Origin of the sequence: Trichocoleus desertorum ATA4-8-CV12, from assembly GCA_019358975.1 — a bacterium.
Taxonomy (GTDB): Bacteria; Cyanobacteriota; Cyanobacteriia; order FACHB-46; family FACHB-46; genus Trichocoleus; species Trichocoleus desertorum_A.
The window spans coordinates 1-53,288 of record JAHHIL010000039.1 but is presented as its reverse complement, the minus strand read 5'-3'; the positions used below and the strand labels follow the sequence as shown (position 1 = coordinate 53,288).

At 47.2% G+C, this 53,288-nt stretch carries 39 protein-coding genes, 1 tRNA gene, 1 pseudogene and 2 CRISPR repeat arrays; of the genes and pseudogenes, 22 read left to right on the top strand and 19 right to left on the bottom strand.

The features are described from left to right. The first annotated feature begins 141 nt into the window (after positions 1 to 141). Positions 142 to 378, top strand: a complete 237-nt coding sequence (locus KME12_20880; protein ID MBW4490242.1) for a hypothetical protein — start codon at positions 142 to 144, stop codon at positions 376 to 378. Positions 379 to 531: 153 nt separating this feature from the next. On the opposite strand, the gene KME12_20875 is transcribed toward KME12_20880, so the two are convergent. Further along, on the bottom strand, positions 532 to 693 hold the full coding sequence (locus KME12_20875; protein MBW4490241.1) for a hypothetical protein: 162 nt from the start codon (positions 691 to 693) through the stop codon (positions 532 to 534). Between the two features lie 440 nt (positions 694 to 1,133). Here KME12_20875 and KME12_20870 point away from each other — a divergent pair, with 440 nt between their 5' ends. Then, positions 1,134 to 1,400 carry an excisionase family protein gene (locus KME12_20870; protein ID MBW4490240.1) on the top strand — a complete coding sequence of 89 codons (267 nt, stop codon included), beginning with the start codon at positions 1,134 to 1,136 and terminating at the stop codon, positions 1,398 to 1,400. A gap of 165 nt (positions 1,401 to 1,565) precedes the next feature. Further along, on the top strand, positions 1,566 to 4,439 hold the full coding sequence (locus tag KME12_20865) for a DUF3987 domain-containing protein (GenBank protein MBW4490239.1): 2,874 nt from the start codon (positions 1,566 to 1,568) through the stop codon (positions 4,437 to 4,439). A gap of 329 nt (positions 4,440 to 4,768) precedes the next feature. Here the strand turns inward: KME12_20865 and KME12_20860 are convergent, their stop codons facing one another. Genes KME12_20860 through KME12_20840 form a run of 5 tightly spaced genes read right to left on the bottom strand, consistent with a single transcriptional unit; the run spans position 4,769 to position 10,887 of the window. After that, the gene (locus KME12_20860) at positions 4,769 to 6,475 is read right to left on the bottom strand and encodes an RAMP superfamily protein (protein MBW4490238.1); all 1,707 of its coding nucleotides are present in this window, start codon (positions 6,473 to 6,475) and stop codon (positions 4,769 to 4,771) included. A gap of 32 nt (positions 6,476 to 6,507) precedes the next feature. Then, positions 6,508 to 6,933 carry a hypothetical protein gene (locus tag KME12_20855; GenBank protein ID MBW4490237.1) on the bottom strand — a complete coding sequence of 142 codons (426 nt, stop codon included), beginning with the start codon at positions 6,931 to 6,933 and terminating at the stop codon, positions 6,508 to 6,510. Positions 6,934 to 6,935: 2 nt separating this feature from the next. Continuing rightward, complete coding sequence (locus KME12_20850) at positions 6,936 to 7,970, bottom strand: type III-B CRISPR module RAMP protein Cmr4 (protein MBW4490236.1); 1,035 nt, start codon at positions 7,968 to 7,970, stop codon at positions 6,936 to 6,938. Between the two features lie 38 nt (positions 7,971 to 8,008). Next, on the bottom strand, positions 8,009 to 9,103 hold the full coding sequence (locus KME12_20845) for a type III-B CRISPR module-associated protein Cmr3 (GenBank protein ID MBW4490235.1): 1,095 nt from the start codon (positions 9,101 to 9,103) through the stop codon (positions 8,009 to 8,011). Further along, positions 9,088 to 10,887, bottom strand: a complete 1,800-nt coding sequence (locus KME12_20840; protein MBW4490234.1) for a hypothetical protein — start codon at positions 10,885 to 10,887, stop codon at positions 9,088 to 9,090. Before KME12_20840 ends, KME12_20845 begins: the two co-directional genes overlap by 16 nt. Before the next feature lie 280 nt (positions 10,888 to 11,167). Here KME12_20840 and KME12_20835 point away from each other — a divergent pair, with 280 nt between their 5' ends. The 3 genes from KME12_20835 to cas2 are packed head-to-tail and all read left to right on the top strand — an operon-like array spanning position 11,168 to position 14,566. After that, positions 11,168 to 12,178 (top strand): hypothetical protein, encoded by a 1,011-nt coding sequence (locus tag KME12_20835; protein ID MBW4490233.1) that lies wholly within the window; start codon positions 11,168 to 11,170, stop codon positions 12,176 to 12,178. 3 nt (positions 12,179 to 12,181) lie between these two features. Further along, positions 12,182 to 14,290: a CRISPR-associated endonuclease Cas1 gene (cas1, locus tag KME12_20830; GenBank protein ID MBW4490232.1), complete on the top strand. Its 2,109-nt coding sequence runs from the start codon at positions 12,182 to 12,184 to the stop codon at positions 14,288 to 14,290. Further along, positions 14,291 to 14,566: a CRISPR-associated endonuclease Cas2 gene (gene cas2, locus KME12_20825; GenBank protein MBW4490231.1), complete on the top strand. Its 276-nt coding sequence runs from the start codon at positions 14,291 to 14,293 to the stop codon at positions 14,564 to 14,566. Between the two features lie 206 nt (positions 14,567 to 14,772). Further along, positions 14,773 to 18,731: a CRISPR direct-repeat array (repeat unit 36 nt; unit sequence CTTTACCGATTAACCAAAATCGGATTAGTTGGAAAC). A 271-nt stretch (positions 18,732 to 19,002) separates the two neighbouring features. On the opposite strand, the gene KME12_20820 is transcribed toward cas2, so the two are convergent. The 3 genes and pseudogenes from KME12_20820 to KME12_20810 all read right to left on the bottom strand — a co-directional run bounded on the left by KME12_20820 (position 19,003) and on the right by KME12_20810 (position 21,283). Further along, entirely contained in the window at positions 19,003 to 19,185 is a 183-nt protein-coding gene (locus KME12_20820) for a hypothetical protein (protein MBW4490230.1), read from the bottom strand. Positions 19,186 to 19,234: 49 nt separating this feature from the next. Next, entirely contained in the window at positions 19,235 to 19,867 is a 633-nt protein-coding gene (locus KME12_20815) for an HD domain-containing protein (GenBank protein MBW4490229.1), read from the bottom strand. Next, a pseudogene (locus KME12_20810) lies at positions 19,854 to 21,283 on the bottom strand (TIGR03985 family CRISPR-associated protein). The gene KME12_20815 and the pseudogene KME12_20810 overlap by 14 nt, the downstream one beginning before the upstream one ends. 115 nt (positions 21,284 to 21,398) lie before the next feature. On the opposite strand from KME12_20810, the gene csx3 (KME12_20805) reads away from it, so the two are divergent. The 3 genes from csx3 (KME12_20805) to KME12_20795 all read left to right on the top strand — a co-directional run bounded on the left by csx3 (KME12_20805) (position 21,399) and on the right by KME12_20795 (position 25,381). Next, complete coding sequence (csx3, locus tag KME12_20805; protein MBW4490228.1) at positions 21,399 to 21,764, top strand: CRISPR-associated protein Csx3; 366 nt, start codon at positions 21,399 to 21,401, stop codon at positions 21,762 to 21,764. A gap of 29 nt (positions 21,765 to 21,793) precedes the next feature. After that, positions 21,794 to 22,729: a CRISPR-associated protein Csx3 gene (gene csx3, locus KME12_20800; protein MBW4490227.1), complete on the top strand. Its 936-nt coding sequence runs from the start codon at positions 21,794 to 21,796 to the stop codon at positions 22,727 to 22,729. A 271-nt stretch (positions 22,730 to 23,000) separates the two neighbouring features. Then, a CRISPR array of direct repeats spans positions 23,001 to 24,532; the repeat unit is 36 nt; unit sequence CTTTACCGATTAACCAAAATCGGATTAGTTGGAAAC. 111 nt (positions 24,533 to 24,643) lie between these two features. Further along, positions 24,644 to 25,381, top strand: coding sequence for a Uma2 family endonuclease (locus tag KME12_20795; protein ID MBW4490226.1), 738 nt, complete (start codon positions 24,644 to 24,646; stop codon positions 25,379 to 25,381). 119 nt (positions 25,382 to 25,500) lie between these two features. Here the strand turns inward: KME12_20795 and KME12_20790 are convergent, their stop codons facing one another. The 3 genes from KME12_20790 to KME12_20780 form a co-directional block, all read right to left on the bottom strand. Continuing rightward, entirely contained in the window at positions 25,501 to 26,691 is a 1,191-nt protein-coding gene (locus KME12_20790) for a site-specific integrase (protein ID MBW4490225.1), read from the bottom strand. A gap of 200 nt (positions 26,692 to 26,891) precedes the next feature. After that, positions 26,892 to 26,965: transfer RNA gene (locus KME12_20785), tRNA-Arg, on the bottom strand. A 71-nt stretch (positions 26,966 to 27,036) separates the two neighbouring features. Then, on the bottom strand, positions 27,037 to 28,176 hold the full coding sequence (locus KME12_20780; GenBank protein MBW4490224.1) for a tocopherol cyclase family protein: 1,140 nt from the start codon (positions 28,174 to 28,176) through the stop codon (positions 27,037 to 27,039). 148 nt (positions 28,177 to 28,324) lie between these two features. Here KME12_20780 and KME12_20775 point away from each other — a divergent pair, with 148 nt between their 5' ends. The 4 genes from KME12_20775 to KME12_20760 all read left to right on the top strand — a co-directional run bounded on the left by KME12_20775 (position 28,325) and on the right by KME12_20760 (position 36,298). Then, the gene (locus KME12_20775; protein MBW4490223.1) at positions 28,325 to 29,101 is read left to right on the top strand and encodes a PAP/fibrillin family protein; all 777 of its coding nucleotides are present in this window, start codon (positions 28,325 to 28,327) and stop codon (positions 29,099 to 29,101) included. A gap of 443 nt (positions 29,102 to 29,544) precedes the next feature. Further along, positions 29,545 to 31,023 (top strand): efflux RND transporter periplasmic adaptor subunit, encoded by a 1,479-nt coding sequence (locus KME12_20770; protein MBW4490222.1) that lies wholly within the window; start codon positions 29,545 to 29,547, stop codon positions 31,021 to 31,023. A 155-nt stretch (positions 31,024 to 31,178) separates the two neighbouring features. After that, positions 31,179 to 34,505 carry an efflux RND transporter permease subunit gene (locus KME12_20765; protein MBW4490221.1) on the top strand — a complete coding sequence of 1,109 codons (3,327 nt, stop codon included), beginning with the start codon at positions 31,179 to 31,181 and terminating at the stop codon, positions 34,503 to 34,505. Positions 34,506 to 34,783: 278 nt separating this feature from the next. Next, a complete protein-coding gene (locus tag KME12_20760; protein ID MBW4490220.1) occupies positions 34,784 to 36,298 on the top strand; it encodes a hypothetical protein in 1,515 nt (504 codons plus the stop codon). 68 nt (positions 36,299 to 36,366) lie between these two features. On the opposite strand, the gene KME12_20755 is transcribed toward KME12_20760, so the two are convergent. Next, positions 36,367 to 36,978, bottom strand: a complete 612-nt coding sequence (locus KME12_20755; GenBank protein MBW4490219.1) for a hypothetical protein — start codon at positions 36,976 to 36,978, stop codon at positions 36,367 to 36,369. A 233-nt stretch (positions 36,979 to 37,211) separates the two neighbouring features. Between KME12_20755 and KME12_20750 the strand changes: the two genes are divergently transcribed. Next, entirely contained in the window at positions 37,212 to 37,619 is a 408-nt protein-coding gene (locus KME12_20750; protein ID MBW4490218.1) for a hypothetical protein, read from the top strand. Between the two features lie 50 nt (positions 37,620 to 37,669). Then, positions 37,670 to 39,010 (top strand): cytochrome P450, encoded by a 1,341-nt coding sequence (locus tag KME12_20745; GenBank protein MBW4490217.1) that lies wholly within the window; start codon positions 37,670 to 37,672, stop codon positions 39,008 to 39,010. Between the two features lie 13 nt (positions 39,011 to 39,023). On the opposite strand, the gene ilvA is transcribed toward KME12_20745, so the two are convergent. Further along, positions 39,024 to 40,535 carry a threonine ammonia-lyase, biosynthetic gene (gene ilvA / locus KME12_20740; protein MBW4490216.1) on the bottom strand — a complete coding sequence of 504 codons (1,512 nt, stop codon included), beginning with the start codon at positions 40,533 to 40,535 and terminating at the stop codon, positions 39,024 to 39,026. Between the two features lie 153 nt (positions 40,536 to 40,688). Between ilvA and KME12_20735 the strand changes: the two genes are divergently transcribed. The 6 genes from KME12_20735 (at position 40,689) to KME12_20710 (ending at position 46,294) form a co-directional block, all read left to right on the top strand. After that, positions 40,689 to 41,330 carry a Uma2 family endonuclease gene (locus KME12_20735; GenBank protein MBW4490215.1) on the top strand — a complete coding sequence of 214 codons (642 nt, stop codon included), beginning with the start codon at positions 40,689 to 40,691 and terminating at the stop codon, positions 41,328 to 41,330. A gap of 205 nt (positions 41,331 to 41,535) precedes the next feature. Further along, positions 41,536 to 42,474, top strand: coding sequence for an exopolyphosphatase (locus KME12_20730; GenBank protein MBW4490214.1), 939 nt, complete (start codon positions 41,536 to 41,538; stop codon positions 42,472 to 42,474). A 71-nt stretch (positions 42,475 to 42,545) separates the two neighbouring features. Continuing rightward, complete coding sequence (locus KME12_20725) at positions 42,546 to 43,130, top strand: hypothetical protein (protein ID MBW4490213.1); 585 nt, start codon at positions 42,546 to 42,548, stop codon at positions 43,128 to 43,130. A 160-nt stretch (positions 43,131 to 43,290) separates the two neighbouring features. Next, positions 43,291 to 43,851, top strand: coding sequence for a Uma2 family endonuclease (locus KME12_20720; GenBank protein MBW4490212.1), 561 nt, complete (start codon positions 43,291 to 43,293; stop codon positions 43,849 to 43,851). A gap of 148 nt (positions 43,852 to 43,999) precedes the next feature. After that, the gene (locus KME12_20715) at positions 44,000 to 45,070 is read left to right on the top strand and encodes a 3-deoxy-7-phosphoheptulonate synthase (GenBank protein ID MBW4490211.1); all 1,071 of its coding nucleotides are present in this window, start codon (positions 44,000 to 44,002) and stop codon (positions 45,068 to 45,070) included. Positions 45,071 to 45,145: 75 nt separating this feature from the next. After that, positions 45,146 to 46,294: a hypothetical protein gene (locus tag KME12_20710; GenBank protein MBW4490210.1), complete on the top strand. Its 1,149-nt coding sequence runs from the start codon at positions 45,146 to 45,148 to the stop codon at positions 46,292 to 46,294. A 3-nt stretch (positions 46,295 to 46,297) separates the two neighbouring features. On the opposite strand, the gene KME12_20705 is transcribed toward KME12_20710, so the two are convergent. The 5 genes from KME12_20705 to KME12_20685 form a co-directional block, all read right to left on the bottom strand. Continuing rightward, positions 46,298 to 47,035 (bottom strand): DUF554 domain-containing protein, encoded by a 738-nt coding sequence (locus tag KME12_20705; GenBank protein ID MBW4490209.1) that lies wholly within the window; start codon positions 47,033 to 47,035, stop codon positions 46,298 to 46,300. Positions 47,036 to 47,094: 59 nt separating this feature from the next. After that, positions 47,095 to 48,069, bottom strand: a complete 975-nt coding sequence (locus KME12_20700) for an ROK family protein (protein MBW4490208.1) — start codon at positions 48,067 to 48,069, stop codon at positions 47,095 to 47,097. A 188-nt stretch (positions 48,070 to 48,257) separates the two neighbouring features. Continuing rightward, positions 48,258 to 48,485 carry a hypothetical protein gene (locus KME12_20695; GenBank protein MBW4490207.1) on the bottom strand — a complete coding sequence of 76 codons (228 nt, stop codon included), beginning with the start codon at positions 48,483 to 48,485 and terminating at the stop codon, positions 48,258 to 48,260. 182 nt (positions 48,486 to 48,667) lie between these two features. Continuing rightward, positions 48,668 to 49,648 carry an aldo/keto reductase gene (locus KME12_20690; protein ID MBW4490206.1) on the bottom strand — a complete coding sequence of 327 codons (981 nt, stop codon included), beginning with the start codon at positions 49,646 to 49,648 and terminating at the stop codon, positions 48,668 to 48,670. Between the two features lie 116 nt (positions 49,649 to 49,764). Further along, complete coding sequence (locus tag KME12_20685; protein ID MBW4490205.1) at positions 49,765 to 52,173, bottom strand: tetratricopeptide repeat protein; 2,409 nt, start codon at positions 52,171 to 52,173, stop codon at positions 49,765 to 49,767. 197 nt (positions 52,174 to 52,370) lie between these two features. Between KME12_20685 and KME12_20680 the strand changes: the two genes are divergently transcribed. Continuing rightward, on the top strand, positions 52,371 to 53,114 hold the full coding sequence (locus tag KME12_20680) for a ferritin-like domain-containing protein (protein ID MBW4490204.1): 744 nt from the start codon (positions 52,371 to 52,373) through the stop codon (positions 53,112 to 53,114). Positions 53,115 to 53,288: the final 174 nt, after the last annotated feature.

Here is a 53,288-nt window from a genome sequence, read left to right as displayed (position 1 = left end):
TCATAGAGACGGGAAGTAGGAGTCATGGGTTTTGCTAATGGGTGTGGTAACTGATCAGCTTAAACCAAGCTCCTCTTCCCTCCTACCTTTCGTTTCAATCACTCAGACTTTTGTCAGTCAAGCAGGGATGATCCCTTCAAAGTGCCGTTTACTAGTGAGGGCACGCTACTAACTCCTGCACAAGCTCTGTATTTCTGTGCCATTTCCTACGCTCAACAAGATAACCAGTTCCGTTGGGGGAAATACACAGAATTCGTAGCTACTCTCAAGCGCTGCCATCGAGAGTCCCGCAATAACACACTCCAAGCCGTCTATCTGCTGGAGGATGAAAGCCTAGTCATTCTTAAAAAACATGGCAAGAAGATCCTCTCCAAATAAATTTTTGATACGCTTACCGCTTCACAAACCCCTACTATTTTCAGCCTCCTTGCACCAGTGAAAGTGAGTATGTTGGTGAATCAGCTGCGACAGGTTAGACCAGGTGAGGCACCGTTGTGCCAGCATAGCTTCTAAGGTATCCAAGCCCTCGAACTATCGGTTGACAATCGCTTCATCACTCAACTGCCATAAGCGCTCCGCAGGCTGTAGCTCTGGTAAGTAGGGGGCAAGGATTTTAGATGAGTTCCTTCTGGCACCACCACCTTCACAGAGCGATGCCAGCCCGCTCCATTGAGGACTAGCAAAATCTGTCAATGAGATCCTGCTCCCACCGCTTGATCTAAGGCAGCCAAGGCGGCATTGAACCAAGCCACATTTACTCGAGGCAAGATGAACCATTCCGTCTGCCCGCTTTGAGGATGCACAAAAGCATACAGATACAGCCATTGGCAGCGATGCTGGACTAGAGCGATGGGGCAATGCCTTCACTGGGTTCAGACCCAGGAATGCTTAACATTACTTTACCTCGCGCAGCTTTTTTAGCCGTACGTGATGGAGGATCGTTTTTGCTAGAAGCGTTACTCATCAAGCAGTGACGCAGCTGCTTAAAGACAGGTAGCCTATCGTTCAAGCTCTACGGCTGGGAAAAGGTTGCACAAAACTGGATTTTCTAAAAACTCACTCTCTACGATAAACCCCAAGATGCCTGAAAAACATCAATTTTTCTACTGTGTCGGTAAAGGGGATAAGAGTTTATGTCTTTTTCATTCTGCAACAAACATGTTCTTGCCCAACGACTTGGATACAGTCATCACACTCTAAAAACGATTCGACAACGTGGTGACTGGATTGAAGGCGTACATTACGTCAGACCGAACGCCAATTCGAGGGTGATCCGCTACAACCTTGAGCTGTGCCTGCATTGGCTTGCTAACCAGCACAATATTGAGGCGCATCGTAAGGAAATTGAGCGTTATTTGATGAGTTTGCAGGGAGAAAAACTGCGAAAAGCAAAAGAGTGATTTGAGATGGCACAAAAGGAGAGATTTAATCCATGAAAAACAAACTCAACACAGTTGAAAAGATGTCTCACAACACCACTTTGACTACAAAAGGAAAGCTCAAAAACGATGCAAAATAACGAAAAAGCGATCACTGCTACCAACAGCGATCGCCAAAAACAAAACATGTTATCTGACATCCATTCTAGCAAAAATGCTAAACCAACACCTCAACAACTTCTTGGCTTTTTGAAAGCTATTCCTGGAGACTGGGCTCTTGTTGCTGTAGGAGATAACAAAGCACCAATTGGAAAGAATTGGCAAAATACCCCTTTAACCAAACAAGATTTTGAGGTGGCGGCTCAATCTGGACAATTTAAACGTTTAGCTGTGGAGAGAAGAGATAGTACAATATTTCATCCGCCTGTTTCCTGGGTTTGCGCAATTGGTGTTCTCTGCGGCACTGCGTCTGGTGGATTAGTATTCGTCGATCACGATGGCTCAAGCTGCGACGATTTGATTCAGAAACTATCAGGGCAATCTCTTGAACTGGCGCTACCTAAAACAGTTTCGGTGACATCCGGAAGAGAGGGACGCCATCAATCTATCTATCGAATCCCCGAGCGTTTTTGGGGTGCGATCGCTACGAAAAAAATAAGGACAGGCGTAATAGGAGAAGATGGTAAAGCAGATCAACTAGAACTCCGGTGGGACGGGTGTCAGTCAGTAGTTAGTGGACATCATCCAATTACAGGAGCTTATAGATGGCGATTAGGTCTTTCTCCGGAAGAGTGTGGTGTAGCAGAAGCTCCCAACTGGATAATTGAGCAAATGATAGAGGAGCAACCTAGCCAGTTGAAGCTACAGTATGGAAATCGATTACAGAGCTCAATTGAAAGAGATAGGGCATTGTCTTTTCTCGCTGCAATCCCTCCAACTGAAGATTACGGGCGTTGGATTGAGGTTGGAATGGCCCTCCACTACGTTAGCGAAGATTTATTGGAGGTCTGGGACGACTGGAGCCAAGGAGCAGCTAACTATCAAGCGGACGCCTGCGCAAAACATTGGAGATCTTTCAAGAAGAATGGAGGCGTTGGGTTAGGCACGCTAGGTTTATTGGCTAAGCAAAATGGTTGGCGATCGCCATCTAGTAAAAATGAAGGCGATCGCCAAATTCATACCCTAGCTGGAAGAGACAAGATTAATCAGCAACCTCCACTCCCTTCTGAAGACTCAGAGAACTTGGAAGAACTAGCTGAAGAGGTGCAAAGTTTAGTTAAAATAGTTGAAGAGGCTGCACCCGTTCAATCTTTACTGTCTCCTCTCTTGACAACTCCGCTTCAGCATCGTGCCAATCAATTCAATATCCCACTTGAGTGCTTTATCGGAATTCTGTTGCCCGTTGCAGCTTCACTATTAAGAATAGATACTTGCCTTGAAATTGATCCTAATACAGACTTTCGACCACCGCCGATTCTGTGGGTGGGATTAGTTGGCCCTTCAGGCTCCACAAAATCGCCGATCTATAATACTCTGCTGAATCCGTTGGAGAAGTTGCAGACCGATGCTGATATTGCTTACCAAACTGCTTTCACACAGTACAAGGAGGAGTTAGCTCAGTGGGAGAAAAACCCTAAGGATGAGCGAGGTGATGCTCCCAAAGAGCCAGCTCAACGGGAGTACTATTTACAAGATGTAACCTTAGAGGCTGTTGCAGCTTGTTTAGGGAAACAACCTGGCAAAGGAACGATCGTTGCTGCTGATGAGTTGACAAGTGTGTTAGCTGGATTCAACCAGTATCGTGCTCGTGGCCAGGGGAACGATCGTCAGAAGTGGTTGTCGATGTATGATGGCAAACCTTTCAAAGTAAACCGTAAGACAGAGTCTAGAATATCTGTGCCCCGGACCTCAGTAAGCTTGGCAGGGACAATTCAGCCCGACGTTTTGCAGAAGTACATGGGAACGTCGGAGGAAGGAGATGGTTATTGGTCTCGTTATCTCTGGGTACCGTTATCACTGACTAAAATGCCGCCCCCAGGTGAGGGATCAAACTATAATCTATTTGGTTTGCTTCAATCAATTTATAGGGCTCTAGAAAACCTACCATCTAAGACCTATCAACTTGATCATAAGGGACATCAAATTTGGAGAGCGTGGCATTGTTTATGTGAGGATCAAAAGGTTTCTGAACCTAATTCGGTACTAAGAGCTATCTATCCAAAAGCAAAGGAGAGGGCAGCCAGAATCGCTCTGATCGCCCATTGTGTCAATGCCGTTGCTGAGGATCGGCTACCTGGGCCAATTGTTTCTAGCGAAACTTTAGAAGCAGCGATCGCATTTACGAAATGGTCGATTGGTCAGGCTCGCCTTATTTATGCCGACTCTGGTATCACGCTTCATTACCAGTCACCTGAAATCGTTCGCTTTATAGAGCGGTTTAAGCGTAATGGGTGGATTAGTGCACGCCAAGTAACCCACTGGTCCTCTGGTCGAAAAAAGCTAAAAGCTGATGCTGCACGAGCTTTTATGGGCCAGGTTGTTAATCTGGGTTATGCCATTGACAATGGAGAAAAGGGAAAAGCTTATCGGATCTGTATCAAAAACAGCGACATTAACGCTGGTAACAATGAGACGGTAATACCTTATATGACGGGGGGTGAGGCTGGTAACAAAGCTGCTAACAAGCTAGTAACAAACAAGTCTGCAAGCCTTGAAAGCCACCTCAATATGGTGTCAGGATATAGTAACACTGTTTATACCGCCCCGATCAACTTAAGGGACGAGCAGTTACCAGAAGTTACTAGTGTTGTTACTCCTTCGGAAAGCTCTCTAAATAAAGAGGTTGAAGGCTTTTGTTACCAAGTTACTGGCGTTACATTTAATGTTGGCGATCGCGTCGTGCTGAGTGGCGAGGGGAACCAACGTCCTCCTGACGAACTAAAAGCCGTGTGGATTGTTCGAAAGATTGAGGAGCAGGGAGTTACCATCTATGATGATGTCTTGGGCCGTCGGCTGTTTCCAATTGAATGGTTGCTGCTGTATCAAAGCTCAGCGAAGTAAATATGGGTAGCTTGGGGTAGATTTGCGATCGCAATCAATTGGGTGGCTTATACTCCAATGGTTTTGACCATCTCCTTGCTACCTGTACGTGTTAATAACTCACTAACAGGCTCTAGCTTACGAGCCTGTTAGTCTGAAATCAGCGATCGCCTTGAAGATATCATCAATGACTACTCAGCGCTTAAACGGTTTCTGAGTTATTACTTGAAAGGATGAATTTTGGCCCCAAGTAAGCTCCATCCCTTTGTTCTCCAAATCTTGGATGAACGGCTTCAACTGGTCTTGACCATCACGCTGCCAAGGAGCGCCCCTTACAATTGCTACATCACTCACCAAAGACGAGTAAAAGGGCTTTTTGGACGGTTAAGATATTCAGTCAACTGCTTAGAATCCTCACCTTTGGTATCTGGAAAAAATGTTAGTAGTTCAAGGTATTGATCCGCTTGTCTGAAACCTTGTCTACCATCGGCTCTCACTATTCTTTCTGTTACAGGATACATTCGATGCCATAACCTTCCAATCCGAGTCGGATTATCTTGATTTCCAGTAAATCCTGCTACAGCCGTTCCCTTAAGCTGCTTTGTGGGAACAAACTTTCTCCCCCGGAGCACCTCATCATAACCTTGATGAAACCACTTTATGGCGAGGCTATCCCCCTCGTCATCTGCTACCCTCCCCCAAACTTGTGCGCGATCGCGGCACCATGCTTCACGCCATTTAGCTGGATGATCGTGAACTAGCTCTAACTGACATCGTTGCATCCAGCTCTGTGCAACATTTAGAACACGATCGATTACCTGTCCAACTGCCTGTAGTTGATCATCTGGATCATTACTTAAAAAAAGAGATTTCTGCCATGTCCAATGACAGCCAATCAGCTTCTCATATTGTTCGTCAGGATAAAACTTGCGGTGATCAACTCGTCTCCAGCTCCTGCCGAATCCACCTAATAACATCGAAAACTGCATTAGGTGGTTGACAAGACTCTTTAACGCTTTTTCCTTCTCATCTTCAACAGATTGCGTCAGTAGCCAAGACAATTCTCCCTTGACTTCGTAATATGGCATTTCATATCGGCCATACTTTTCCCACCTAAAAGGTTTAGTTTCCCGAAATCCTATACTTAGCAACCCCCAATCTGTTCCGTTATGAATTCCTCCAAATAGTTGTTTTACCAAGGATTCAGCCGTGTCCTCATCACTCAACCCTCCAAAAATCCTGAGTGCATGACCTCTTAATGCCGCTCGAAAAATATTGGGACGAAATTCTGGCGTACTGTCTAACAGCGTAGATGCTACTCCCTGTCCGTTGAGAGTTACCTTGTAAAGAGGCGATTCAGCCCGCTCTGTTGACTTGCCATACCCAGCGGATACACGACAGCCAATCCCGTTTGAGAGGGCCACTCTCCAAACTTGCCAAATGTCCTGCCACTCGGCTCCTATTAAGTCAATTGCACTAGAAATACCAAATTTCAGCTCTGGTTGATGCAAAGAAATTTGAACGAATGCCCCCCCATCTTTCTGACGAGTATCTAAATTCTTAACCTGCCACCCTTGCTGTGGATGAGCCAAGTCAATTAAATTGTTCTTCCAAGTATTGCTGGTAGGATATCCTCCATGGAAACGCAAAATGCCAGGAGATATGCTGTCTCGATCACCACAGTAATAGACAACACGATCGGGAAAAATTTTATTACATGCTTGTCGGAATGCCCCTTTCATGCTGCTGCCAGGATAGTAAGGAAACCCTCTAGCGCCGATCACAGGCAGAATAATCGTTGGATCAGCCCCGCTATTGGAGACAAATCGCCATGTAATGCAATAGGGAATAGTCTGAAACGAGAAACAAGTATCGTCTGACTGGTGCTGGCTTAAAGTGGGTGGCTGAGAAGGTAGTTCTGCTATTGTCCATTCCGACACCCAGCGTTCAATGTCGCTTTCAGTGTCGCGATTACGATTACCATCGATATATTGAAGTTGACAACGTCCGCTCACAGAAGCACGGAACATCATTGGTACATCATCTGCATTTGACATTATTATCCCTCAACGATATTTTCTCAGCCTGATTACTTGTATCGCTGAGTCCACCACACCATGCAATCGCACAGTTGCGTTAGTACAGCTAGAGCAACTTGACGATTTTCATGACTAAGTCTCACTCCCGTCTCATTCAATGGAATATCGCCCCACAGTTTTTGAGCCATTATGTTTGCATTTTCATCATTGGGTAGCACAACTCCAGCTCCGTCTAATATGGAGACCAGTTTTCTCCAGGTTTCCTGCCAATATGTAGCATTCTTGTCTTGTTTTTTGTTGTAGTGCCGTAGCTGCTCACCCCAAAATCGCTCCAATCCATAAGCCACTGATTCTCGCATTTCGTACACTTCTCTCAAGCAAGAGTCACCTGCGATCTCCGGATCTGCATCAATTTGTAGAGCACGTTGCACTAACCGATGGGCAACTTGATCTAAACCGTAAGGATTCCAAGCCATCTTCACGCTCCTATTGATTGCGACTGTGAATAGTTTGAGCCTGATGTAGCGGTGAAATACTCACCTGATAGCATGACTGAAGTTCGCCCACAGCCAATGGATTCCAGCCCGCCCAAGTACAAATCTGTAGTAGTTTCCTTAAACGGTTTCCAAGCTATTTTGTTCTCGATGTCTACTTTGGAAACACTCTGGCGAATTGCGATTGGAAACACCAAAATGCTATCTTCAGGCAATGCTTCGAATCCAAAGAAGTTCTCCACTTTCTTTGCTCCATCTTCTAACTTCGTCCGTGTTTGTCGATACAGCGCCATATCATGAATTGTTGCAATATCACTGTCGTCCACAACTACTAGGTTTTCGGGCTTAACACGGGAGTTAAGGGGTACCCAAGCACTAAGCTCTGGTGTACTCTTCAAATTGTCTAGAAACCCAAGGTTGAAGAAGAGGCGATTGCGATGGTTGTTGAGTTTCACTGGATATTGCCCATCCACTGGTTTGGGTATTGGATAGGAAATATCTGTAATCTGTTGGTACCGTTTTAGTAAACGCGGACAGCTAACCCATACGATGGGCTGACCAGGACAAAACACTGGCAACCACACTAGAGAGGCGTATTCAAACTTCACAAGAGCTTCCGTTGTGCCACCATCAGTTTGCCCAGCAACCGAGGAGTGACCGTACCAGTAATTTTCATTGATCAAGTCTGGGACAGTGATTTTTTGCTCTTTAGCCTGCAATTCTAGCCATTCCAACCGCGAAAGGGTCTTTTTCTTCTCTCCCTCTCCAACCTCTACGGTCTGCACTCTCGAATTAGGAATTACTATCTGCTTCTCTTTTAACTGTTTTTCAAGCCACCACTGCCGTTTTTGTCGCATGTCGGCTCGGAAGCGGCCTCGAATGGAACTTCCAGGAATGATACCTGTTTGGGTAAATTGGTCGCGGAATATGAGATTGAGGTTTCCAGTTTCTTCTCCAGCGCTGGCTCCTACATGAAGTGGAGCCAGGGTCTCGATGATGCCGTAGGCTTTGTGATACATGGTTTTCTGTTTAAGCTTGCACTGACTAAGAAAAAAGACTAGGAAGCGATCGCTCCTTGGGTTTCAGCAGTAGGCTCAGCGATCGCTCCCGGTAAGGGTAAAGCTAAACCACAGCCCCACCGCTTGAGAGATGGACCTTCTTTAGGAAACCAATCCTCACTCCAATCCACCCAAGCAGGTTGGGGGTGTTCGGTGATGTAGACAGTTCCGGCAGGGACAGCATAGCGACCACGTGATAGAAGCTTTGTTCTTTCTTTACCTCCCAAGCGGTAACGGAAGGGCATTGCCCGCTCGGTCAATAACACTGCATTCCAAAGAGGTTCCCAGCCGTTACTTCGTTGAATACCGGGTTCACGATAGGAGAGACGGTTTGATCCCCAGATGGCAGGAGTAATGAGGGCAAAGCTTTGTTTCAAGGGGGCTTGTAGTAACTGGCTAATAATGTAGTCTGCTTGTATTTCTATGCATCGTAGGTTTACCATATGACCCTCTCCACCAAATCGATACCAACCCTCTTTTAGTGGCATATTTGAGAGGTAAATCAGACAGGCATCAGGGTTCATCTGTACGCCATTTTCAAGAAATAAACTGCCGCGTTCTTTATCACTGTCTACTCGGCGTTCATCTTCCATTAAATGAGGATGCAGATGAGGCAAAAACTTCCACGGCGCGAGCTGTACTTCAACTTCCTTTGCTGTTGTTGGGTGCTGTAGTTTATGCCAGTCTGCGATCGCTACCCAGGTTCCCTTCTCAAATTTGTCGTTTGGTGGAGTCTCCCATTGGCGTTTTTCGTCTGACCAGGTAAGCCACTGCCCTTGTTGCCAAGCCATACAGCATCGAATGCGCTGATCCTTGACTAGGCAGTGCAATGGTGTAGGAACATGAAAATTTTCTGGAGTATTGCTGTCTGCCCAAAACGGTCCAGCCAGTTGTAAGGGCTTGAGCGTTTCTTTCAGTGTTTTCGAGTCTTTTGTTGTCTGGGCATGATAGGCAGCAAACAAACCTGATACAGTTGCCGCACTAGGCGGAAAGCTAGCGCCCGATCGCCCTACCAAGTTCTCGGGTGACAGAAAACGCCCGGAACTGCCATAAAGTAGACCCAGAGGCTCAATCACAATCAGGTGTTGGAACATAGATGAAATCCTACTTTCGCAAGGTTAATGACCCAGTTGTTGAGTGATTTAGTCACTCGCTTGGGGTCTAGAGCACCATTCTTCTTAAAGTTTTTTTCGTCGCCCAAAACTCCTGCGTGAATGACTCTGTTATGATCATTCGTCTGGTTCCACCAGTTGTTTTTGTGTAAAAGGCTGTTAGCATCACCAAAATAGATTTTGAAGAGCGCTTCAGCAGTCTCAAAATGCTCTTCACCTTGAGAACCAAAGGAGTGACGAGACTCCAGCACAGCAACATCGTTATAGAAATGAGTCCAATTGGCCTTCTCACCTTGCATGCCGTTTCGATCGCGGTATTGTCTGAACAAACCGTCCTCTAGAATACGCCAGGGACAAACCCATTCCAGATAGTTACCACCGCTAAAAACAATACGAAAGGCAATTCGGTCTTTACCGTTATGTTTGGCGGATTTTTCCGCTTCACGGCAGTGCTGTAGTACATCTCGTTGTGGCACTTTGGGTGACACCCAGACAAAGCCAACACTGGCAGTAATTTGTTTTTCAGGTTGAGTGGGATTGATGCCCTCCCAAATTCCAGACTTGAACGTTGAGAACCAATCTAGACAGTCTTTGGCTGGTAACTGAGCATCCGTTTGGTAGAGGACGCCCAAAAAGTCATCCCCTCCTGCATAAATCAAACGGCTTTGATCATTGGGGAGATACCTGGTTGCATTCTCTTTAAACTCCTGCCCCCAGCACCGCATTTGTGTACTAAATGCTGTAGTGCCTCTGTCTTCTTGCTGGCTACCCTGCTCACCTAACCACTTGAGATAATCACTCGCTCCGTCTCCATCACCTTGAAACCAGCCTGTCCAGTATTGAGGCTTATTGCTAGATTTGTGCTGGAGACGGTTGAGATCTGTAAAACGCTTAGGATTTAAATCCTTTTCAATTTGCTTTTTCAACTCAGTAAGGTAGTACAACGATCCCATGCGCTCAATTAACTGTTCGACAATTGCTTTGTGAGTAATTAAACGCTTTATAAGTTCAGGAATGCTGAGTTCTTCATCGGGATCAATGAATGCTTCGCCATACTCGATACTCTTTTCTAAAAACCTCTGGGGATTGTTGTGATATATCTGAGCTAGTTCTGGCGTTTTTTTTATGAAAGCTGCGCCTAGTTGGCAACTCAGTTCTACATAGAAGTGCTCAACAGGGCTTTTGCCGCTGCGATCTTTTTCCCAGGGAACAGTCTGTTCATGAGGCTTAGCAATCTTACCCAGTTCTGCCCAGGCAACAGCATCAGTTCCTGACAGTGTGGAGCTTTCGCCCTGCCAGTTAACTCCAATCCAGGCACGCGATCGCTTCTTTTCATTCAACCGCTGTCGCACCTGCGTGATGCTTTCACCCGGTTTGCCTACAACATGAAAAAACTCCCAAGCATATTTGGCCCATAGGCCCCAATCTCGATCCCAGGAGTACTGCCAATTACCTTGCACATTGTCTTCAATCCATTGACGACACGTGTCAGTAATACAACTCCAAGTGTCGAAAAACAATTTTTCGGCATCTACTTGTGAAACTTGCCCTCGAACGATGATTTGATTCGGCATTCCCTGCGTGATGTTGGGCAAAGCAGGTGATACAACATTAGCCTCTCCAACCGCAACGCAAATGGATTGCGCTAGCAGTGAAAGTAAATAGGAACTGCCATATAAGTCTCGCAACTTGCGAGATTTTTCGATGAAGCCTTGGACTGGAGCAAAGGTGATGGCGGTGTAGACCGTGTTGTCAGTATCTGTCATCTACTCATGGGAGGTAGGGGATGCAGTTAGTTGATACTCTAATCGGCTCTGGAAGAGGGGTTTTCCAGACAGCAGTTCAATAGAAGTAATCGTACGGACTGGGGTTGATTTTCCAAACTGCTACTTCAGTGTTCCCGCTCAAGCGGAGCAATATCGTTCCTTTGTAGTTTTTTCTAGTGGGGGTGTTGCTATCGGGATTTGTGGTGGCGGTTTCCCTAGAAACGGCAGCGTTCCCCAGCTACGTCGATTGCTAAATTTCCAAAGGTTGTATTGAAGAATCATGAAACGTCGCTTTACTGGTCGGTCGATCGCTCAACGAGCCCAAAATTTAGCTTTAATGAAACGATTAACGAGTAAAGCTCAGGCGATCGCTCAACGAATTCAGAAATCGCCTTTGAGACAACGGCTGGCTCAAAAAATTAGTGCGATCGCGATAGCTATGGAGCAATGGCTCACTCAGGAAATAACGCTAGGTCAGGTCAGAAGATTTATTCTTGCTCTAATTCAGGCAGTTCTATCACGCCTACAATTTGGGCGGATCTTTCGCTTACTGGGATTGCCCTTCTGGACGTTTATTGGAATTGGGATTGCAGGCTGGTGGTTTGATAACGCAGCAATACTAATTCAGCAAGTGGCCCGTTACTGGTTCAGGATTGGGGAAAAGCCACCAACGGTAGAAGATTACTTGCCCGCACTGATAATGTTCTTGATTCCATTTGCAGTGGTTTTGGTAATTAGTGCATGGCATGGGTTACGTCGCCCTTTAACGAAGGCAGGAATTATTCAGGATGGGTTACGGAAGCCTGAAGGCAAGAAAGGGCTCATTATTCTAGTTAGCAATCCTGCAAGTGCTTTGTTTACGATTGAGTACCACTTGCAGCACAACAGACTGGAGAAGGTTTGGCTCATTCCTTCTAATGACTTGGAAGCGGAAAGGTTTGGGCCTAATAGCCGTGAGAATGCCAAGACTATTCAGCAAAAATGTGAGCAGCTTGCTCAGCAATATAACCGAGATTTTGAGGTTGAGATTCATGCCACTGGGGTATCACCGGCAGAGGCACAGGATACGTTTGACTGCGTGAATCAAATTTTTCGTCGCAGCAGGTATGGCGCGACTGACATGATTGCAGACTTTACGGGTGGCACTAAGCCAATGTCTGTGGGGATGATTATGGCTTGTTTACCTAGGCATCGAGAATTGGAGTATGTCTCGTTTAACCCTGCTACTAAACAAACTTTTGGACCATTTCTGATTGACTACCAGCATAGTGCTTTTGATTTGGTGGGCTAGGAGATGGCTGATCTAGTTCAGCAATTTCTAGCTGCTACTAATTTTGAGCTGGCGTGGGAGCAGGTTGCGACGAATCAGGGCTGTGCGGGCGTAGATGGGGAGACGATCGCGCAGTTTGGGCTGCATAAGGACGCTGCGATCGCGAATTTAATTGCAGTTTTAGCCAAGGGGAAATATCGACCTTTGCCGTTGTGGCAGTTGTTTATCCCTAAGGCTGAGGATGGGTGGCGTGAGTTGGGGGTGCCGACGGTGCGCGATCGCCTGGTGCAGCAGGCGTTGCTTCAGGTGCTGCATCCATTGATGGAGCGGGAGTTTGAGGGATGTAGTTTTGCTTATCGGCCTGGGCGATCGCATTTGATGGCGGTGCGGCAGGTGGCCCATTGGCGCGATCGCGGCTATGAGTGGGTGCTGGATGCCGATATTGTGCAGTATTTTGAGCAGGTGCAGCATCTGCGGTTGTTGGCGGAAGTGGAGGAGCGCTTAGTCAGCTATGTAGGAGAGGAGGACATTCGGTTTGTTCTGAGCCTGATTGAAGCTTGGATTTCGGTGGGGGTGCTGACGCAAGCAGGGTTGGTATTGCCACAGAAGGGCATTCCGCAGGGGGCTGTGATTTCGCCGCTGTTGGCAAATATTTATCTGGATGATTTTGATGCTGCTTTTGCTAGTTGTGACCTGAGGTTGGTGCGGTTTTCGGATGATTTTGTGCTGTTGGGACGACGGCGATCGCGCTTGGTTCAGGCGCAAGCAGAGGTGGAACAACTGCTCAGCAGTATGGGGTTGCAACTGCATGCAGACAAAACTCGGATCACGAATTTTGAGCAAGGGTTTCGCTTTTTGGGACATGCGTTTGCGGGAGACGTAGTGGTTCGCATTAAGAAGCCAACGGAGCGAAAGTTGCAGCCTGTGAAACGGGAAGAGTTGCGGTTGGTGCATGCGGAAGCTTCGACTCAACCGACGGTGATGCAACAAGCATTAGTGGAGGCATTGAAAACGGCTGGCACTCCAATTCCGCCACCGCTGTTTGTGGTACTGGGGTATGCGGTGCGCTCAGCGAAGTCTGTCTCGATTGACTCGGATGAAATGGTTTGGAAGGCTGATATGTCTACGCTTTATTTGGTACAGCAGGGAACAACGCTTCGGAAGGAGCAGGGACGCTTTTTGATTCAGCCGCCGAAGGAAGATGAGGCGGAGGTGCCTATTCGTGAAGTAGAACGGATTTTGGTGTTTGGCACGATTCAGCTGACAGCAGCTGTGATTTCCACTTGTTTGGAGTTGCAGATTCCGGTGGTGTTTTTGAGCCAACTGGGGGAGTATAAGGGTCACTTGTGGAGTGCTGAGTCAGCGGATTTAGTGGTAGAAACAGCGCAGTTTCAGAGGCAGCAGGATGAATCGTTTAAGCGGGCGATCGCGCGGGAAGTGGTGCAAGGCAAGTTATGGAACTCGAAGCAATTGTTGCTACGGTTGAATCGGAAGCGACAGTTGCCAGAGGTAGCGGAGGTGATCGCGAAGTTAGATGGCGATCGCGAAGCAGTGAGTCAACTAGGCAATACGCCAACGCTGGATACGATTCGAGGGTATGAGGGGGCTGGGGCAGCGCGATATTTTGCGGCACTGAATCAATTGATTGTGAATCCAGGCTTTAGTTTGACGGAACGGGCGTTTCACCCACCGACTGACCCGATGAATTCGTTGCTGAGTTTTGGCTACACGCTGTTATTTAATAATGTGTTTAGTTTGTTGCTGGCTGAGGGGCTGAATCCTTATTTGGGAAATTTGCATGGGGCAGAGCGTCCGAAGGCTTATTTGGCGTTTGATCTGATGGAGGAGTTTCGATCGCCAATCGTGGATACTCTAGTGATGAAGTTGGTCAACCAGAAGATCCTGAAGCCAACAGACTTTACGTGGCCCACTCAAGACGGAGGTGTATATATTACCGATCCCGCTAGACGAATTTTCTTAAAGTATTTTGAGGAGCGGATGTGTGAACAGGTGTCTCACCCGGATGTAAAGGAGCCTGTTTCTTATCGTCGAGTCATTCAGCTTCAGATTCAGCGCTATGCGAAGGTGTTGTTAGGAAACCACAGCTATGAATCTTTTCGCCGGGTGATCTAGATGCTGGTTTTGGTAGTTTATGATGTTCCCGATGATCGGCGACGGGTGAAGTTAGCTACTTTCCTAGAAGGGTATGGTCGGCGGGTGCAGTATTCTGTTTTTGAATGTTTTTTGAATTTGGATGAAATGCGCCAGCTTCACGAAAAGGTGAGGCGACGGGTTAAGTCTACAGAGGACAATGTGCGGTTTTATTGGATTTCTGAGGAGGCGGTTTCTAGGGTTTTAACAATCGGTAGTTCTCCGCCTCAGGAGCCGCCTCAAGCTTACATCATCTAATAGAAATTAAAGGTCGCTCCATAGGTCGCTGGGTTGCTGAAGCCCGCATTCTGTCGTTGACCTCTGTGGGTGGCTCTTGTAGCAAGGGTTTGAAACGCTGAGGAAGGCTACGGTGTTGTCTCAAGCTGTGCTAGGCTGGAGACTGACTCCCCCTCTGAAGCCATGATGCTTGGAAATTATGCCAGGTGAGGCTTCTGGAAGGGTATCTTTACCGATTAACCAAAATCGGATTAGTTGGAAACTTTTTTCATATAAAGAGCTGCAATTCCAGGATGGCCAGGAACGCTTTACCGATTAACCAAAATCGGATTAGTTGGAAACTTTATTTTTATAGATATTAGAGATGGGATTCCTGTCTCCTCATATCTTCTTTACCGATTAACCAAAATCGGATTAGTTGGAAACCTTGATTGAGTCCCTCCCAAGTTACACGTTTATTAACCTTTACCGATTAACCAAAATCGGATTAGTTGGAAACTCAAAGTAAGCACCCTTTTGCGTGGAAACAGCACCACCTACCTTTACCGATTAACCAAAATCGGATTAGTTGGAAACCCTCGATCTGATTTGCTATTACTGGTGTTGAAGGTAATCTTTACCGATTAACCAAAATCGGATTAGTTGGAAACTCGCCATAATTTGTGAGCCAGTCTGCGGGAATACGTGCCTCATCTTTACCGATTAACCAAAATCGGATTAGTTGGAAACGAAGGTTGACCTGTTACAGGATCAACGACGATCGCGAATAGCTTTACCGATTAACCAAAATCGGATTAGTTGGAAACTCAGAGGCATATCACCGATATCATCTAAACTTTTGACATCCACCTTTACCGATTAACCAAAATCGGATTAGTTGGAAACCTCTTGCGCTTGCACTAAGCCTGGAATCAGAACCGAGAGAACCTTTACCGATTAACCAAAATCGGATTAGTTGGAAACTCACTTAATTTCTAGCTTGTGCATCCGTTAACTGAACGCTCTTTACCGATTAACCAAAATCGGATTAGTTGGAAACTTGGTGCTCATCTGTTCCGTGGTAAGCCCATTGAACTCAGCTTTACCGATTAACCAAAATCGGATTAGTTGGAAACTTTCTCTATATCCTCTATACTCAGGATCTATCATGATAGTCTTTACCGATTAACCAAAATCGGATTAGTTGGAAACATTGTTAGATGAGTAGAAGGTAAGTTAGAAAAGCATCTTTACCGATTAACCAAAATCGGATTAGTTGGAAACCCAAATATGCTGTTGCATTCAAGGTAAACGAAAAGTCTTTACCGATTAACCAAAATCGGATTAGTTGGAAACTTGTTAACGTTGACACTAATGGGGCCACTCATTTCAGCTTTACCGATTAACCAAAATCGGATTAGTTGGAAACTAAAGAAGTAGAGAGTAAAGCAGCAACGGAAAGTGTGGATCTTTACCGATTAACCAAAATCGGATTAGTTGGAAACTAACCACAGGAATAGGAACAAAGGCTGCTGCCCCAGACTTTACCGATTAACCAAAATCGGATTAGTTGGAAACACAAAATGCAAACACTCTTGGATTAACCTTCTGCATATCAACTTTACCGATTAACCAAAATCGGATTAGTTGGAAACTGAGCATTTACTGCATCGGCACATAAACCAAAGGTACCAAGCTTTACCGATTAACCAAAATCGGATTAGTTGGAAACGCAGGGGCGACTCAAGGTGCAATGTCGCTATCGTCAACTGCTTTACCGATTAACCAAAATCGGATTAGTTGGAAACATTAACAGGTAGCTCGAAACGCTGCCCCGTCTGGTCGTTGCCTTTACCGATTAACCAAAATCGGATTAGTTGGAAACGCAGGGGCGACTCAAGGTGCAATGTCGCTATCGTCAACTGCTTTACCGATTAACCAAAATCGGATTAGTTGGAAACATTAACAGGTAGCTCGAAACGCTGCCCCGTCTGGTCGTTGCCTTTACCGATTAACCAAAATCGGATTAGTTGGAAACTTTGGACATTCGTAAAGATAGCTCATAGCTGACCCATTTCTTTACCGATTAACCAAAATCGGATTAGTTGGAAACTTAAATAGCAAACTTGCGGTTGAATTGGGACGGTACCCGAGACCTTTACCGATTAACCAAAATCGGATTAGTTGGAAACCTTTCTCAATGCATTTCTAATCGGGTCTTTTTCAATTCTTTACCGATTAACCAAAATCGGATTAGTTGGAAACCTTATTAAATCAACTGGCCAGTCTTCACGATTTTTCAATTCTTTACCGATTAACCAAAATCGGATTAGTTGGAAACTTTTATAGCTTAGACTCTTTACGCTTTCTTCCAGACTATTAGCTTTACCGATTAACCAAAATCGGATTAGTTGGAAACTAAAGAAATCCGTCATTACAGCTAGAGTCACCGACGGTAAGTCCAACCTTTACCGATTAACCAAAATCGGATTAGTTGGAAACATTAAGATTGCCGATAAACCAAGAAATCCAATTGTCCTTTACCGATTAACCAAAATCGGATTAGTTGGAAACTTCCTATCTAAAATAATGTTTTCTGTCTTAGGCTGATCCTTTACCGATTAACCAAAATCGGATTAGTTGGAACTTGGATAAAACGCTTTATCAAACTTTTCTTTTTGAGTTGCACCTTTACCGATTAACCAAAATCGGATTAGTTGGAAACTTTCTCTTGCAATCTCAAAGGTGTTAAAATAATTCTCCCGTGAATCTTTACCGATTAACCAAAATCGGATTAGTTGGAAACTTCCAGAACAGTTTTATCAACTACATTGCAGAGACGGCCACTTCTTTATCGATTAACCAAAATCGGATTAGTTGGAAACACTCAAAAGGCACCGACTCATGGAATACGTCGGACATTGACTTTACCGATTAACCAAAATCGGATTAGTTGGAAACTTCATTCTGGATTTTATATGTGTTTCCAGCTTCAAGCTTTACCGATTAACCAAAATCGGATTAGTTGGAAACTCTAAGTCAGAAGGTTGTAATTCCTTGAACTGCTTATCCTTTACCGATTAACCAAAATCGGATTAGTTGGAAACATAGCACTAAGGATATCCCGTTTAACACTATCTACTGTTTTCTTTACCGATTAACCAAAATCGGATTAGTTGGAAACTATAGAATTATCATTTCTACTTGGACTTACCCCTAAGTTGTACTTTACCGATTAACCAAAATCGGATTAGTTGGAAACTTGTTTTCGCCCAGTTGCCTCAGGACTAGGGCTGCTCTGACTTTCCCCTCCTTTACCGATTAACCAAAATCGGATTAGTTGGAAACCTTGACACATTGCATGATGGAATTCATTACCCCCTTTGAAATCTTTACCGATTAACCAAAATCGGATTAGTTGGAAACAAGTATTCAAGTAGCCGTTTCCTGAGCCAGCTGCGACAGACTTTACCGATTAACCAAAATCGGATTAGTTGGAAACCTCCGATCGCCTGCTCAATCAGACACTTATACCAAGGTAGGCTTTACCGATTAACCAAAATCGGATTAGTTGGAAACGCCACGAACTAGAGGGACGCGATCGCTCAAATCCTTAAGATCCACACTTTACCGATTAACCAAAATCGGATTAGTTGGAAACTCTTGGGAGTATACCCAAAGGCCGAAGCCTTTTTCGGTCACCTTTACCGATTAACCAAAATCGGATTAGTTGGAAACTTTCAAACATTTAGTACATATTTGCACCACACATGCTCTTAGATCTTTACCGATTAACCAAAATCGGATTAGTTGGAAACTATTATACTCAATGAGCCACTCTTCCTCATTTTGCGCTCTTTACCGATTAACCAAAATCGGATTAGTTGGAAACTTGTCAGCTTTCTGCTCAAAAAGTTTTTCAAGAACAAGGCCTTTACCGATTAACCAAAATCGGATTAGTTGGAAACGAGTTGATTTCTACAGTTCGAACTTTTGCTGTTGCGCCAGCTTTACCGATTAACCAAAATCGGATTAGTTGGAAACGACTGCGACTAAGGGAAAGAGTGTTTCAAACTTAATCCGCTTTACCGATTAACCAAAATCGGATTAGTTGGAAACCAGTACATATAGGCAATTGAGTAGCCAGAGTAAGACAGATTTAGTTCTTGCTCTTTACCGATTAACCAAAATCGGATTAGTTGGAAACGCCATTTCTATAGCGCCACCCAGCCCAGCAATATCATCCATCTTGGACTGCACCGATTTGAAAAGAAAAAACGGAGAGATGCGACTTAGGACATCCCTCCGTTTTTGTTAATACATCCACATAAACCGAAAGCAACCCGATCGCTAACCTACAGAAGACTTCAAGCGATCGCGCAACTGCTTACCCCCAAACACCAAACCGATCACCGTCAAACCCAACCATCCCCTCGGCTCTGGCACTAGCTTTGTCTCTTCTACAGGCTTCATTTCTCTCATCCCTCGTAACCTGTTCCCCCGATCGCATTCCCCTGAATACTGTCATCAAAAGAATCGATCGCATAGTGCCAACCCCCACCGCCCAAAACCGCTGCTTCTCCAGGCTTCACCCACATCACGAGCCAGCAGATAACGGGAGCCACCGCGATCGCAGTGCCAAACTTGAGTAACTTCATCATGAACCGCCTCTTGAATTACAAACGTGAGTTGTCTCAAGACGCCCAAATCCTAATCCCCGATGGAAATATCCTCTTCCAGTTCCGGGCTAGTTGCGGCAACTCCAACCTGCCACGCCAACGCTTGCACCACCTGCTCCAGTTCCGTCACCATTCCACTGTAGCTCACTTGCCGAAACAGCTCCACTTGCCTCTCAGCCAACCAAAGCACCCCTGCCTTACCACCCTGAAACTGGCTCCAGATTCCGTCTCCCTCCAGCCGAAAATTCACCAGCAGCGATCGCGCATTGTGCAACTTATCCGCCAACGCCACCCGCCGTACCGCTGGATCAGCCTGCCGTATCTGCTCCAGATATTGCAACTTATGTTCTTGCCATCCCTGCCCTGACTGTAAATCTGGCTCTGTACACCCATCGACAATCTCTACCACTGCCGCCCCAAATCGCCGCGAAATCTCTGCCCGTGTTGTGGCTCCACCTTGGTCTTCCACCGCATCATGCAGCAGCGCCGCGATCGCCTCATCTTCAGTGCCCCCATCCTCTAATACCAAAGCAGCCACACTCAGGAGATGGGCCACATAAGGCGTACCTGTAACCTTGCGCCGCTGCTGAGCGTGGAGCTGCACCGCATAGACCAAGGCAGCCTCAAAGCGAGAGGTCAGGATCGTCTGCTCAAAGCTCGTCATGATATAGATGCCACTCCCGCTCCACTTCCTGAGTCATCCGTTGGCGTAAATTCCAAGGCAAGAAAACCTCCACTCGCGGTCGCCAAGCTCGCAACCGTTGCCGCACATTCGGGTCATCTTGCCGATACTGGGCCTGATAGTAAGCATCCTCCCGAGAGCGCGATCGCCAGAGTTTTAGCAAGGCTTTTTGTGGTTGCCCCTTCAGCGTTTGCCGAATCAATGTTCCTACCTCTTGATAATCCACTGGCTCAAAGGTGGCATGTCGTAAAGTTCCTTGGATATAGCGCTGATCCCACTCTCGATCAAAGCGCAGCAAAAGTAGTTGAGCTGGTTGATAGTAGTCAAATCCCCAAGCATCAGACATATTGACCTGGATACTCTCAGATGTGGGGAGCGTGCGTTGCTGGTACTGTTGGTAGAGCTTTGTCGGTACTCGCGGATCTCCCCACTCCAGAGATGCGATCGCCAGAATTCGGTCTAAGCGGTAGTTGCGCCAATCCATATCTCCTCCCTTGCCGCTAGGAACTTGCCCAAAGGCACAGAGATAAGGCCCGCGTTGGTAGTAGTAGACGCAAACCGGATACACCACTACAGAAACGACATCGGTTTGTCCTGCCCTTGATAAGACAACAAGACAGGCTTGACCGGAAGCTGCTGCCAGTGATCTCGCAATTGCTCTTGCCAGATATCCACCTGATCGAGCTTGTTTGGCGGAATCACATACTCCACATGCACAAAAAAGCGTCTCTCTCCCTGCACCAAGGCAAAGTTATCTGCGATCGCTGCCAAATCCGGTTGGGTTAGGAATTCCAAGTCATAGGCTTTTAAGTAAGACTCATGCTCTTTAGCGATCGCGGGTGCAGGACGTACAGGCCATTCATTCACTCGGTAATAGTTCTGGCCCCGTCGTTTTAGCCAATGAATCTTGGTTAGGACTTGTAGATCCGCAAAGAGGGTGCGGCGGGTAACAGCAAATAAGCGAGTTTGATGTAGAAACTTCTGGAGCTGTGGAGGTAAAGCTTCATGTTGTTGGAGAGCTTGCTTAAACTGACGCGATCGCTGCTCTAATAATTGGCAATGATCAGGATGGCTTAGCCAAGCTTCCCAATTGGGTTGAGTTAAGGTGAGGCGATCGCCAAATAACCAGGCATCGGTAGTTTTGGCGCAAGGACACAGGTGATCGTGTAACTCAGGTTTTTCGTCTCCCTTGGGATGATCAGTTCTAAAGAAAGCATCACGCCAGTCCGGGTAAGTGAAAGGATTGGGTAAACTGAGGCGAATGTGATCAGGGCCATACAGCAGATGCAGCCAAACCCACAGACGTACAGCCTGAGCCAAATTTTGTTTCAGCGAACCCCGTGCTAACCATTGCAAGAGTGGCAGGCTAGGCGGATCGCGCCAAATCAAATCAGGCATCGTGGAGTCTCCTAGGCTGAATCTCTCAAGAGGAGTGGTTTCTCTAGTATGCCCTTGTCTGGAAAGCTACTCTTCCAAGGTCTTATAAAGTGTTCTTTAGCTTACTGTCTCCCCTATGAAACCTCTAGAACTACAACTGATCCCTCAGCAGACCGAAACTGGCCTTGCTTACCAGCTTCTGCACATCAACATCACGACACCAGATGGCTTAGTGGAACCGCAAGATTTACAGGGGGTAAGCCTGCCAGATGATTTTGTGGGTAGTCAAGGAGTTGTGATTGAAGGGAGAGCACCCATTTGGGTTTATGGCTTTTTGGTACATGCTTGTCACGCAGCAGCTTGGGTGGCTTGTTTTGACCCGCGTTTAGGTGCAGCCACATCGCGATCGGGTGGTGCAGTTGTAGTAGAGGCACATTCACGGGCAGTTCAAGTTGGACAAGTTCTCCCCATCAATTTACCTGAGTCTATTTTTCGCAAGTAGTGGTCTGCGGAGCGGATTGAAAAGTTGCAATGGATACTCACCCCCTGATTCACCTCAAAACCTTAGCGGCGAACTACCAAGTTCTAGAGATCACTTCTATCCCTCCCAACCAGCAGATTAAGCCAGAGGCGATCGCTGAGATTGAGCTACCCGCTGATTTAGATCTAGAGCGAGAGGTGGTTTTGTTTGGGCAAATGCCTACTTGGCTCTATGGCGTTTTAGTGGATCATTGCCGTGTAGCCCCGTGGATCGCTTGCTTCTCTGCCCCAGAAGGAGGTGCGATCGTGGTTCATAGCCAAGTGCCAGAACGGGCGATCGGTGATTTGATTTCCATCACGTTGCAGCGCCCCACTCGTCCTGCAATTCTAATTGGTGGCCCGCCGGAAAGTGGTAAGAGTATCTTCTCAAATGCCCTACGTCAAAGTCTGACCCAGAAGTGGCCTGAACAGCAGATATTTTTGCAACGTGCTAACTGGGATGGAGAGGGTAATTGGAGTCACGAATCTCGCGATCGAGATTTTGCCAAGCGGTTAATTGCAGAGCATGAGCGGCGCATTCATGAGCATAAAAATGCGGCTGAACTCGTACCGGAATATTTTCACTATCACACACGGGCGACCGCTAACTTACGGCAGTTGCTCAATCTAGTATTGGTTGATGTGGGGGGCAAGGTGCAGCCGGAGAAACTGCCTTTGGTGGAGCAATGCACGCACTACATCATCATTAGTAAAAAGCCTGAACTCGTGCAGGAATGGCATGACTTGTGCCAAACCCATCTCCAGCCTCTAGCGGTGATCCATAGTGTGCTGGAACCACGAGACTGTCAGGTACTAACCACCAAACCATTTCTAGAAATCATTGCAGGCCCTTGGACTTCGGAAGAGGCGTTACAGATGCCAAATATTGTTTTAGAAGCAGTGCAAACTTACTGTTTAGCTAATCAATCTAGGACACTACCAGCTTAAAAAGCTACTTCTTGGGCTTTGAGCATTAGTAATTTGTCATATAGAAAAGCCTCAGCGGTATGGTGGATCATCTAACAAGAACTCTCGTTACCTCCACAATAGACTCAAGCGCTGAAACTTGCATTCTGCCGTTCTATTGTGGAGAGTCCTTGTATAGCAAGGCTTCTAGCCTCTGCAAGCGAGGCTGTGCTAGACTGCCTACAAGCCAAAATTCCTATTGTGGAGTTTTGCAGCCTGAAAGAAGGTCTGAGTCAGACTTCCTAGAGGGTGTCTTTACCGATTAACCAAAATCGGATTAGTTGGAAACTGCTCATAAAGCTTTCCCAGGTCATTACAATATTTGCTTGGCTTTACCGATTAACCAAAATCGGATTAGTTGGAAACAGAAGATTGCTGCGTAGTCCTTGTAGGTTTCTTCATCGAAGTTCTCCTTTACCGATTAACCAAAATCGGATTAGTTGGAAACCTGCAAGTCTAACAATCAACAAATACAATTGTAACCTCAGCTTTACCGATTAACCAAAATCGGATTAGTTGGAAACTCTGCAATTATCAGATTGTTTTCGAGCTCTTTTCTTTTCAACAGTCTTTACCGATTAACCAAAATCGGATTAGTTGGAAACTTGTGACGCACATCAGTATGCATCCGATATAGCGCTAAACTTTACCGATTAACCAAAATCGGATTAGTTGGAAACGATACACAATCCAAATGCCGCCACATCACAGTTCAACAGCTTTACCGATTAACCAAAATCGGATTAGTTGGAAACATTCTTTGAGGATTAAACTCATCAATTACTCCCTCAACAGTCTTTACCGATTAACCAAAATCGGATTAGTTGGAAACGTGACTGACAAATAACCTCCGGAACTGGTATATTTCGCTTTGTTGTTGATCTTTGAGGCGATCGCTGCTTTACCGATTAACCAAAATCGGATTAGTTGGAAACTTAAGATTGCTCCAATACTCCCATTGGCAATGTACTGCTTTACCGATTAACCAAAATCGGATTAGTTGGAAACCCAGGGAGATAATAACTTGCGTGTTGGGAGGTAGTTTATTGGGCCCAGAGCTTTACCGATTAACCAAAATCGGATTAGTTGGAAACCCGCATTAGCTTCAGCCCGGTTTCGCTTAACCATCTTGCTTTACCGATTAACCAAAATCGGATTAGTTGGAAACTTCTTTTGGTTTCATCTAATGTTCTGTACTTAAAACCGACTTTACCGATTAACCAAAATCGGATTAGTTGGAAACTTGACCGCTTGATTGATTGCCGCTAAATCACCCTCAGCGCACAGCTTTACCGATTAACCAAAATCGGATTAGTTGGAAACTTAATTTGCCCCCACGAAGTCATGCTGAAGAACTCTTTCTTTACCGATTAACAAAATCGGATTAGTTGGAAACTTACCATTGCCTCGGCAATCTTTCCACTCAATTCTGCAATGGACTTTACCGATTAACTAAAATCGGATTAGTTGGAAACCTCTGGCAATTTGATGAACTCCGCTGCGGTGATTGACTGATCCTTTACCGATTAACCAAAATCGGATTAGTTGGAAACTTGAAGTCCTCATTCTCAAGGCTCTCGCATAGCTGACCAAAGCTTTACCGATTAACCAAAATCGGATTAGTTGGAAACTCTAGAGGTTCGCAAACAACTGTGACTTCGCACTTGGAAGCGGCTTTACCGATTAACCAAAATCGGATTAGTTGGAAACCCGAACGGCACAATGACAATGCCTACGCCAGTCTCGGCACTTCACTGATTAATTGAAATCCGATGAGTTGACATCATACAAGAGGGCAGAAGCAAAACAATTTCCGTCCTCTCTTTGTCTCTGCCACCCTTAAAATAGAAAGCGATCGCCCCATGTCCCTGTTCTTCAACCTATTGCAGGCTTCATATGACACTGGCAAAACCCTCCATTGAGCAGACCGATCCCCCGCGATCGCCCAAAGAAGTACTGCCCACCATGTATGATTTGCCTAGCGAAAATCTAGAGGAACCTGGCTTGCCCGATGAATATCACTACCTCCAGCCCCAACTACTGAGTGCTACCTTTCGCTTGGCAGACTATGCTGCCGACCAAGTCTTTACTGCTGGCGATCTCAACCTGTATTACGACGTTCACCACCCCAACTGGTACAAGCGTCCCGACTGGTTCGCTGCGGTCGGCGTGCCTCGTCTTTACGAAAACCGAGACCTGCGTTTAAGCTACGTCATCTGGCAAGAAGGCATCAGTCCCAGCATTGTAGTCGAGCTACTCTCCCCAGGCACCGAAGCCGAAGACCTCGGTCAGCGCGATCGCAGCAGCGGCCAACCTCCCACCAAATGGGAAGTCTACGAGCAAATCCTACGTGTTCCTTACTACATCCTCTTCAACCGCTACACCAACCTGCTCCGCTGTTTTACCCTAGTTGCAGGCCAATATCAGGAAGTAGAACTCACAGAACCAAAGCTGTGGATGCCAACTCTGAATATTGGCATAGGAATATGGCAAGGGGAATACAGCGGCATTCAACGCCAGTGGCTCCGTTGGTACGATGCCCAGAACCGTTGGATTTCCACCGATGCCGAACGAGCTGACAGACTAGCAGCCCGATTGCAGGCAATGGGACTAGACCCAAACGAACTAGATTAGTTAAAAACTACTGAAAAGGGTTTTTGTAACGTGATAGATCAACCCTAATTCAGAGTTAAGCGATCGCTCGTCGCCGAAACATACGGGCGATCGTGACATATCAGAAGAATAATTTATAGTCAAAACTCCGGAACAGCTAATTCCCGTTTATTGCCTGCGTAATGCTCATAAATAATTTTGGGAGAATTGCCAACCAATCTTGCTACATCTTTGGCATCTAAACCATTCTCCAGCGCCAAAGTAATAAACGTATGGCGCGTTTGGTATGGCTTGCGATATTTAATCCCTAACCCTGCCAAGACTGGCCTCCAAGTTCTTTTAGAGAAATTATTAGTATTAATCCAAGTTTGATCTTCAGGGCTGGGAAAAAGTAAAGCCTCTAGGTCACATTTTTCAGGTTTTATAGCCTGGAGCATCTGTTTAAGAGACTCATTGCAGGGAAATCGCCTTTTCTCCTGAGTCTTCAACCCCTTCTTACAGACCTTACCGCTCTCGCCCTCGACCACCGCCTGCACGAAATGAACATATCGAAAATCTTCGGAGATGTGTTTCCATTGGAGCGCGATCGCCTCGGAAGGACGGCAACCCGTCATGAACATAAACCGAGTGTATGGGTAGTAGTGAGAGTGCTTGACACGAGCATATTTACTGGAGAACTGATTAGTCCTTAATGCTTCCAAGATGGCATCTCGTTCTTCTGCCGAAAACGGATCGATCTCGTCAGCATCTGCCTGTTGGGACTTGGATAGCTTAATTTCCGCAGCCATACCGTCAAACGGGTTTTCAGAAATCAAGCCAGATTGCACCGCCCAATTACAACAAGCGTTCAAACGGATGAGAAATCTTTTACATGAATCCAGAGGAATTGTTTGTAGGGCATGATCCCGAATATCGCAGGCCTTCTCCAGGTCATACGTAGGCAATTTGTCAACATAGCTACTAAATGTTCTGTATTGACACCGCATTGTGCTAGGAGAGCACTGGGGCCGCTTATAAGCGATAAATTGCTCCCACAACTCAGCAAGAGAAGGTTTCGGTGGCGCAATTGGGGTAATTGGGGTAACGGTGCTGAGAACAGACTGGGGCTTGTACTTTTCAAGGGTTGGATCAAAGTTTCCTGAAGCTAGATCTAGCTCAATCTGCCGAGCTTTCATCTCAGCAGCTTTTCGGTTAACCGGGTTATCAGTAAACCCAGTCGATAAATAATGCCGTTTACCCCCGAAGGAAAAAACCAACTGTAGACGGTTGTTAGAAGTCTTGATCTGAACTGAACCCTTGGAAGCTTTGCGCTGCTGCTCTCTAGATTGCATTGGGTAGCCCTTAAGAAATTGCCGCCTTTTTAGAACACTTGTTCTAAGTATTACCCCAACATTACCCCAATTTTGCCTCAAAACTACTCAAAAAATACCCAATCTAGTTTCGAGTCAACGAGTCAACTACAAAAACTAGACAATAAAAAAGCCCTCCAAATAAGGGCTTGAAGACGTATTTGCAAGGGTTTTCATGGCTACGGGACTGGCGGGATTCGAACCCTCGACCTACCGCTTAGGAGGCGGTCGCTCTATCCATCTGAGCTACAGCCCCAATTCTAGACATTAATGATCATAACAGTTGGCTGGTTTTACGCAATCACCCAACCGGATCACAGAAGATCATTAGGACTCCCAAACTGTGTCCCAAGGTTCTCCCCCCACTTCTAAGCCGCAGAGATTGCTCTCAGCCACCAAAATTGGTTGCGGGCGATCGCGCTGCCAGAGGCGTAATGTGACATGCCCATGCATTGTGTCGCGACAGAAGAAGATTAAACCTTGCTCGGTGGGAGCCCGCAAAGGTGTGCCAGGAGCCTCGCAGGTACCAACTAACTCCACGCGATACTCGTCATTCTCTGCTTGCATTTGCCAGCAACCCCAGGGCTGAATTTGCCAGCTTACTTTGCTGTTCCAAGGCACAAACTCATAAAATTTACCTTGATGGTGAATGCCGATCATGGCGACTGATTCCATCCACCACAGCACCCCCCGTCTACCACCTCCAGCCGTGAGAGCGAGGTCAGGCTGATCAGCAAAGCAATTGCAATTCAGCCAAAACCATTTTTGGGGAAACGAGCCACCCCAGTTCTTCTCGCTATAGGCAGGCGCATTAGCGAAGTCATAGCGTTGGCCGTTCCACTCAATCCAGCCTGTTGCCCAACCATGCGCCATCAAGATTTGCCAGCCAGGTTCAAAAATTTGTAGAGATGAGAGCCAACCAGCGGTGGATTGTTGAGTTTTTCCTACATCACCCCAGCCGTAAACAGGTTGAATTTTGTATTGCCAACGCGTCAACGCGCCAGAACCTGGATCGCTTAGAACTCCTTGATGCCAAGTTGCTGTAGCCTGGTAGCCTTCTCGGACTTGGCGATCGAACTCTTCGGGTACTAAAAATCTGGGCTGCTCTATGTTCTGCGGGTTTTGGGTAGTTTGCGCTTGGCCTACCTGACTCCTATAACGCCAGTGGCCTAAGCCTAAAGCATGCTGCCACGCCCAAAACTGTTGCACCTGCGGAAACGTTCGACAGAGGTATTCGTCTCTTGGCCCTAAAATTTGGGCGGCACCACCCCTAGTAGGAGTGCCGCCTTGAGGGTCTTCAATGGAGTACATAAAGGCAAAGGTTTGGGCCACATCAGGCAATGTGACCCGGTAGTACCAGCCTTCGAAGAAGCGATGATCGCCACCCTGCCAGTGGTAGCCACTATGGGGAGTCTGAAATAGGGGGGGTGTTTGAAAGTAAGCAGAACGTGAGGCAAAGTTGACCATAAACGAAGATGACTAAACCTTTTTCAGTATGAGCGATCGCCTCAACTCTGCATGTATGAGAGCATATAAACCCACCTGTAGCTAGAATTTAGTACTAGCGATCGCAGGGCAAAGCAGACCCATCTTGCCACTTTATGGGAGGTTACGGATGAGTGCAGAGACTTACGAGCAGAAAACCGCTAAACAAGCCCTAAGGGAAGCACTAATGGCCTATGAAGGAAACCCCAAACATCAGGCAGTAGCGGCAGCGATCGAGCATTTAAACCGCCTCAACCCAATCGCAACGCTTGCCGATTACGAGGCATTGATGGATGGAGAGTGGTTGTTGATTAGTGCTCCCAACTTTCCTGATGGAGAACGGCAACCTGACGGAACCTACGTTTATACGCTGGGACGTCTAGCTTTTAACCTGTTTCAACCGACCAGTCTTAGGGTTGTGATCGATCGCGTACTGCAACCTGTCGTCCCCATAGATAATGGTCAACAACGCACTCATGACATCATTGTGGAGTTCACAACTCAAGCCAAAGATATTCCTCCGCTTCAGGGTATCATTCATAACTTCGGCATTTGTCAGGTAATAGATGACAAAACTCTAAGTGTGCAATTCACAGGAGGAGCATTGGTACCCAAGCATCTGGATCAGATGGAAATGTGGCAAGCAGTGTTTGGCAACCAGTCTAAATCTGAGAAGCGCAGGTTCAAGGAAAAGGTGATGAGCAAGGTGGCAAATCTCTTGTTGGGAATTATCCCTCCGCAAGGCATGGATCATCAAACGGGGAAAGTATCCTTTACGATGCAGCGATCGCCTAAAGGCAGACTAACGCTGCTTTATCTAGATGAAGAATTGCGTATTACGCGAGGGGAGCGAGGAACTGTTTTAGTTTGTGAGCGGTTGATTGACGGAGTTTGCCAGGGTGGTTGATGCAAGCGATCGCTGCCCCCTTACTTAAGCACTGCTATTAATACTTGCAAATCGTTAATATCGACTAGCAAAAAGTTACCAAGCCTTTCTGCTCAGCCCGGATAGAACTTAGAGCCATCGGATGTTAAAGTAATCTAACGTAAAGTTAAAATCAATAAACTTTTTCGAGCCACAACCAAATAGCCGTCCACCTCACCCAATCGGGTGACAAGGAGGAGTGAAGTTAACTTGCGATCGCCTGTGTTAGCTTGAGCTCATCCGTCTCTGCTGCTCTAGCTCAACCCTATTTCCATTATTTAATTTCAGAGGGAAAGCCGTATTTAAAACTGATTGAACAAAAGCATGAAGCCTGTCTTAGTTTTTCTGGACTGGCTTGAGCATTGCTATTTTGATCTCCACTCCTTGTAGTGACCTAAACCTTTGTTCGTAGTCAATTCACCCCTATGAGCGGCAACGACACTCAAGACCTCTCCTCTCCCCCAGCTATTTCGGAGGAAAGTTCAAATTTTCCTCAGGACTCTCAACATGCTGGGCCACCACCTCAGCCCAACCGTTTCCGACAGTTGTTAGTGCCTAGCATTATCGGTCTGCTGCTTCTCGGTGGCATTGGCTGGATTGTGTTCAGTCGCGTCATTATGCCGATGCTAATGATGGGGCAAATGAAACCGCAGCCAACCCCTGTCCAGTTGGGTAGCCCCAAGTCGGCTATGGTTGAAGATAGCTCAGACTACTCCGCCAGACTTGATTCTCGGCAGTCAATCACCTTGCAATCGCGGGTTTCTGGCCCAGTTGCCACGATCTATGTAAAAGCAGGCGATCGCGTTGAGGCGGGTGACCAACTCCTCCAAATTAATGCGAATGAGCAGCGGGCTCAAGTGGCTAGTCGGAATGCTGGGGTGGAAACGTCAGCCGCTGAGATTGAATCAGCCCAAGCCGATGTAGCCAGCGCGATCGATACCTTGCAAGCCCTACAGGAAAAACGGGTGGCAGATCAAGCCAATGTTCAACTGAATCAACGCGAATACGAGCGCTATCAAGAACTACAAAGACAAGGAGCCGAAAGCCGACAAATTCTGGATCAGCGGCTAAACGCCCTGCAAACAGCTCAGGCGAACTTACGGCAAACAGAGGCTGACATCCGAGCCCAACAATCTGCGATTAACCGCGCCAGGTCTCAAGTCGTGAGAGGGCAACGAGCCTTTCAGCAAGCCCAAGCTAATGTGGCTGAAGGTCAAGCTCAACTTCAGGATTACGCCATTTCAGCGCCTTTTGCGGGGATTGTAGGCAATATTCCCATCAAACAAGGAGATTATGTCAGCCCTTCCACACCGCTACTGACCTTGACCCAAAATCAGGAACTGGAAGTCAAAATCGAGATTCCGCTGGACAGAGCACCGGATCTACGCATGGGCTTACCTGTCAGGCTGTTGAGTGATCAAGACCGCGTTTTGCAAACGGGTAAGATCTCGTTCATTGCTCCGAATGTTGATCCGTCAACGCAGTTGGTGCAGGTGAGGGCAATACTTGATAACTCGAATAATCAACTCCGCACGGAGCAGTCTATTGGAGCCAGAGTGATTTGGGACTCTCATTCTGGAGTTCTGGTTCCAACTACGGTAATTTCTCGACTGGGGGGTAGAAACTTTATTTTCGTGGCGGCTCCCTTTCAAAGCTCAGCGTGTGAAGCACCAGCCTCAGCCCCTGGAGCACCGCCTGGAGCAGCTCAACTAGAGCCTAACCAATTAGTTGCAGTCCAAAAGCCCATTAAGTTGGGCAAAATCATCGGCAATGACCAAGAAGTGGTAGAAGGCTTGAGTGCAGGCGATCGCATCGTAACTTCTGGCATCCTACAACTACAAAATTGTATGCCGATTGCCGAAGATACCCCCCCTCCTACTGCTGCATCTCCTAATTCTCCCTAAAGCACAAAACCACTAGTCGTCGTTTCCGTGGTTGTAGGGGTAGGTTTGGCAAATAATCCGATTTGAACCAATCACTGATTGACACAACTTGCCCCTACACAGGTTCTAGTGATTGAGGCGGATTATGTGACCCATCGCACATAACGGTTGGCACTATGATTCTCTCCATTTCCAACTTCTTTATCAAACGCCCTGTGTTCGCAACGGTGTGTTCGATCGTTGTGACCTTGTTAGGGCTTGCCTGCATTCCGACCCTGTCGATCGCCCAATATCCAGACATTGCGCCTCCTCAAATCAGCGTTACATCTAACTATAGGGGCGCGAATGCTGAGATCGTAGAGTCAACCGTCACCAACATTCTGGAGCGGGAACTGAACGGTATTGCGGGGGTGAAATACATCAAGTCCACCAGTGCTAATGATGGCACCAGCAATGTCAATCTGACCTTTGACTTGGGTCTGAACCAGGATATTGCTGCGGTTGACGTACAGAACAAAGTTTCGACAGTCGTCTCGCGTCTGCCTGGGCCTGTGACTCAGACAGGGGTGCAAGTTTCCAAAGCCAACAACAACTTTTTGCTGGCGATCGGGCTTTACTCCGACCGAGATGAGAGTAAAGGCGAAGACCTGTACGACGATGTTTATCTCAGCAACTACGCCGACCTGTACGTGGTTGATGCCCTGAAGCGGCTCGAAGGTGTGGGGGGGGTGCAAATTTTTGGGGAGCGCAAATATGCCATGCGCCTGTGGCTCGACCCCGAACGGCTAGCCAGTCGCAACTTAACCCCGCAAGATGTGGTAGTTGCCCTACAACAACAAAACCTGCAAGTTGGGGCGGGGCAAATTGGTCAACCTCCTACTGCCACTGGGCAACAATACCAATATGCGGTAACTGCCCAGGGACGACTGAAAGATGCAGAAGAATTCAATGAGCTGGTGCTCAAAACCACTGATGCTGGCACGTTGGTGAAACTCAGAGATATAGGCAGAGCGGAATTAGGCGCAGAGAACTACGGTTCGGTGTTGCGTTTTACCTCGGATGATCGCATCACCCACCGAGGTGTGGGGCTGGGGATCACCCAGCAGTTTGGCAGTAATGCCTTAGAGACAGCGCAAGCAGTCAAAGATGAAATGCAACGGTTGACCGCCAGTTTCCCTCCTGGTCTTCACTATGAAGTCGCCTTTGATACGACGACTTTTATCCAAGCAGGGGCAGAAGAGGTGATCATCTCGCTCTTGCAGGCGGTTGCGTTGGTGATCTTGGTGATCTTCTTGTTTTTGCAGAACTGGCGAGCGGCGCTGGTAGTTTCGATCGCGATTCCGGTAGCGTTTATTGGCACGTTTATCTTCGTCAAGCTGCTAAATTTCTCAATTAACACGCTGACTTTGTTCGGCTTAACACTAGCCACAGGTTTAGTGGTCGATGACGCGATCGTGATTGTGGAGGATATTACGCGACGGATTAACGAGGATGGTCTGCGGCCTCTCGAAGCAGCGATCGCTTCCATGAATGCCTTGTTTGGTGCCGTTATTGCTACATCGTTGGTGTTGATTACGGTGTTTGTGCCCATTGCCTTTTTTCCTGGCACTACGGGCCAACTGTATAAGCAATTTGCGCTCACGATCGCTTTCTCCGTTGTAGTTTCTACGTTCAACGCGATTACCTTTACGCCTACCTTGTCGGCTCTGTTGCTGAAGCAGGGACAAACGACCCCAGATAACTGGTTTTTTAATGGCATCAATGGCGCGATCGAGCGGACTCGTCAAGCCTATGGTCGGACGCTAGAAAAGGTCACTCGACGCAAGAACATTGTGCTGGCCCTATTCTCAGCAGGTCTAGTTCTTACCTACTGGATCTATACGATCGTACCAGCGGGGTTTGTACCAGAAGAAGACCAAGGCTACTTTATTACGCTGGTTCAAGCACCGGAAGGAGTCTCCCTCAGCTATACCGAAGAGGTTTTGGCGAAAGCTGAGGAGATCATGAAGCAACGCCCCGAAATCAAAAATATTTTTGCGATCGGAGGATTTAGCTTCAGTGGTGCCACACCCAACAACGGCTTGATTTTCTCGACCCTGAAACCTTGGGAAGAACGATCTGGATCTGACCAATCAGTCAAAGCCATTATTGGTGGTTTCGTTCCTCAACCGTCTGGGCTGTTTCCGCAACTCGTCAGCATTAAGGAAGCGATTGTAGTACCGTTTCCGCCACCCGCCATTCAAGGAATTGGTAACTTTGGGGGATTTGAGTTTCACCTACAAGACCGTGCAGGCAGTGACTTCGCCACGATTGGGGAAGTGTTAGGTAAATTCATGGGTCGGGCAACTACCTATCCCGCTCCTGACAAACCGCAGCTGGCTGGGTTACGGCCTACTTTTAATGCCAACACTCCCCAGATCTCGGTAGAAGTGGATCGCGTGAGAGCCAACCAACTTCAGGTTTCGCCGGAAGACATTTTTAATACCCTGCAAATCTTCCTCGGCTCAGCCTATGTCAATGACTTCAACCAATTTCAACGAGCTTATCGGGTGTATGTGCAGGCAGACAGCCGCTTCCGTTCTAATCCGGAAGACATCAAGAAGCTGTATGTGCGATCGCGCTCTGGAAGGATGATTCCCCTCGGTAATTTGGTGCGGGTCAATCAGACGGTCGGCCCCTCGATCATCACTCATTACAATCTCTCCCGTTCTGTTGAAATTAATGGCTCAGGGTCACCCGGAGTTAGCTCTGGACAGGCTATTAAGGCAATGGAAGCAGTAGCCAACGAAACTCTGCCTAAAGGTTTTCGGTATGAGTGGTCTGGCCTCTCTTTAGAGGAAATTCAGGCAGGAGGCTCAGCGGTTTTTATCTTCTCTTTGGGAATTATCTTTGTCTTTCTAACGTTGGCGGCTCAGTATGAAAGCTACACCGATCCTTTGATCATCATGCTAACTGTGCCCTTGGCTGTTTTGGGGGCATTGTTTGCCATCCTCCTTCGTGGCACTGCCAATGATGTGTATACACAGATCGGGTTAGTGATGCTAATCGGGATGGCAAGTAAGAACGCGGTCTTGATTGTAGAATTTGCCAACCAACTCTCGGATGAAGGGCTGGCTTTAACCAAAGCGGTAACTGAAGCTTGCCGAGAGCGTTTACGCCCAATCTTGATGACGGCAATTTCTACCGTGATTGGGGCTGTGCCGCTAGTGATTGCTACGGGGCCAGGAGCCGCTGCTAGACAATCTTTAGGGACAGCGGTCGTAGGAGGAATGTGTGTGGCTACAGTGCTCAGTTTGTTTGTGGTGCCTGTTCTGTACATCGTGATTAAGACGGCTGAGTCTCAGTTCCGGCGATCGCGCCAACCAGCCTTTGTGGGTGTAACCTCAACGACTATGGGCAGCGACGGTGATGGTAACGGAGATGGGCATGTCGATGGGCATGGTGACGGTACAGGTCATCACAGCCGAGAAACTACTGCCAGCCGCTCTTCAGATCATCACTAGGAATTGGGACATACATTAAGAGAGCGATCGCTTTACTCAAATAAGGCGATCGTTTTTTATGCAGTAGATATAGGATAGTTGTTAGCTTTATTCCGGTAGCAGTTACTCATCGCGGCACCTGAATGCTTCTCATCAAGGACAGTATCCACCCTTAATCAGTCAGTTTTTTATTGTAAGTACTACAATGTAATACAAGACTGAATTAATTGCTTAATTGGAAATCGTATTTCAAAGGTTAATTGATCGGAAGAAGTAGCCAAATTAGTCTCAATACTGAAATGAATAGCAAGAAGCAGAAGGGTAAAAATCAATCAAAGAAGACTAAGCAGGGTAATTATTCCACGATTGCTCAGCATAAGGCTCAGGGAAAAAACCTACTACCACCTTTAGCAGAAGTACCTAACACTAAGTTTATCTCGTGGTTATCTGAGCGTTTACCTGAAATGCTATGGGTTACTCTGCTTATTACACATCTCCCTCGTGAACATGCACTTGAGATATTTCGAAAAATTGCTGACTATATATTTAAACTTCCAGAAGAAGAGAAATTTTCTAATATTACTCATTCCGGTTTAGCAAAGTTATCCCCTAATAGACTAGAGCATTTTCTAGAATTCTTCATGTCAGATCCGACATGTAAGAAGGCCTTGAGCCCCTTGCTCTTGTTAAAAACACTCCCAGCGTATGACCATTGGGCAGAGTTTTTAAGTAATGGAGAAGCTCAACCATCCTGGGAAGCTTTAATGGATGCTGTTGCAAATACACTCGACCATCAATCACAAGCGGCTACTGATTGTCGTTGGGTTCGTGTTTTGTGTATGATGACTGCCGGAAAACTCCGTTTCCCGGCATCTTTGGAAGAGACCGCAAAAGGGATTGCTTACTATCCGGAATATGGCGATTTGGCACAAGTGCGTCCATCGATTAGATCTTCAGAAGGTGCTCTTAGCAGCCTGGATGTAGTGGCTAATACTGACTGGCCCCAAGAGTTTTGGAAACACTGCTTAAGTGAGACACCATGCTTCCCCATTAATTTCTCAAAAGCCCATGAGAATCTAGTAGTCGGAACTTCTAGAGAGAGGCTACAGCAGGTCCGCGAGCTTCTGATTGAGCACTGTTACAGTACAACAGATACAAGTGCTGTCGATGCAAGGCATGACACACTTTTCGGCTTAGCTTTCTACTGTTTAGACTTGATGGAGGAGTTGCTACGTATCGGAAATAGCCAATCTATCATGGGGCGTACAGCTTTACGTACCATTGTAGAATGCTACATCACTCTGGCTTATCTAGTTCACAAGAATGATGTTGAGCTTTGGAAAGCGTATAGGGTTTTTGGGGCAGGTCAAGCGAAACTTACTTTTTTGAAGCTGAATGAAGCTGAATTACAGCCTAGTTATGTTGATATTGAAGCACTAGAGCATCTTGCAAACGAGGATATGTGGCAGGAATTTCTCCCTATTAATATTGGTCATTGGGAAAAAACTAACCTTAGGCAAATGAGTGAAGTAGCTGGAGTAAAAGATATTTATGATCGCTTTTACTCCTGGACTTCTACTTTCTTACATGGTCATTGGGGAGCTGTGCGTAATACAGTGTTCGATACGTGCGGCAATCCTCTTCATAGGCTTCACAGAATTCCAAGAACCTCCTCACAGCTCCTTCCAGATGTTATTCCAGACGGTTGTGAACTAATAGATAAAATTTTGGGTCTTGTTTCCGTTGTCTATCCAGAATTTTCATGCCAGATTAGCATCTCCTATGATCAGACAGTGGGCTACCTATCAAACTAGGGGGATCAAATCGCCATCATCGTAACTGATTTCTCGAAAGGAGGAAACCTCTACTATTCGTTTCAAAGTCAAATTTTAAACTTGAAACTCGATACTACTTTTTGATAAGCCTGACGCATGGGATCATCTGGGTTAATGTAAGCACCATGAATGTGAATCACATAACGACCGTCAGGGCTGGCAAAGATGGCATTATCCGCTTCATATAGACCTGTGGAAGCATAGGACAAAGCTTCTTGACCCGCTACCGTGATGGTTTTGTCTTCACCACGGCTGAGACCTTCTTCCTTCCAAGCTGCAAGTGGACGCTTCTGGGCATTGTCAAAGACTGAAATTGTCACGCTCGCCGGATAATCACCCTTCCAAGGACCCGAGGCGATCGCCTGGTAATCTTCGCGAGTCCAAACTTCTATGCGTCCAAGCAGCGCTTCCTGAGCCTCTGGAGGTTGATTCTCACTGCGATTATCGGGTGTAAAACCCTCCGGATATTGGAAACTAAAGCCAAAGCGATCGCTCTGAAAAGTATTTTTCTCCTGGTTAGGAGAGGGTGCGGAAGGCTGAGTTGGAGTCGGCGAGGAATTACCAATCGTCGAGGGTGGGGCAGGTTGAGGAGAGGGCTGTAGCGCTGTGCAACCAGCAGCCAAAGATAGGAAGAGGCCAAAAATAGCAAAACGTTTCATAAAACTACGTAAGTTGAGAGAGTTGTAGCGATCGCTGTGCTTCTCCTAGGGGTGGCAAGAGACAGCTAATGGCAAATACATCCGTCTCAAAGCGTTTTCCTGAGTTCTAGAAACCTTTACGACTGAATTTGAGGGGCAATCTCATACTCCCTTTTTCTATAACTGAAGAATAAGAGAAGACTGTGTTGTAAACTTTTATTACTCAATCCTTGATCTAATCACTGTTTTAACCAATGGCTCAGCTAGAACGTCTAATTCTCATGGCCGAAGACGAACTGACTCAATACAGCACTGATGCTCGCAAGATCGAGAAATTGCGCCAGAAGATTGCTATCTCTGTTCCGTTAGCAGAGCAGCGACAGATTAAAGAAACTCTGCTGGCAGAGATGCCAACGGATGCCCTCAGTCAAGTTGTAGAGAAACAGCGTCAGACCGTCGCTCTACCATTTTGGGGTATTGCTGGACTCGGCTTGTTACTAGGGATATCCTTTTCCCAACCTTTTGATTTCGCGATCGTGGCTGCTGCTGGGTTTGCCGCCTTCAAAATTCAACAGTGGGGCTGGAAACTGCAAGCCAAGCGATTAGTCATTCAAACCTTAGAAGATATTGAAGAGAGAATTCAGCAAACTATTTCAAAGTAAAAGATGGGTTATAATCTGCGCTAGCAAATTGCACTATCACTAATACCCTGATGAAGCTCCCTGATGGTCCAAAACTACCAGCTTGGTTGCAGAAGCTGCAATATACCTTAGATCCTCTAGGGTTTTTGGAGACAACAGCAGAACGCTATGGGGATATTTTTAATGCGCCTGTGATGGGTAATTTTAAGACGTTACTGCTGACTAGTCACCCGCAAGCAATTCAACAAATCTTTGCTAGCGATACTAAGCAATTTGCGGCTCCGCCCAATCAACTGCTGCGCCCTTTAGTGGGTGAATACTCCCTATTGGTATTAGAAGGCGATCGCCATCGTCGGGAGCGCAAATTGCTCATGCCGCCATTTCACGGCGATCGGATGCGAGCTTATGGAGAATCAATTGTTGATTTAGCAGATAAAGCCTTTGCTCGCTTAACCCCCAACCAAATCTTTACCGCTCGTACCCTGGCGCAAGATATCTCGATGGAGGTAATTTTGCGAGTCGTGTTTGGGCTGTCAGAGGGAGAGAAATTCTCTCAGCTCAAGCAACGCATTACCACGCTGATGGATCTGTTTCAGTCTCCGTTGCTCGCAATCTCGCTCTTTTTTCCTAATTTACAAAAAGACTTAGGCCCTCGCAGTCCTTGGGGATACCTGCGGCAGGTCCAACGCCGAATTGACGAACTCCTCTACACAGAGATTCAAGCGCGTCGGCAACACCATAATCCCGCCAATTCAGACATTTTGAGCCTGCTGCTCTCGGCTGAGGATGAAGCTGGAAAAGGCATGTCTGATGCCGAATTAAAAGATGAATTAATGACTTTTCTGCTGGCAGGTCATGAAACCACGGCTGCTGCGATCGCCTGGGCTTTCTATTGGGTGCATAAATTTCCGCAGATCCGCGAAAAGATACTTCAGGAGCTAGCCACCTTAGAAGACACTTCTGATCCGGTCAGTGTAGCTCGATTGCCCTATCTCACAGCCGTTTGTCAGGAAACTCTCCGGATTTATCCAATTGCGATTCTCACTGTGCCACGGGCAGTCAAGGAACCGGTGGAACTACTAGGCTACTCTTTACAGCCCGGAGCCAGACTGTTTGGTGCCATTTACCTCACTCATCACCGTGAAGATCTCTATCCAGACTCCAAGCAATTTAGGCCCGAACGTTTCCTAGAACGCCAATTTTCCCCCTATGAATTTTTACCCTTTGGCGGTGGGGTTCGGCGTTGTATCGGCGAGGCTCTAGCCTTGTTTGAGATGAAGTTGGTGTTGGCAACAATCCTACAACGCTATGAGTTAGAGTTGGCAGACCAAAAACCAGAACGCCCCAAACGTCGAGGTGTACTGGTAGGGCCAGAGCGAGGAGTCAGAATGGTGCTGCGATCGCGCCGCTGAAGAAGCTTTTCTGCTATCCCAAAAACAGCTTGTAGGCAGGGTTTTGGCTTTCATCCCAATAGCGATATCCCAAAGTCTCCAGAAAGGCTTGCCATTCCTGCATCTCCTGGGGTGGAACTTGCATCCCCACCACAATCCGCCCATAGTCTGCACCGTTGTTACGGTAGTGGAACATGCTGATATTCCAGTTGGGACTCATGGAAGTGACAAACTTCATCAGGGCACCAGGACGCTCCGGGAACTCGAAGCGGTAAAGCAACTCATGATGAGCGAGGGCTGAGTGACCACCCACCATATGTCGTAGGTGTAGTTTGGTCAGTTCATCATCTGTGAGATCAATGGTTCTAAACCCACAGCCCTCAAAGCCTTGGGTCATCTTAGCGGCATCAGCGCGATTTTGGATCTGCACACCCACAAAGATATGGGCTTCCTTTTGGTCAGAAATGCGGTAGTTAAACTCTGTTAGGTTGCGGCGACCCAGGCATTCACAAAACTTACGTAGACTGCCCGGTTGTTCTGGAATCGTGACCGCAAAGATCGCTTCTCGACGTTCGCCAAACTCAGCCCGCTCTGCCACAAACCGCAGGCGATCGAAGTTCATATTGGCACCGCAAGCGATCGCAATTAGCGTTTTCCCTTCAATCTGTTCTCTTTCAGCATAGGCTTTGGCTCCAGCGATCGCTAAGGCTCCGGCAGGTTCAAGGATCGATCGCGTATCCTCAAAGACATCTTTGATCGCCGCACAGGTGGCATCTGTATCCACCAAAATAATGTCATCTACATATTCTTGACACAGACGAAAAGTTTCTTCTCCCACTTCCCGTACCGCTACCCCATCAGCAAATAATCCCACCTGAGGTAAGCGCACCCGATGCCCTGCTTTAAGGGATTGGTTCATGGCGTCAGCATCTACAGGTTCTACACCAATGATCTTGATTTCGGGACGCAACCGCTTGACATAAGCAGCAATTCCAGAGATTAAACCTCCTCCACCGATCGCGACAAAGATGGCATGAATCGGTTGCTGGCATTGCCGCAAAATCTCCATGCCGATGGTGCCTTGTCCTGCGATCACATCCGGGTCATCGAAGGGGTGAATAAAGGTCAGTCCTTTTTCAGCTTCGAGTTGCCGAGCATAAGCATAGGCATCATCGTAGGTGTCACCCTGTAGCACTACCTCACCGCCGCGCGCTTTGACGGCATCTACCTTGACCTGGGGCGTAGTGACGGGCATGACAATAATGGCGCGGGTTCCCAGCCGACTAGCACCCAGAGCAACACCTTGAGCATGGTTGCCCGCCGAGGCCGCAATGACTCCTTGAGCTAGCTGATCTGGAGACAGATTCACCATTTTGTTGTAGGCACCCCGGAGCTTAAATGAAAACACTGACTGCATATCTTCCCGCTTCAGCAGCAGTCTATTATTGACTCGTGCCGATAAATTGGGAGCATGTTCTAGCGGCGATTCTTGGGCGACATCATAAACACGAGCAGTCAGGATTTGTACCAGGTAGTCGCAAAACATGGGATGCAGGGGTGAGCAGTGGCAGATAAACGATAATTCTACTCCAGTCTCGCCCTTTGCTGTGCGGGTGTGCGATCGCTCGTTAATGGCTCTAAATTTTCTACCGAAGCAACCGAGTTAAAATGTAGGCTATCAGTAGCCAATGGTGCTGCCATGAGCCAGTTACAAGCCAAATTAGCAACCGATGTCTGGGTGAATGCCACTTGGGATGAATACCTTTTGGCAGTTAGTGATCCTGACTATGAGACGGCTAAAGGCTACTACAACAAAGGACGCATGAGGCTAGAAATGGCTCCGCTTGGTAATCCCCATTCCCGTGACCACGCCACGATTATTGGTGCCCTCTATTTATTCGCTGGCTTGCAGGGTATCAATCTGGATGTCCACGACAATTGCACTTATCGCAAAACGGGATCTGAAGAAGCCCAACCTGATGCCTCTTTTTACCTAGGTGCTAACGCAGAGGTGGTGCCTTGGGAAGCTACCATTACTGATCTTGATGTTTACCCAGCTCCCGATTTAGTTGTGGAAGTAGCTTATTCTTCCTTGGCAGATGATAAAGGGGAAAAGCGGTTACTTTATGAAGCTCTGGGCGTACGAGAATATTGGATTGTTGATGTGCAAAATGTTGAGATTATTGCGTTTGAAATCCAAAATCGAGGGAGTCGCAGGATTGATCAATCGCAAGTTTTGCCTGGTTTAGCGATCGCCCTCTTAGAAGAAGCCTTTCGTCGCAGTCGCCAAATGAATCATGGCAAGGTCAGTGCTTGGCTTCTGTCTCAATTTCAATCCTAAATCTGTTAAGTGTTCATCTATTTTCTCTGAGACAGAACCAATCACGTTATTTGGTTTCTACTCACTTAAGTTAAGCTCTTTTACTTACTTTGTCGCCATCTCGAAAGTTCTGGGAAGTCTAGGGGTGGAATGCTTAGCTTGCGATCGCTGATGCCAAAAGCTGTGTCGCATTGAGTAGCGGGTTTTACTGAAAGAGGAATGATTGATGGTAGTTATGACCAACCAATACCGATTAGTCACTAGAAGCGACTTTGACGGCCTTGTCTGCGCTGTTTTATTAAAAGAATTAGATTTGATTAACGAAATTAAATTTGTCCATCCCAAAGATATGCAAGATGGCAAGATTGCAATTACCGATAAAGATATCACCACCAATCTACCCTATGTATCAGGGGTTCATTTAGCGTTCGATCACCACTACAGTGAGATCCTGCGAAATCAAAATCCTGAAGCAGGCTATATTAACAACCCAGAGGCTCCTTCCGCAGCCAGAGTGGTTTACAACTACTTTGGGGGCTTAGAGGAGTTTCCCCACATCTCCACCGAAATGATGGAGGCCGTTGATAAGGGAGATTCAGCTCAATTTAATATCGATGAAGTCTTACATCCTAAGGATTGGGTACTCCTCAACTTTTTGATGGATGCCAGAACAGGGTTGGGAAGATTCAAGGAATTCAACATCTCAAACTACAGTTTGATGATGGAATTAATCGACTACTGCAAAAATCACACCATCGCTGAAATCTTAGGATTACCGGATGTTAAGGAACGAGTTGATCTCTATTTTGAACAATCATCTCAGTTCAAAGATCAACTTCTGCGTTGTGCCACCGTATATGACAACTTAGTGGTCTTAGACCTGCGGAATGAGGATGTAATCTACGCAGGCAACCGTTTCATGATTTATGCTTTGTTCCCTAACTGCAACATCTCCATTCATCAAATGTGGGGCGTAAAGCAACAAAACACAGTTTTCGCAGTTGGTAAGTCGATTTTCAACAAAAGCTCCGAAACCAATATTGGCGAATTAATGCTGCAATATGGCGGTGGCGGTCATGCCAATGCGGGAACTTGCCAAATCGACAATGCTCAAGCTGAAATAACTCTAAAGAAATTGATTGCTCGAATTAACACAGATGGCTAAAGAATAGCTAAAGCAGCCATGTGAAGCAGTTAGCACGATCGCTCCCTTCTAATTTCCCTCCAGAACTACCCATGCAATATCCACTTACGCTCACCTTTAAGTTTTGGTCGCTCGCCCCTCAGCTCTCTGTAGAAGATGCAACGGGAGACACCCTCTTTTGTATCCGTCAGAAACTGTTTAAGCTCAAGGAAGTGATCAATGTCTTTGCTGACCTGGAACGTACCCAACTGAAGTACGAGATCAAAGCCGATCGCATTATTGACTTTTCAGCTCGTTACAATTTCCTAGATACCAACGGCAAAACGATAGGCGCTGTTAAACGACATGGCATGAAATCCTTTTGGCGTGCTCGTTACGACATCTATAACGGTGATACAGTCAGCTTTACCCTTAGTGAGCAAAACCCCTGGATAAAAGTCATGGATAGCCTATTTGCAGAAATACCTGTGGTAGGTCTGTTTACGGGGTATTTCTTCAACCCAGCTTACGTGGTTAATCGTGCGGACGGAAATGCAGTGATGTATTTAGAGAAACGCCCAGCGTTTTTATCTCGAATTTTTACGATCAAGCAAGTCGATCAACTTAGCGGTAACGAAGAAGCTCAAGTGCTACTAAGCCTGGTGATGATGCTTTTATTGGAGCGGAATCGTGGTTAATTAGGTGCATACCTAGTTTTATTTCATGATGCAGGCGATCGCTCTTTTGTATTGAGAGGGCGATCGCTTCTGTTAAGGCGTCACCACCCCAAAAAACGATCAGCCTTGAACGTAACTGCTAGGCTAATTCTATACATCAAAAGGTAATTAAGCGATCGCCATGACTATCGCACCGTCTCAAGCTTTAACTCTGCAAGAGTTTCTTGAACTCTCCTCTATTGAGGAGTCGCCAGCGTGGGAATATATCGGTGGAGTGGCAATTCAGAAACCAATGGGGGGCGGTAAGCATAGTACATTACAAAAGCGTCTAGTCGCTGCGATCGACCAAGCGGGTGTTACCTATGAAGCTTTTCCAGAATTGCGCTGTACGGTTGGCGATCGCTCTGTCGTTCCAGATGTTGCCGTTATTGCTAGCAGCCAATTGCCCTTAGATGAGAACGGCGAGATCATTAGTAAAGGAATTGAGTTTGCCCCCAATTGGGTCATTGAAATTTTGTCTCCCGATCAAAGTCAGACACGAGTCACGGGTAATATTCTGCATTGCCTTAGGCATGGTAGCCAATTAGGATGGTTGATTGATCCCAAGGAGCGGTCAGTTTTGGTTTATCAGCCCGATCGCTTGCCAGATTTACTCTCTGGAGCAGATGTGTTGCCAAGTTTAGAGGGGATGGCTTTAAGCTTATCGGTCGAGCAGGTGTTTGAGTGGCTCCGCCGACGCTAGTGGTAAACGGTTTAGCTTTCGACTACCTGAAAGGGCTAAGTTTAAGTATTGTGGCTTAAATTCTCTATCCAACCGTCACGATGGAGAGGGAAACTGTTAAGCTGCAATTTGAGAGACCGGGTTTCTTTGTTGAGAGTTTATAAGTCCCATGCGTAGAACCTACGATTTGCACGTCGTTGAAACGCGTCCCCTATTAAGTCCAGCCTTTATTCATAGCGAATTGCCGATCACTGAAGAAGTGTCTACTTTGGTGGCAGAAACCCGCGATCGCATTCGTAATATTTTGCAGGGAGAGGATCAGCGCCTACTCGTGATTGTGGGTCCCTGTTCAATCCACGATGTTGATGCTGCTTATGAGTATGGCCAAAAATTGCTCAAGCTGCGGACAGCGCTACAAGACCAGCTTGAGATCGTCATGCGCGTTTACTTTGAGAAGCCCCGCACCACAATTGGCTGGAAGGGCTTGATTAACGATCCCCACCTAGACGGCAGTTACGACATCAATACGGGGTTGCGGCAGGCGCGGAAATTGCTCCTAGAGCTGGCTAAACTGGGCTTGCCTGCTGCTACAGAATTGCTTGATCCCATCACCCCACAGTATTTAGCAGATCTGATTTCTTGGACAGCAATTGGGGCTCGCACCACCGAAAGCCAAACTCACCGAGAAATGGCTTCTGGGCTTTCCATGCCTGTGGGTTACAAAAATGGCACCGATGGCAATTTGGGTGCTGCCGTGAATGCCATGCTAGCAGCCAATTCTCCCCATCATTTTTTAGGGATCAGTTCCCAAGGGCTAGCAAGTATTGTCACCACCACAGGTAATCCAGATGGTCACTTGGTCTTACGCGGTGGTAAGCAGGGGCCAAACTATGACGCTGCCTACATCGAGAAATCTGCTCAGGAATTGAGTCGATACAAGCTGAATCAGCGCATCATGATTGATTGCAGTCACGGTAATTCTGACAAAGACTATACCCGCCAACCTCTGGTCTCACAGGATATTGCGGCTCAGGTGAAAGCTGGCTCTCCTCACATTATGGGGATTATGATTGAGAGCCATTTGGTGGCGGGCAATCAATCCATTCCCGACGATTTGTCTCAGCTCACCTATGGTCAAAGCATTACAGATCCCTGTGTGGACTTACCAACGACTGCTGAAATGCTAGAGATCTTGGCAGAAGCCGTCAGTCGGCAGACAAAAGGGGTTCCAGTTGGCTAATCGGTTAATTCTGTAACCAATTTTGTAACCGAACTCAGGGGTTGGATTCAGAAGGCTAGTTTAAGAGAGTAATGAATGACTCTCTTACTTCTGGTGCTTCCAATGACGATTCGTTTCACTTCCAACTCCTCAGTAGCCAAGCAAACCCAAAAGCTTTTGTCATTGGCTCTGTTGGGTACTGTGATGTTCGGCGCTGTCTCTGAATCAGCAGCGATGGCACTGCCCCAACCTTCCCAACCCCTGATTGCCCAACTGAAGCAAGCCCAAGCTGCTAAAGCTAAAACTCGTTTGCCCCAAATGGTGGTTCGGCGAGTTAAACAAGATTTGGTTGAGCGCTTTGACTTGCGATCGCGCGACTTAAAAGTAGTTAGCTTTAGCCGAGAAACTTGGGGAGATAGCTGCTTAGGTCTGGCCCAACCTAACGAGCGCTGCGCGATGGCAACCGTAGAGGGCTGGCGGGTCGAAATGACCAATGGTAAAGAAAACTGGGTCTACCGCACTGACCTAAAGGCTCAGGTGATCAGGCTAGAAACTCAAGATCCGTCCGCTCTGCCGCCTCAAGTGGTCGATCGCCTCTTTGAAACCATTGCGCAACAAGCTCGCGTTCCTGCTTCTAGCTTACGCGTTTTAGAATCTAAAGCCACTACCTTTGATGGCTGTATGGGGATTTACGAGCCTGGACGCGCTTGCACGAGAATTGCGATTTCTGGCTGGCAGGTGATTGTGGCGGGCGATCGCCAACAGTGGGTCTACCATGTGAGCCAAGATGCTTCCCGCATTGCCCAAAACGCCACAGCTAGCGGCAGTCGAGGCGAAGTCTTCACGTCTTTCATTCCTGAAGGAAACGAACCCCCTGCGCCAATTGATGCCAATGTGGTATTTCGTCTTAGCGTTTCCGGTGGCTTGACTGGCAGCATCACCGATACTTACCTCACCGCCGATGGCACGCTCTACCGTCAGACTAGCGGCCTTAATTCTCCATCTTCTCGGCCCACGGTGATCAAGCGTTTGTCTCAACGCCAACTGAGCCAGTTCCAACAGGTGCTAGAGCAGCAAAGAGTCCCTAACATGAATGGCTTGAGATTCTTCACCAGTGCTGCTTTCGCTGATTACCCAACCTCAACTGTGCAAGCAATGGGTAGCACCTTTGAATATATCGACATTGACAAGGAAGGTTTACCTCAAGCTCTGCAAACCCTGATTCAGGCTGTGGAAAAACTGTAGTGGCTAGCGAGCCAAGATGAAGTAGATCAAGGGTGCTAATGCCAGGGCTGGCAAGAATGAAGCGACGCGAACTTGGGCAATCTCTAACAAGTTTAAGGAGATGCCCAAGATCATCAGCCCTCCCACTCCTGTCACTAGCAGCACACGGGGATCGGTGGCGGGATTGGGGAGAGACTGAGCGAGCAGACCTGCCGCTAGGGACAAGCCACCTTGATAGACCAAAATGATCAAGCTAGAGAAGCCTACCCCAATGCCAAAACTGCTGGTGAAGGCGATCGCAGCTAAACCATCCATTGTCGCCTTCAAGGTTAGCAGGGTGTTATCTCCGGTGAGGCCATTATTAAGGCTACCAATCAATGTCATGGGTCCGACACAAAACAAGAGGCTAGCGGCGACAAAGCCATCAGTGAACCCACCGCCTCCCTTAAAGCGTTGCTTCAGCCAATCTCCCACTGCCGTCAAGCGTTCTTCTAGCTGCCACCACTCACCTAAAAGCCCACCGAGAGCGATCGCTACTAGTGCTAAGACCACACCATCAATACGACCTGCTTGAGTTTTGGTTAAGCTGCCCGCCATCTGAATCCCTACGAACAAGGTGATCAGCCCTAAGCCTTGAGTGATGATGCGCTGCATCCGGATGGGTAAGCGACCTTGCAACCCTAAGCCTAAGGTGGTACCTGCTAAAACAGTGCCGATATTAATCCAGGTGCCGCTGGTTTTAGCCCAAAAATCAAGTGTCATAGAGTGATCCTACAGCCGTTCATGCCCCCCTAGCCCCCCAATTTTGGGGGGAATAGGAGTCAAAGTTCTTTGGAAACGCGATCGCTAGCCAAGGCCACAGCTCCCCACAAAGGGGCATCATCACCTAAAGCCGCAGGGACAATTTCAAAGTGAACTTCTGGTAGCGCTGTAGTCTGAGCGGTTTGGCGTACCGTTTCCCACCATTGCGCCCCTGCTTTAGTCACCCCCCCGCCTAGGATAAAGCGTTGCGGATTCATCAAATTAGCCACGTTGCCGATCCCCAGGCCGATCGCCCAAGCTGCCACTTCCAAAACTTCCCAGGCTAGGTCATCGCCTTGGGTTGTCGCTTGACTTACTACTTGAGCGGTGATTGCATCTAAGTTTTGGTTGACCAGCGATCGCAGAATTTGGCCTCGTTGCGGTTGGGCTTCTAGCTGTTCTCGTACAGCCTGGGCGATATAAGGCCCAGAGGCTAGACGTTCGACACAGCCTCGCTTGCCACACAGACACAGCGGCCCATCGGGATCAACCACGACATGACCAATTTCTCCCGCCATCCCTTCGGCTCCTGACCACAGTTGGCCGTTGAGCACCCAACCACCGCCCACGCCTGTGCTGATGGTGATATAGAACAAGCTGTCGCAACCTCGACCTGCTCCGAAACGATGCTCGCCTAAAGCAGCAACGTTGGCATCGTTGTCTACACTAGCTGGAGCCCCAAATTCTGCCTCTAGGCGCTGCTGTAGCGGTAGATTTTCCCAGCCTGGGACGTGGTGAGAGAGCCGCACTGTTCCAGTTTTGGCATCGACTGGCCCACCAAAGCTAACTCCGATCGCACTTGGCTTGGCACCTTGCAGCAGTTCGTGAGCTAGCGATCGCATGATTTCCCAATCGGTCTGGACAGTGGGTTCAGTAGGGGAAAGCTGACGCCGGGAATCTCGCCATTGGGTTTCACCTTGACCAATCAGTGCTGCTGCGTGTTTTGTGCCACCAAAATCTAGGGCGAGTAATAAAGGAGTTTCTGTTACAGGCATGTTTACCGAACCCAACCGACTTGCTACGAAGCGATCGCTTTTAATTTTACAGGTTGAGTGAGTTTTGCCTTGTACAGCAGGATCTTGATGGAGTTAAAGATTTCTTGAATGTAGTTGAAAATAATACCGAAACTATGGGCTATAACTTTGGCTTTTTAAATCAAAAAATGAAACACAAGTCGATAAAACTAGTTGAGCGAGAGAATGACAGAGAGTTCATCGACTACCTCAACTCGGCCTCGACGAATGGCATGTAACAGGCGATCGATAGAGCCTAGCTCCTCTTCACTCAAAGCAGAATCCAACAAAGCGACTCTCAGCCCGTAGCGATCGGCGAGGGTAATCTTGCCAGAGTCTTGAGATTGAGCAAACAAGTCAGAGAGGGCAGAAGGTAGTAGACATGCAGTAACTAACATGATATTTCTAAAGGGAGTTTTGCCTACTTTCAATATCACCCAATTAAGCAGGATTTCCAGTGATGCCACCCGCGCTACAAAGGTGATTTTGTAAGGGTTTCTCAGTGATGCAGTTCCTCTCTTTCAGTGATTAAAGCTCAGTTTTTTAGTGATAGTTATCACAAAAAGAGTAGATAGCGAATTTACTTGGTTTGAAAGATATTCTGTACCATTGGCTTGTCTACGTTAGCGGCTGCTTGATCGAGTTCTGCAATCTCACCTGCATCCAGTTGCCATCCCAAAGCTCCTATATTCTCCTGTGCTTGTTCCACATTTTTAGCGCCGGGAATGGGAATGGTGCCTTTAGCGATACACCAATTAAGTGCAACTTGAGACATGGTTTTGTTGCGAGAGGCGGCGATCGCTCGTAGGCAATCTAATAAAGGTTTGCTACCTGACAGGAGTTGTTTAAAGAGCAGCCCACGAATGCCTTTGGGGAAGGGGCCTTGCTCAGAATATTTACCCGTCAAAATTCCCAGAGCCAAAGGGCTATAAGCAATCAGTTTGATACCTAGCTCATCACAGGCATCTTTCAATCCCAGCTCTGTCACAGGGTAAGTAGACAGCAGCGAGTATTGCACTTGTAATGTGGTGATGGGGATGCCCCGCTCCGCCAATCTTTGATGCACTTGTCTCAGCCGCTTGGGGCCGTAATTAGAGAGACCTACCGCTTTGACAAGTCCTTGCTCATACAGATCGCCCAGACCATCTAAGAGAGACCATTCCTGCCAGGGTGCATAATTGGCCGTAGACCAATGCATTTGCACCAAATCCACATTTCTCCCTAGACGTTGAGCTGAGGCTTGTCCAGCCGATATCATTGCTTTACGAGTCAAGCGCCAGGGATAAGCGGCTAATTTAGTCGCAATACAGATTTCTGCTTGATTGGGGCCGACATACTCCTGGGTGAACTGTCCGAGCAATTGCTCACTGCGTCCATTAAATTTGCCTGTGCCATAGGAATCACCTGTGTCGAATAACGTCACACCTTGCTGGACGCACAAGTTAAAGACGGCTTGCAACTGCTCATCCATGCTCTCGTCGTAGCCCCACAGTAAGCGATTCCCCCAGGCCCAGGTGCCGCATCCCATCAGGGGTAGGGAAAGTGGTTGGTTACTCTGCATGGTTTGTAGTTTCAATCACTGTAATCTTAGTGAGAAATAGCTTCCTTTGTTAGTCTAGTCGGCGATCGCACCCTTCTGTCTAGCTTTCTAAGCTGATCAGGGACGCGATCGCGGCGCTATGACCGCTGGGCTTGCTGCACTTTGATCACTTGCTGAGGCGCTTGCATTTCTGTGAATAGCTGGATGGCCCGATCAAAGTTGGTTTGACTACTCACAATATTGTTCATCGTTTGGTGAGTGAGTCCTAGTTGGAAATAAGCTTCAGCCAAGTCACATTTGGCCCCAATTTGTTCTAATAGGGCGATCGCTTCGGCGTGATGATTGAGGGCGCTGTCAAAAGCAGATTGTTGGCGATTAATTTCAGCTAAACCATTGAGAGTTTTGGCTTTGATTTGGGTGTAGCCACCTGTTTCAGAAAAGTTCAAGGCCATCTGATACAGGGCACTTGCCTTCTCAAAATCACCTAAGTTGACATAGGTTTGACCCAGGATTTGAATAAAGTAAGCGAACCTACCAGTTTGTTCTACCAATTGCTCGGTGAGAAGTGAGTGGTAAATTAATTCCGCCAATGCAAAGGATGCGGTTGGTAAATTCAAGTAAGAGTTAACTAAAGCTAAACATACCGTTGCTTTTTCGGCCCAACGGTGATGTTCGGTGTTTTGAGCTAGCGCTATGACTTGCTGAAACAAACGGGCGGCATCTGCTAATTCCCACAGATCAATTTTATAAAGACCAATGCTGAGGAGGGAATCGACTTCCAGCATTTTGAAGTAGTAAAGCTGATGTTTCTCTGCTGGAGTTTGAGGTGCAGTAGGGAGAGACTGCAAGGCTTGATGAGCCAGCGTCATCGTCGTTTCTTGGCAAGCGATCGCCTGATGAATTCTGCCCGTAATCCAGTGCAAATCTCCCCAGATGTTGTAGAGTTCGCTGAGGTTGCGATCGGAGTGCACATTGCAAATCACTTGAGTAATCGCAGCGAGCAGTGGTTGCAAGAGCCCCATGCGATATAAGGTGCTACCTAGAGGGAGAAACTGCTGCCACTGATTATTTCTACTTTTGAGAATCACTCGGCCCGCTGCCTCAAAATCATTAACTTCGATGTAGTGATAGTAGGCTTCTAGGGCTTGTAGCGCATCTTTGGTCGTTTCAATCGCAGGTACACTGCCAGTCCAAAACTCTGCTGCTTGGTGATTTACAGTGACCCATTCTTCACTGGCTCGTAGACGGGCGATCGCCTCGGCACGGATGACGGGATGCAGCCAGTAGCCGCCGTTATGGTGTTCGATCAGAGAACGGTTACGCAGTGAAGCAATCGTTTGTCGCTGTTGAGTCAGTGGAACATCCCCAAGTAAACAGAGTAGTGCTGCCGTAAGAATGGTGGGGACATCTTGGTAGCGATAACAGCCCAGACGGTAAAACAATCGATACGCTTGGGGGTCTAGAGCTTGCAGACGATTGACTTGGCTGGCGACTAAATCTTTTAAGTCGGTGGTCACTAGCAAATCGCCGTCGTTTTCTTGCCAGTAAGCGGCCATATCATGAGCAAAGTCTTCCTGAATCGCCCCACAAAGAATCCCCATTGCCTTAGCATTGCCGCCATAGGCTCGGTGCATTTTTTGCAGCACTGACTCATCAATTGCCATCTCTTGATGCCGAAAGAACTGCTGCCAAGCCTCTTGCTCTAAGCTGGGCAGCCGATAGTGTAGTAGGTTGAGGCTCGATTCACATAGGCGATCGCGACTAGTAATTAAGGTTAGCGATCGGACTCTACTATCGGTCAAAATCCGCAACAGCTCAACATAGTTACGATGCGCGGCTAGCAAGCGTCCTTGCAAATCCAGGGCAGGCTCCAAGTTGTCGATTAATATGCCAATGCGCCGCGTTTGCAGTTGCCGCTTGAGTCGCCCTAAATTTACGCCAAAGTCTACGCTGGGTTCTTGGCCAAAGTCGTGCTGTAGCCATTCCTCTACGACCCGTTCAGCAGAGGTGATATTTTGTGTTTCCTTCGCCATCAACAGTTCTAAAACCACCTCAAATTCCTGGGTTTGCAGGTATTGTTGGGCCAGTGTAGTTTTCCCTAAACCGCCTTCTCCCTGAATGACGATCGCCTTAGTTCCTTGGGTGGCTAAGCGATTGAGGTGAGCGATCGCGGTTGTCCGTCCAATAAAGTTAGTAGGTTCTGTGGTGGGGGCTACACCTGGATGGAATGTGGGAGGAGCCGAGAAATCAGGCTGAGTACGAGAAATTTGTGGCGTGGTTGATGTAGTTTGAAAATATCGGGCTAACGCGGTGCGGCAGTTCGTTTTAGTAATCTTTTCGCCGAGTTGTTGGGAGAGAAATTTCCACAGGTCCGAACCAACATCCTTGACATGCCCTTCGGTACAACCGTAGTCAGTGGCGATTTCGAGATACTTATGTCCCTGCCAGACTTTGTGCAAGATTGTTTTCTGCAAATCACTCAGACGTTGCCCAGTTTTGGTCAGAACTAGGGTGTCAACCCATGCCAATACTGCTTCAGCGTCCATTGATAGCCACATCGCAAAGTTGTATTTAGTCTACCCCGTATGTTCCAACCTGACTGACGGCTAAGGTTGGCTACAATCGCTCATTCGGTTTTTCCGACTTTCCGACTTTTTGCCCGGATAAAACTCCCGACTTCAGCCGACTGACAAAGCATGCTGCGCCTTTGTAAGCTACGGAAAAAGAGCTGGTTGAGATAAAGATGGTTGAAACATTGCAATTAGACTCGGCTCTAGTAGATTTAGCAGGTCAATACCACCCAAGCCTGAATCACTGGCAGATTCAACGTCGAATTGATGCTCTGATCAATTGCTATCTTTCTGTAGAACATTTGCGCGATCGCCTAGAAGATCTCCCGGTTCAGTTTAGAACTCCGCAAACTCGGCCTTGGCAACCGATTGATTGGCAAGCGATTGACCGTCAGCAAGTGGTTGGAATTGACCTGGATGTGTTTTTGGCGATTCTCAAAGGCGCGATCGACACAGAAGCTCCCATTCGCCAATATACGCAAACCAGTCGGCTATATCTAGAGCAATTACATCCCCAGTTGGCTCGGTTTGTCGGAGGTACCGTAGACGGACATGGTTCTTTGACAGAGCCAGCTTTGTGGGAAAAGGAGGAACGGCAACATACGCTAGCCCTCATGAAGGTATATACCCATCTCACAGGTAAAAAGGTCACACCCACTCAGCGGGCAGTTCGTTCCTATCAGTCGTCTGGTAATCTCCGCAATGATTTATATCAACATGGGCTGCATCGCATTGCCACCGAATATGGTGCCACTTGTCTCTATCTTTGGCTGATGGCGCATACGACAGGCCCTCTCCAGGCAGTCCTAGAAGAGTTAACCCAAGATGAGATCAATCACATGACCAAGTTCTGGGGATTTGGCGTTTGGGCATTTCCAGAGTCTTCTCTACCTCATATTGGTTTCACCCCTGCTTGACTGACAAAACTAAAAAGCTGGAAAGTGTTTCAGGACAATAAATTCATGATTAAAGCACTGATCCTGTTGTCGTTGAGAAGCGATCGCAGGCTGCGGGTCTGGGGCACTCGATAGAAACTGAAAAAGAGAAATGTTCCATTGTCGAGTGAGGGCTAAACGAATCCAATTCCAACC

Coding starts and splice junctions, on each gene's coding strand:
- csx3 (MBW4490227.1), top strand. CDS start 21,794: ATGGATACTCACCCCCTGATTCACCTCAAAACCTTAGCGGCGAACTAC.
- KME12_20720 (MBW4490212.1), top strand. CDS start 43,291: ATGACTATCGCACCGTCTCAAGCTTTAACTCTGCAAGAGTTTCTTGAA.
- KME12_20815 (MBW4490229.1), bottom strand. CDS start 19,867: ATGACGAGCTTTGAGCAGACGATCCTGACCTCTCGCTTTGAGGCTGCC.
- KME12_20795 (MBW4490226.1), top strand. CDS start 24,644: ATGACACTGGCAAAACCCTCCATTGAGCAGACCGATCCCCCGCGATCG.
- KME12_20760 (MBW4490220.1), top strand. CDS start 34,784: ATGAATAGCAAGAAGCAGAAGGGTAAAAATCAATCAAAGAAGACTAAG.
- KME12_20790 (MBW4490225.1), bottom strand. CDS start 26,691: ATGCAATCTAGAGAGCAGCAGCGCAAAGCTTCCAAGGGTTCAGTTCAG.
- KME12_20730 (MBW4490214.1), top strand. CDS start 41,536: ATGGTAGTTATGACCAACCAATACCGATTAGTCACTAGAAGCGACTTT.
- KME12_20755 (MBW4490219.1), bottom strand. CDS start 36,978: ATGAAACGTTTTGCTATTTTTGGCCTCTTCCTATCTTTGGCTGCTGGT.
- KME12_20860 (MBW4490238.1), bottom strand. CDS start 6,475: ATGTCAAATGCAGATGATGTACCAATGATGTTCCGTGCTTCTGTGAGC.
- KME12_20680 (MBW4490204.1), top strand. CDS start 52,371: ATGGTTGAAACATTGCAATTAGACTCGGCTCTAGTAGATTTAGCAGGT.
- KME12_20715 (MBW4490211.1), top strand. CDS start 44,000: ATGCGTAGAACCTACGATTTGCACGTCGTTGAAACGCGTCCCCTATTA.
- cas1 (MBW4490232.1), top strand. CDS start 12,182: ATGGCTGATCTAGTTCAGCAATTTCTAGCTGCTACTAATTTTGAGCTG.
- KME12_20780 (MBW4490224.1), bottom strand. CDS start 28,176: ATGGTCAACTTTGCCTCACGTTCTGCTTACTTTCAAACACCCCCCCTA.
- KME12_20820 (MBW4490230.1), bottom strand. CDS start 19,185: ATGATGAAGTTACTCAAGTTTGGCACTGCGATCGCGGTGGCTCCCGTT.
- KME12_20840 (MBW4490234.1), bottom strand. CDS start 10,887: ATGACAGATACTGACAACACGGTCTACACCGCCATCACCTTTGCTCCA.
- KME12_20775 (MBW4490223.1), top strand. CDS start 28,325: ATGAGTGCAGAGACTTACGAGCAGAAAACCGCTAAACAAGCCCTAAGG.
- KME12_20770 (MBW4490222.1), top strand. CDS start 29,545: ATGAGCGGCAACGACACTCAAGACCTCTCCTCTCCCCCAGCTATTTCG.
- KME12_20700 (MBW4490208.1), bottom strand. CDS start 48,069: ATGCCTGTAACAGAAACTCCTTTATTACTCGCCCTAGATTTTGGTGGC.
- KME12_20725 (MBW4490213.1), top strand. CDS start 42,546: ATGCAATATCCACTTACGCTCACCTTTAAGTTTTGGTCGCTCGCCCCT.
- KME12_20745 (MBW4490217.1), top strand. CDS start 37,670: ATGAAGCTCCCTGATGGTCCAAAACTACCAGCTTGGTTGCAGAAGCTG.
- KME12_20865 (MBW4490239.1), top strand. CDS start 1,566: ATGTTATCTGACATCCATTCTAGCAAAAATGCTAAACCAACACCTCAA.
- KME12_20705 (MBW4490209.1), bottom strand. CDS start 47,035: ATGACACTTGATTTTTGGGCTAAAACCAGCGGCACCTGGATTAATATC.
- KME12_20765 (MBW4490221.1), top strand. CDS start 31,179: ATGATTCTCTCCATTTCCAACTTCTTTATCAAACGCCCTGTGTTCGCA.
- KME12_20695 (MBW4490207.1), bottom strand. CDS start 48,485: ATGTTAGTTACTGCATGTCTACTACCTTCTGCCCTCTCTGACTTGTTT.
- KME12_20855 (MBW4490237.1), bottom strand. CDS start 6,933: ATGGCTTGGAATCCTTACGGTTTAGATCAAGTTGCCCATCGGTTAGTG.
- KME12_20690 (MBW4490206.1), bottom strand. CDS start 49,648: ATGCAGAGTAACCAACCACTTTCCCTACCCCTGATGGGATGCGGCACC.
- ilvA (MBW4490216.1), bottom strand. CDS start 40,535: ATGTTTTGCGACTACCTGGTACAAATCCTGACTGCTCGTGTTTATGAT.
- KME12_20750 (MBW4490218.1), top strand. CDS start 37,212: ATGGCTCAGCTAGAACGTCTAATTCTCATGGCCGAAGACGAACTGACT.
- KME12_20850 (MBW4490236.1), bottom strand. CDS start 7,970: ATGTATCACAAAGCCTACGGCATCATCGAGACCCTGGCTCCACTTCAT.
- KME12_20870 (MBW4490240.1), top strand. CDS start 1,134: ATGTCTTTTTCATTCTGCAACAAACATGTTCTTGCCCAACGACTTGGA.
- csx3 (MBW4490228.1), top strand. CDS start 21,399: ATGAAACCTCTAGAACTACAACTGATCCCTCAGCAGACCGAAACTGGC.
- KME12_20845 (MBW4490235.1), bottom strand. CDS start 9,103: ATGTTCCAACACCTGATTGTGATTGAGCCTCTGGGTCTACTTTATGGC.
- KME12_20685 (MBW4490205.1), bottom strand. CDS start 52,173: ATGGACGCTGAAGCAGTATTGGCATGGGTTGACACCCTAGTTCTGACC.
- cas2 (MBW4490231.1), top strand. CDS start 14,291: ATGCTGGTTTTGGTAGTTTATGATGTTCCCGATGATCGGCGACGGGTG.
- KME12_20835 (MBW4490233.1), top strand. CDS start 11,168: ATGAAACGTCGCTTTACTGGTCGGTCGATCGCTCAACGAGCCCAAAAT.
- KME12_20710 (MBW4490210.1), top strand. CDS start 45,146: ATGACTCTCTTACTTCTGGTGCTTCCAATGACGATTCGTTTCACTTCC.
- KME12_20735 (MBW4490215.1), top strand. CDS start 40,689: ATGAGCCAGTTACAAGCCAAATTAGCAACCGATGTCTGGGTGAATGCC.